This window comes from Pseudomonas guariconensis (genome assembly GCF_040822035.1).
Classification (GTDB): domain Bacteria; phylum Pseudomonadota; class Gammaproteobacteria; order Pseudomonadales; family Pseudomonadaceae; genus Aquipseudomonas; species Aquipseudomonas guariconensis.
This window is the reverse complement of record NZ_CP162012.1, coordinates 2,306,050-2,362,126: the sequence shown is the minus strand read 5'-3', so window position 1 is coordinate 2,362,126 and position 56,077 is coordinate 2,306,050. Positions and strand designations below refer to the sequence as shown.

Here is a 56,077-nt window from a genome sequence, read left to right as displayed (position 1 = left end):
TGCCCTGCTCGTAGCTCACCCCCAGGTTGCCGGAGATGGTCGGCAGGGCCACGTTGGCGATGGTGGTGTCGAGCACCTGCATGAAAGTCGCCAGCGACAGGCCGATGGTCGTCAGCAGCAGGCTCGGCGGAGTGAACTGCGCGGGCGCGTCCTTGCTCATCGCTGGGCCGTCTTGCCGGTGGCGCTGTTCTCGTGGATCAGCCGGGCGATCAGGTTGTCGGCTTCGACCAACTGGCGATCGTACACCTGGGTGGTGTAGCTGGCTTGCTGTGGCGGCTGCTGGGCCAGCGCCGGGCCGCTCTGGTCATGCAGATCGACCTCGACAACGGTGGACAGGCCAATACGCAGGGGGTGGTCCTTGAGCTGTTCGGGGTTCAGGTGAATACGCACCGGTACCCGTTGCACGATCTTGATCCAGTTGCCGGTGGCGTTCTGCGCCGGCAACAGCGCAAAGGCGCTGCCGGTACCGGCGCCCAGGCTGTCCACGGTACCGCTGTACTTCACGTCGCTGCCATAAAGATCGGCAGAGATTTCCACCGGCTGACCGATGCGCATGTCGCGCAGTTGGGTTTCCTTGAAGTTGGCATCGATCCAGACCTGGTCCAGCGGGATCACCGCCATGGTCGCGACACCCGGCTGCAGGCGCTGGCCCAGTTGCACGGTACGCTTGGCCACGTAGCCGGTGATCGGTGCTACCAATGTGGTGCGGGCATTGTTGAGGTAGGCCTGGCGCAGGTCGGCGGCGGCAGCCATTACCTCGGGGTGCGAGGAGACTACGGTGTCGTCGACCAGTGCAGTGCTGGTGTTCAGTTGCTGGCGGGCGCTGTTCAGGGCGCTCTGGGCGACGGTCAAGTCGTCGCGAGCGTGGGAGATTTCCTCAGCGGCGATTGCCCCACTGTCTGCCAGCACCTTGCGCCGGTTGTAATTGTCCTGGGCTTTCTGCAGCTCAGCCTGACGCGTCTGCAATTGCGCCTTGAGCGCATCGACATTGCTGTACAGGCCCCGGACCTGACGCACAGTGCGCGCCAGCTTGGCCTCGGCGGCCTGCAAGGCGACCTCGCTGTCGGCCGGGTCGAAGCGCAGCAGGACCTGGCCTTCGTGCACCAAGTCGCCATCATCGGCACCGATGCTGGTGACGGTACCAGTCACCAGCGGCGTGATTTCCACCACGTTGCCATTGACGTAGGCGTCGTCGGTGCTTTCATGCCAGCGCCCGACCAGGGTGTACCAGCCCCAGGCGGCGGCACCGGCAAGGATCAGCACCAGCAGCAAGCCAAGCAACCAGGCCTTGCGCTTGCCTGTGTTGTCCGGCGCAGGTGCTGGGGTGGAGGTGTCAGCGGAAGTGGCCATGACAATACCTTGGATGAGTCGTGAGGGATCAACGATCGGCGAAACGGCTGATCGTCAGGGGGTCGCCGGCGCTGATCAGCACCTTGGCAAGCAAGCCTTCAAGGGCCTTGAGCTCTTCGGGCTCGAGCACACCGACCAGCTCGTTCATCGCCGCCGCGCCGATCTCCGGCAGCCGGTCGGCCAGGCGCTGACCCTCGGCAGTCAATGCCAGGCGCACCTGGCGACGGTCTTCTGGGCAGCGGTTACGCACGATCAGCTCCTTCTGCTCGAGGCGATCGAGCATGCGGGTCATCGAGCCGCTGTCCAGGCCCAGGTAGCGACACAGCTCGGCCGGCGTGTCCACTTGGTACTGGGTGACGATGATCAGCACCTTGAACTGGGCGGCAGTGACGCCGTCGGCTTCCAGGTGAGAGTCGAGGATGCGGTCCTTCAGGAGCGCGGCGCGACCAAGCAGCAGGCCGATGGTGCAGGTCTGGAAGTTTTCCGGAGAGAAATGGGACATGACAGGCTGCTCAGGCAATTGTTTAAAAATATTACTGCCTAGGCAGTGAATGTCAAAGCCTTAAATAGCCTGCTATGTAAATTTTCGTACAGAAGCCCTCAGGACTCCTGTAATCCCAGCGCCGCGACCTGCCCACAAGCGATGGCCATGCCCACCAGCTCAGGAAGGCTCGCAGCCTGCAGGCGCTTCATCACCCGCCCTCGATACAGGTCGACGGTCTTGACGCTGACGCCCAATTGCTCGGCGATTTCCCGGTTGCTCAGCCCTTGGGCCAAGGGTATGAACACGTCGCGCTCACGGGGCGTGAGCCCGTCGATCCGCGCCTGCACGGCGGCCAGGGCTTCGCTGCCCTGCTGTCGGCGACGGACCTGGTCCAGGGCGGCTTGCACGCTGTCGAGCAGCAATTGGTCGTTGTAGGGTTTTTCGATGAAGTCGCAGGCACCGGCCTTGAAGGCCCGTACCACGATGGGCACATCGGCGTGGCCGCTGACGAAGATCACCGGGATGTCGAGCCCGCGCTCACGTAGCGCCGCCTGTACCGCCAGCCCGCCCAGGCCTGGCATGCGCACATCCAAAAGCACGCAGGCCGGCTCGCGGTCATCGCAGACATCGAGAAACGCCTGCCCCCCTGTGAACGGCAGCGCGCGCAGGCCTACCGACTCCAGCAACCAGACCGTCGAGTCGAGCATGCCCTGGTCGTCATCGACCACATACACCTTCGCTTGCACCACTGGCCCCTCTCCTTATCCGTTGTTCGCCGGCAGACGACAGCACAGCACCAAGCCACCCGCCTCGCCCGGCCGCGCCTGTAGGCTGCCACCAAAGCCCTCGACAATGCTCCGGCTCATGCTCAACCCCAATCCCAGGCCATCGGCCTTGGTCGTGGTGAACGGCGTGAAGATCTCATCCAGGCGTTCCACTGCCACGCCCGGGCCCTGATCGCAGACCTCCACCAGCAGCCCGTCGTCCACGGCCTTGGCGATGAGCAGGATACGCGAGGCCTGCGTCCCGTGCTGCTCGCGGTTGGCGTCGATAGCATTGCGCAGCAGATTGAGCAGCACCTGCTCGAGCAATACCCGGTCCGCGTACACCTTGGGCAACTGCGGGCCCAGGCGCTGTTCGATGCGCACCTGGGCCTGCCCGGCCTCCCAGGCGCACAGACGCAACGCCTCACCCACCACATCGGCGATATCCAGCGCCTGGAGATGACGCGGCCCCTTGCGCAGGAAGGCCCGTAGGCGACGGATCACCTGCGCGGCATGGTTGGCCTGGGCGTTGATACGTTGCAAGCCCTGAGCGATGCGTTCGCGGGCCTGGGGGTCATGGTCGAGGTTGTGCAGGTAACGCAGGCTGGCGTTGCTGTAATTGAGCACCGCTGCCAGCGGCTGGTTGATCTCATGGGCAATGCCCGAGGCGAGCTCGCCCAAGGTGGCGACGCGGGCGCTGTGGGCCAGGGTCTCCTGGGCTTCGATGCGCAACGTGATGTCGCGCGAGACGGCGACGATTTCCACCACCGTGCCGGTATAGGTCTCGCGGATCGCCCGACAGGCAATCTCGAACCAGCGGTAACGGCCATCGGCATGGCGCACCCGACAGGTCAGGGTGTGGTAGCCCTCCACTTCCAGCGCCGCGCCGGCCTGCAGCAGCACCTGACGCCGCTCGCTGGGGTGCAGCAAAGTGTGCACGGCGCTGCCGCGCAGTTGTTCAGGCCACAGGCCGAGCAAGCGGAACGCCGCCGGCGTGGCATCGAGAAAACGCCCGTCCGGGCTGTGCCGGGAAATCAAGTCGGTGGTGTTTTCAGTGATCAGTCGGTACAGACGCCGGGCACGGCTGGCCTCGCGCGCCTCGCGACGTTCATCGCTGGCGTCGCGGCAGCGGGCCACGACCTGCTGGCCGTTGTCATCGGGAATGAACGTCCAAAGCAGGATGCGCTCCCCAACCTCGGCCTCCACTTCGACGATGGCACGGCGTTGACGCAGACATGCCTTTACCAGAGCGGCGGTATTGGTGGGCAATGCCTGCGTGTCCTCGCCGAACAGCGTCTGGAATGCGGAGTTGAACGCCAACGGGCGTGCGTCGGAGGCCAGCAAGAGGCTCGGTTGCGGGTCCTTGGCCAGCAAGGGCGATAGGGTCGTATTCACCGTAGAAGGCTCTTCTTATAGTAGTTTTACTATATTGCTATAGTCGATCTTCCAGCTACCATAGCGGTTCGCGTAAAAATGCGACAGGGGCAGCAGCCATCGGCCTGCTCCCTTTCCCTGATCAGAGCTAACAATCAGCCACCGGGGGCCATGCGCACAGGCTGCGTCTGCCTCCTTACAGGACCACCGCATGTCGATCTATTCCCAGGGCCTGGTGCCCACTGCTGTCAATCATGTCGCCCTCACCCCCTTGAGCTTCATCGAGCGAACCGCCGCGGTGTATGGCCGCTATCCGGCGGTGATCCACGGCGCCATCCGTCGTGACTGGGCCCAGACCTACGCCCGTTGCCGACGCCTGGCCAGTGCCTTGGCCGGGCGCGGTATCGGCCGGGGCGACACCGTCGCAGTGATGTTGCCGAACATTCCGGCAATGCTCGAAGCGCACTTTGCCGTGCCGATGATCGGCGCGGTGCTCAACACCCTCAACGTGCGTCTGGACGCCGAGGCCATCGCCTTCATGCTGCAGCACGGCGAAGCCAAGGTGCTGATCACCGACCGCGAGTTCCACAGCGTGATCGAAGGCGCCCTGGCCCTGCTCGAACACCCTCCCCTGGTGGTCGATGTGGACGATCCAGAATACGGTGAAGGCCGCGCCGTCAGCGATCTGGATTACGAGGCGCTGCTGGCCGAAGGCGATCCAGCGTTCGCCTGGGAATGGCCCGATGATGAATGGCAGGCGATTTCCCTGAACTACACCTCCGGCACCACCGGCAATCCCAAAGGCGTGGTGTATCACCATCGCGGCGCCTACCTCAACGCCCTCGGCAACCAGATGACCTGGTCCATGGGCCAGCATCCGGTGTACCTGTGGACACTGCCGATGTTCCACTGCAACGGCTGGTGCTACCCCTGGACCGTCACCGCCCTGGCCGGCACCCATGTGTTCCTGCGCCGGGTCGATCCACAGAAGATCCTCAACCTGATCCGCGAGCACCGGGTCAGTCACCTGTGTGGCGCGCCCATCGTGCTCAACGCCCTGGTGAACGTGCCCGACGCCGACAAAGCCGCCATCGGCCACCCGGTGCAGGCAATGGTCGCGGGCGCTGCGCCACCAGCCAAGGTGATCGGTGCGGTCGAGCAGATGGGCATCCGCGTCACCCACACTTATGGCCTGACCGAGGTCTACGGCCCGGTCACCGTCTGCGCCTGGCACGAGGAGTGGGATGAACAGCCGCTGGAGCAGCGGGCTCGGATCAAATCCCGCCAAGGTGTGCGTTATCCGACCCTGGATGGGCTGATGGTGGCCGATCCACAGACCCTGCAACCGGTGCCGCAGGACGGCACGACCCTGGGCGAGATCTTCATGCGCGGCAACACGGTGATGAAGGGCTATCTGAAGAACCCCGAGGCCACCGCGGAGGCCTTCCGTGGTGGCTGGTTCCATACCGGCGACCTGGCCGTCTGGCATGCCGACGGCTACGTCGAGATCAAGGATCGGCTCAAGGACATCATCATCTCCGGCGGCGAGAACATCTCCACCATCGAAGTCGAAGATACCCTCTACAAGCATCCGGCAGTGCTCGAAGCCGCCGTGGTGGCCCGCCCGGATGAAAAGTGGGGCGAAACACCCTGCGCGTTCGTCGCCCTCAAGGCAGGGCAAGCCAGCACCCGGGAGGCAGACATCATCCAGTGGTGCCGCGAGCACCTGGCCGGTTTCAAGGTGCCCAAGACCGTGGTGTTCGGCGAGCTGCCCAAGACCTCCACGGGCAAGATCCAGAAATACGTCCTGCGCGACCGGGCCAAGGCCCTCTGACTATCCACGCGAGCCCCGACATGACTGATTACAACGCGCCTCTGCGCGACATGCGTTTCGTCCTGCACGAAGTCTTCGACGCTCCGGCCCTGTGGGCACGCTTGCCCGCTCTGGCCGAGCGGGTCGACGCCGACACCGCCGATGCCATCCTCGAAGAGGCGGCAAAGATCACAGGCCAATTGATCGCCCCCCTCAGCCGTAACGGCGATGAGCAAGGCGTACGCTTCGACGACGGCCAGGTGATCACCCCTGACGGCTTCCGCCAGGCCTGGCAGACCTACCGCGAAGGCGGCTGGGTCGGTCTGGGTGGCAACCCTGAGCATGGCGGCATGGGCATGCCGAAAATGCTCGCCGTGCTGTTCGAAGAGATGCTCTACGCCGCCGATTGCAGCTTCAGCCTGTACTCGGCGCTGAGCGCCGGCAGTTGCCTGGCGATCGATGCCCATGCCAGTGACGACCTCAAGGCTATCTACCTGCCACCGCTTTACAGCGGCCAATGGGCGGGCAGCATGTGCCTGACCGAGCCACACGCCGGAACTGATCTGGGGCTGATCCGCACCCGCGCCGAACCCCAGGCCGACGGCACCTACCAGGTCAGCGGCAGCAAGATCTTCATCACCGGTGGCGAACAGGACCTGACCGAGAACATCATCCACCTGGTACTGGCCAGGCTGCCGGATGCGCCGGCCGGTCCAAAGGGGATTTCGCTGTTGCTGGTGCCCAAGTTCCTGGTCAACCCGGACGGCTCGCTCGGTGCGCGCAACGCCGTGCAGTGCGGCTCGATCGAACACAAGATGGGCATCAAGGCTTCGGCGACTTGCGTGATGAACTTCGACGGCGCCACCGGCTACCTGGTCGGCGAGCCGAACAAAGGCCTGGCGGCGATGTTCACGATGATGAACTATGAGCGCCTGTCCATCGGTCTCCAAGGTATCGGTTGCGCCGAGGCCTCGTACCAAAGCGCTGCGCGCTATGCCAAGGACCGCCTGCAAAGTCGGGCCGCCACTGGCCCGCAGGCCAAGGACAAGATCGCCGACCCGATCATTCATCACGGCGACGTACGGCGCATGTTGCTGACCATGCGCGCCTTGACCGAAGGCGGACGGGCCTTCGCCACCTACGTAGGCCAGCAACTGGACCTGGCCCGCTATGCCGAGGACGCGGGCGAACGGGAGCAGGCCGTGCGTCTGGTGGCGCTGCTGACGCCGGTGGCCAAGGCGTTCTTTACCGACAACGGCCTGGAGAGCTGCGTGCTGGGCCAGCAGGTGTTCGGTGGCCATGGCTATATCCGCGAATGGGGCCAGGAACAGCGCGTGCGAGATGTGCGGATCGCACAGATTTACGAGGGCACCAATGGCATCCAGGCACTCGACCTGCTCGGGCGCAAGGTGCTGGCTGACGATGGCCAGGCGCTGGCCGGTTTCCTGGCAGAAGTGCGCACCTTCTGTGCCGACGCACCGGCGCACCGGGAGGCCTTGCAGGACGCCCTGGACCGCCTGGAGCACACCAGCCACTGGCTACGCGAGCAAGCATCCAATGATGCCAATCTGGTCAGTGCCACCGCCGTGGAATACCTGCACCTCTTTGGCCTTACCGCCTACGCCTACATGTGGGCACGCATGGCCGCCGTGTCCCTGCGCAACCTCGAACAAGACCCTACCTTCCATGGGGCCAAGCTGTCGTGCGCGCAGTTCTTCTTCCAACGCCTGCTGCCGCGCAGCCTGGCCTTGGAAGTCAGCATCATGGCTGGCAGCGGGAGTCTGTACGGCATGACCCCTGAGCAGTTCTGATCCGACAAGGGGCGCTCCGCGCCCCTGCTTATCGGCGCGAGAAGTCGGCTGATGCCGACAAAAAACCCCACAACTGATAGTCATTCGCCATTATCTCGGTTCTCGCCACCCCCCTGTGGAGGGTAGAATGCCGCAAAACCGGGAGCCACGATGAACCAAGACCGCCTCAACCCAGACGATGCCCTCGCCGATGCCGCCGCGCACTGGTGCATGCGCGTGCATGCCGAAGATTGCACGCCAGCCGAGCGCGAGGCGTTCAAACGGTGGCTTGCGGCCGATCCGAGGCACCTGGAGGAATACGAGGCGATGCTGGAGATCTGGCAGACCGCCGAATTGCTGCCTCGCACCACCACGGTGGTCGACTTCAACCCCAACGCCCGTCAACCGGCTCGTGCGCGCAACTGGCGCCCTCTGGCCTCGGCGGCGGCGATCGCCTTGCTGGCCCTGCCCCTGGCGGGTTGGGTCGGCTGGGAACAAGGCTGGCTGCCCAATCGTTACCAGCACGTTCAAAGCACCGACCAGATGCGCCAGGTCACGCTCAGCGACGGCAGCGTTGTCGAGCTCAACCTGCACAGCGAACTGCGCTACCTCAATTACAAGGATCAGCGCCAGGTCACCCTGGTCCAGGGCGAGGCGTTCTTCAAGGTTACGCACGACAGCACCCACCCGTTCATCGTTCGGGCGGGTACCGGCCAGACACGGGTGACCGGCACCCAGTTCAACGTCTGGAAGTATGAAGATCAGGTCAAGGTGACCTTGGTGGAAGGCTCTGTGCTGGTCAGCAGCAACGGCAACGATGGTGGCTACCGACTGGGCCCCGGCATGCAGGCCAGCTACCGCGCCGGCGACTTCGAACCGGCGCTCGCCCAGAGCGACGACTCAGGCAACAGCCTGGCCTGGCGCAGCGGCAAGTTGATTCTCGACAACCTGAGCCTCGCCCAGGCCCTACCGGTGATAAACCGCTACCTGGACACCCCCCTGCAACTGGCTGACGAGAGCACCGGCACCATTCGCGTCAGTGGCGTCTACAGCATCCATGAGGTCAAGCGATTGGTGGACAATCTGCCCAAGGTACTGCCGATCTACCTGACCCGCAGCAAGGACGGCAGCACCGTCCTCAATCGTATTTCCCCGCCGCCTGGACGCGGCTGACGCCGCAGCGTGCCAGCCTAGCCCTCTAGGTGCGGGCCGAACCTGCGATGGGCTGCAGGGCAGCCCGGGTTCTTCAAAGCACCATCGCCGCCAGCCAGCCAAAGGCCAGCAACGGCAGGTTGTAATGGATGAAGGTCGGCACCACGGTGTCCCAGATATGGTGATGCTGGCCATCCACGTTGAGGCCCGAGGTCGGGCCCAGGGTCGAGTCCGACGCGGGCGAACCGGCATCGCCCAGCGCACCGGCGGTACCGACGATGCACACCGTGGCGACCGGGTCGAAGCCCAGCTGCACGCACAGCGGCACGAAGATCGCGGCCAGGATCGGCACCGTGGAAAACGACGAGCCGATGCCCATGGTCACCAGCAGCCCTACCAACAGCATGAGCAGGGCACCGATGCCCTTGCTGTGGTCGATCCACTGCGCCGAGGTTTCCACCAGGCTCTTCACCTCACCGGTCGCCTTCATCACCTCGGCAAACCCCGAGGCGGCAATCATGATGAAGCCGATCATGGCCATCATCTTCATGCCTTCGGTGAACAGGTCGTCGGTGTCCTTCCAGCGCACGATGCCCGAGAGCGAGAAAATCAAAAAGCCCACCATCGCCCCGATGATCATCGAGTCCAGCCAGAGCTGGATGATGAATGCCGCGGCGATGGCCGCGCCTGCCACCAGCAAGGTCAAGGGGTTGTAGCTGACGCTGACCTGCTCGACCTGTTCGATGCGATTCAGGTCATAGTCACGCTTCTTGCGGTAGCTGAAGAACACGGCCAGCAGCAATCCGGCCAGCATGCCGGCGGCCGGGATGGCCATGGCATGGGTGACATTCACCCCACTGACGTCCACCCCTGCACGGCTGACGTTGGCCAGCAGGATCTCGTTGAGGAAGATGTTGCCAAAGCCGACCGGCAGGAACATGTACGGAGTGATCAGGCCAAACGTGATCACACAGGCGATCAACCGACGGTCGATGCGCAAGCGGGTCAGCACATAGAGCAGCGGCGGCACCAGCAGCGGTATGAAGGCGATATGGATGGGCAGTATGTTCTGCGACGAGATCGCCACCACCAGCATCAGGCCGATCAGCAGCCACTTGAGCCCACCCGCGTTGCCATGCCCCTGGCGATCGACCATCGCCAGGGCGCGATCGGCCAGGGCGTGGGCCAGCCCGGACTTGGCGATGGCGACGGCGAAGGCCCCCAGCAGCGCGTAAGACAGCGCCACCGTGGCGCCACCGCCCAGGCCACTGTTGAAAGCCTTGAGCGTGCCTTCGGTGCCCAGGCCTCCGACCAGGCCACCGGCCAGGGCGCCAATGATCAGGGCGATGACCACATGCACGCGGGACAGGCTCAGGATCAGCATGATGCCGACCGCGGCAATGACAGCATTCATTGTGTGGGTTACCTCGTAACGACGGACAAAAAGCGGACGCGCCGGCGACAGGCTGCCTCAAGGCAGTGGCCGGGCCAGGGGATATTGTTATGAAGGGCGCACACTCTGAAGCACGCTCGGTCGCTTGTCAAAGCGCTCAACGTCGCGACCTGACGCAACAGGCTCAGGCAATACGAATTTTTATTGAACGCTTGAATAAAGAAAGCCTGGGAGGCGCCGACACAGGAGGCAGACCCCCGATTTATAACAAGGGATTCGCCCGAAAATGCCTCTGCGACAACTCTCCATCCAGTGGAAGATCACCCTGCTGGCCGGGCTCTGCCTGGCCACCATCGTCACGGTACTGATCGGCCTTTCGCTTTACCGCATGGACCATAGCTCCGACCTGGTCAAAGCCAGCAGCATGCAGATGCTCACCGAGTCGGCCCAGGCGCGCATCGAGTCGCAAGGCGAGGTCCAGGCCTTGAACATCCGCCGCCAGTTCATGGATGCCTACCAGTACGGCGCAGGGTTTGCCCGTCAGGTGCTGTTCCTGCGCGAGCAGGCCGAAAAGCGCTTCCTGGACGCCTACGACCTGCGCGAAGACATGACCCGCCAGGTGCGCGCTGCGCTTCAGGCCAACCCCGACTTGCTGGGCCTGTCGCTGGTGTTCGAGCCTGACGCGCTGGATGGCAAGGACAAACTGTTTACCGGTCAGGCCGAACTGGGCAGCAACGAGACCGGCCGCTTCGCCCTTTACTGGTCGCAACCGCGTGCCGGCCAGCTGACCTCCATGGCCCTGCCCGAGCAGGACATGGCCAACACCGAGATCGGCCCGAGCGGCGAGCCGAACAACACCTGGTGGGTCTGCCCGCGCAGCACCGGCAAGGTCTGCGTGAGCGAGCCGTACTTCTACACCATCGAAGGCCAGCAGGTGCTGATGACCAGCATCGTGTTCCCGCTGATCGTCGCCAACAAGGTGATCGCCACCTTGTCCATCGACATCAACCTCAACAGCCTGCAGGCCCTCAGCCAGGATGCCAGCCGCAACCTCTATGAAGGCCGCACCACGGTCGGTATTCTGAGCCCTGCAGGCCTGCTGGCCGGCTACAGTGCCGATGCCAGCAAACTGGCCCACCGCTTCGACCAGGTCGACACCGCCCAAGGCGCCAGCCTCGTGGGCAAGCTGCCCGAAGGCAAGCTGCAGATTTTGCGCAACGAGCAGCGTCTTAAGGTGCTGGCCGCGTTCGAACCGATTCCTGGCGGCAAGCCTTGGGGCGTGCTGCTCGATGTGCCGGAAAGCGCCCTGACAGGCCCGGCCGAGGCGCTCAAGCAGGAACTCGACAGCCTCAACACCAGCGGCACCTTGCTGGAGCTGGGCCTGGGTCTGGCCGTGGCGATTGCCGGCCTGTTGCTGGTGTGGCTGATGGCCCGGGGAGTCACCCGGCCGATTCTGGGCGTGGCCGCCATGCTCAAGGACATCGCCAGCGGTGAAGGCGACCTCACCCGTCGCCTGACCTACGACAAACGCGATGAACTGGGCGAGCTGGCCGGCTGGTTCAACCGTTTCCTCGACAAGCTGCAACCGACCATTGCCGACGTCAAAGCGTCGGTCCAGGCTGCCCGTGGTACCGCCGACCAGTCCGCGGCCATCGCTGCCGAAACCAGCTCCGGCATGGAACAGCAGTACCGCCAGGTCGACCAGGTGGCCACTGCCTCCCACGAAATGAGCGCCACCGCCCAGGATGTCGCCCGCAGCGCGGCTCAGGCGGCCCAGGCCGCACGCGAGGCCGACCAGGCGACCCGCGAAGGTTTGGCGGTGATCGACCGCACCACCACCAGCATCGACGCCTTGGCCGCCGACATGAGCGGCGCCATGGCCCAAGTCCAAGGCCTTGCACAGAACAGCGAGAAGATCGGCTCGGTGCTGGAGGTGATCCGTTCGATCGCCGAACAGACCAACCTGCTGGCCCTCAACGCCGCCATCGAGGCGGCCCGTGCCGGCGAGGCCGGACGTGGCTTTGCTGTGGTCGCCGACGAAGTGCGCAACCTGGCACGCCGCACCCAGGAGTCGGTGGAAGAAACCCGCCAGGTGATCGAAGCCCTGCAGGCCGGGACCCAGGAGGTCGTCGGTGCCATGGACAACAGCCATCGCCAGGCCCAGGGCGGCGTCGAACAGGTCGGCCAGGCGGTCACGGCCCTGCAGCGCATCGGCCAGGCCGTGACGGTGATCACCGACATGAACCTGCAGATCGCCTCGGCCGCCGAGGAGCAAAGCGCGGTGGCCGAAGAGATCAACAACAATGTCGCGACCATTCGCGATGTCACCGAATCGCTGTCCGGCCAGGCCAACGAGTCGGCTCGGGTGAGCCAGTCGCTCAATGACCTGGCCAACCAGCAGCAGCGACTGATGGATCAGTTCCGCGTCTGAATCCTGCAGCGCCGGGGCCGCTGCGCGGCCCTTGCAACCTCGTCGTCTACACTTGCCACAACCCAAGGACCGGCAACCGACGAGGCTCTGATGAAACGAATTCCAACGCTGCTGGCCGGCCTGCTGCTTGCCGTGGGCCTGGCCAGCACCGACAGCGCAGCCGCCGAGGAGCGCACGCCGATTCACTTCGGTGCCATCGGCTGGGAAAGCGGCGCCCTGACCACCGAGATCCTGCGCCTGATCGTCGAACACGGCTTCGGCTACCCCACCGATACCCTCCCCGGCAGCACCGTCAGCATGGAAGTGGCCTTGGCACGCAACGACCTGCAGGTGATCGCCGAGGAATGGGCCGGACGCAGCCCCGCCTGGGTCAAGGCCGAACAGGCCGGCCAGGTATTCGCCCTGGGCGATACAGTGAAAAATGCCGAAGAAGGCTGGTGGGTGCCGGCCTATGTGATCAAGGGCGACCCGGCCCGCAACCTGAAGGCGCTGGCGCCGGATCTGCGTAGCGTCGAAGACCTCAAACGCTACCCTCAGGTGTTTCGCGATCCGGAAACACCGGAAAAAGGCCGCTTTCTCAATAGCCCCAGCGGCTGGACCTCCGAAACAGTCAACAGCCAGAAGCTCAAGGCCTATGGCCTGGATACCCTCTACAACAATTTCCGCAGTGGCTCCGGCGCCGCCCTGGATGCGGAAATCGGCTCGGCGATCCGTCGCGGCCAACCTGTGCTGTTCTATTACTGGAGCCCTACGCCGCTGATGGGCCGCTATGACCTGGTCCGACTCGAAGAACCGCCGTTCGACCCCGCAGCCTGGGCAACCCTCACCGACGCGAAAAACCCACACCCCAAAGGCAGCCGTTCGCTGCCCGCCAAATTGTCGATCGGTGTGTCGGCGCCCTTTCGCGAGCACTACCCAGACCTGGTGGCGGTGTTCGAGAAAGTCGACCTGCCCATCGACCGCCTGAACAAAGCCCTGGACCACATGAGCGAAACCCGCCAGTCACCACGTGAGGCTGCCTTGATGTTCCTGCGCGACCATCCAGCGGTCTGGAAGGCCTGGCTGCCCGCCGAGGTCGCCGCCAAGGTCGAGGGCGCGCTGTGAGCGCAGGGTTTCCCGATGCCTGGCAGTTCTCCTTCGCCGAATGGGTCAACCGCCTGGTCGACTGGCTGGTGCTGCGCTATGGCGATCAACTGCGCAGCTTGTCCGACCATTTGCTGCAATTGCTGGTGGGCCTGGAAAGCCTGTTGCGCTTGCTGCCCTGGTGGCTGCTGCTCCTGCTGGTCGGCCTGCTCGCCTGGCACGCCAGCCGCAGCCTGACACGCGCGCTGGTGCTCAGTGCCCTGCTGGCGCTGATCGGCATGATCGGGTTATGGGACAAGCTGCTGCAAACCCTGGCGCTGGTGCTGGTCAGTACCGGCTTGTGCGTGCTGATCGGAGTACCCCTAGGGGTCGTCCTGGCGACCCGTCCCTTGGCACGGCGCCTGGTGCTGCCGGTGCTGGACGTGATGCAGACCTTGCCGGCCTTCGTGTACCTGATCCCGGTATTGATGCTGTTCGGCCTGGGCAAGGTCCCGGCCGTGTTCGCCACCTTGGTCTACGCCCTGCCCCCCTTGGTACGCCTGACTGAGCTGGGCCTGGCGCAGATCGACCCATCACTGCTGCAAGCGGCCCACGGCCTGGGCGCCAACCGCTGGCAACGCCTGCGCCGCATCGCCCTGCCCCTGGCGTTGCCGAGCATCATGGCCGGGCTCAACCAGTCGGTGATGATGGCGCTGTCGATGGTGGTGGTAGCCTCGATGATCGGCGCCCGAGGCCTGGGCGAGGATGTGCTGTCCGGGATCCAGACACTCAATGTTGGCCAAGGTGTTGAGGCAGGGCTTGCGATCGTCGCACTGGCCATGGTCATCGACCGCATCAGCCAGGCCTACGGGCAACCACGACGTTGAGCAATGAGGCCGCGCAGCGGCCCCAAGGCGTCAGGCTCAACGCTTCATGCAGCGCTGGTAACGCTCATCGACCCTTCCTGCGAACCATGCGGTGGTCAGCTTGCGAGTGATCTTCGGGCTCTTGAGTTCGATTCCCGGCAGCACCGCACGCGGCAACGGTTTGCCCGCCTTGGCGTCCGCCAGGGCGAACACGCCTTGGTACAGATCGGTGTCCTCGAACGCCAGGCTGTCACCTTTCTCCAGCTGGCTGCGGATCTGCGGGTTGCGCAGCCCCAGCTTGACGCCCAACTTGCGCGCCGCCTGTTCAGTGCTGCCCGGCATGATCGAGCCTGGCGCAATCAGGTCGCCATCGAGCGCCAGCGTCACACCACTCGCCCGGCTGAGCGCCGCCTGGAACGCCGCGTTGCGGCTGGCGTACCAGCCCGCGTTGAAATCTGCGAAGCGATACAACTGGCGTTGATAGTGGCTGGGATACCCCAGCAGGTGGGCAATACCGAAGTACAGACCGCCACGGCGGGTGAAGACCTCCTGGCGAATCGTGCCCTCATAGCTGTAGGGATAATCCTTGGCATGGCGCTCGGCGAATTCGATGCTGACCTGCATCGGCCCACCGGTACGGACCGGGTTCAGACCGCCCAGCAGCGTACGCCCCAGCGGCAGGCCGGCGATGAAGTCATCGAACAGGCCGCTCAACTGCTTTTCGCTGCGCACGGCCATCAAGCGTTGCTGGTAGGTCTTGCCATTGCCCGACGGGGTTTTCAATGCCCCATCGACCAGCAATTTGGGAATGTGCAGCCGCGCGGCGCGCCGATCGATCTCTTCGCGGGCGATGCGGCCCAGGTTCGGCACCTGAGGATCGGCATTGAACGTCGACTCCTGCTCGGTCACCGCCAGCACCGCGCACAGGTTGCTCTTGCTTGGATTAATACGCTGGGCAGCGAAGGCAGTCTGGATATCCCGGGCCCAGCCGTCCCTGTCCTTGATCGATGCCGGCAGCAGACGCTTGACCTGAGCCTGCACCTGGGCCGGATCGGCCTCGGAAACTTCAGGCGAGGTCGTACACCCCTGCAATACCCCCAGGACCACCAAGCCCAGTGCGGCCAGCCTGCCGCTCGTCCTGGCAGTCAAGGCTGTTCGCCCACCAGGTAAGTCTTGCTGAGGTGGCGGAACAGCGGATGATCGGCGCTGCCCATCAACTCGAACAACACCATCTCGCGGGTCACCACCTGGGCGCCGGCATCGCGCATGCGAGCCAGGCCCGCCGCCTTGCTGGCGGGGGTGCGGCTGTCGCAGGCATCCTCGACCACGAACACCTGCTTGCCCAGGCCCAAAAGGCCCAGCACGGTCTGCAACACGCAGACATGGGTTTCCATGCCACAGACGATCACCTGCTCACGCGCCATCAGGCTGGCCGGCAAGCACTCGGCGGCCACGCAAGAAAAATGCTGCTTTTCCACGATCTGCGCCGCCGGCGATGCGGCCTTTAGTTCGGCCAAAGTCGGGCCAAGGCCTTTGGGGTACTGTTCGGAAATCACCGTCGGCAGCTCCAGCTCGGCGGTCGCCGCCAACAGCCAGCGTGCCCGGGCGCGGGTGCCTTCGGGGTCGCTCATGGCGTTGATGAGTTTTTCCTGGATATCGACGACCAGCAGCGTGGCCTTGCGAGGATCGATCAGCATTGTCTGCCCTAGCCTGTGAAAATGGGCAGCCCAGGGTGGGCTGCAAAGCCCACTAGGCTGGCCGAGGCAAAGGGCGACGTCAATCAGGCACAGTGTCGAAGCGGCGCCAAGGCATCGGCCAAGAGGCCCAGTACCTGGTCTTCGTGCTGATGAATGAAGAAGTGGCCACCGGGAAAGATATCAAGGGTGAACGCACCCTGCGTCTCTTGTCCCCAGGCCTGCAATTGCTCCTGGCTCGCCCGGTCGTCTGCGCCACCCAACACATGCAGCGGGCAGTCCAGGGGCGGACGGTGACGGTAGACATAGCGCCCGCACAGCAGAAAATCCGCACGCAAGATCGGCAAGGTGAGGCTCATCAGTTCCTGGTTGGCCAGCACCTCTTCGGGCGTGCCCTGCAGCTTGCGCAACTCTTCGATCAGTTCGTCGTCGCGCCGAGGTTCACGCCATTGCACGCCGTCATAGTCCTCACGGCGGCTCGGCGCCGCGGTACCGCAGGCAAACAACGCGAGCGGCGGCGGGCAACCCTGGGCCTGCAGCGCGTGGGCAAGCTCGAAGGCCAACAGCGCACCCAGGCTGTGGCCCAACAAGGCATAAGGGGCACGGGCCGATGCGCGGTGTTCGGCAGCCAGTTGCCGGGCCAGGGCCTGCATGTCGGTCTGCAAGGGCTCGCCCAGGCGCATGCCGCGACCGGGCAGTTCCACCGGGCACACCTGCAGCCAGGCCGGCACCTTGCGACGCCAACGGCGATAGACCATGGCGCTGGCGCCGGAGTACGGCAGGCACAGCAGATTCACTGCATCCACAGGCAACGCCTCATTGAACCTGGGCCTGGGCCATCTTCTGACGCAGGCTCAGCGGCCGCATGTCGGTCCAGACTTCATCGATGTAGGCCAGGCAGTCTTTTTTCAGGCCGCTCTTGCCCACGGCACGCCAGCCGTTGGGGATCGCCTTGTAGTCAGGCCAGATGGAGTATTGCTCTTCGTGGTTGACCACTACCTGGAACACGATATCGTCGCGGTCGAATACGGACGTCATTGCCTGTCTCCTTGAATGATGAGGGCCGCTGCGCGGTGCGCAGGGCGGCTATCCAACAAACGAAAGGTCGACGGCGAAAATTAGTCGCTGTCCGTGCTTTGCAAGCAGCGTGTAGGGTGGCATAAATCCAGATCCCCCTTGGCGATGCCTATTTCGGAGATCCCCCCATGCTAGGCGTGACCGACTACGGTGCTTTCGTTGTTGCGTTCCTCATCCTCCTGGCCATCCCCGGGCCTGGCAACTTCGCGCTGATCACCGCCACCGGCAAGGGTGGCATCAAAGGTGGGCTGGCCGCGACCTTGGGCGTGATCCTGGGTGATCAGGTCTTGATGTGGTTGGCGGTGGCCGGTGTCGCCACGCTGCTGGCAGCCTACCCTGCGGCTTTCCATGTGGTGCAGTGGGCGGGGGCGGCCTACCTGGCTTGGCTCGGCCTGCGCATGGTGCTGAGCAAGCCGCGGGGCGCCCCGCGCGAGAGCCGCATGGCCAGCGGGCACTATCTGCGCCAGACGATGATGATCACGCTGCTCAACCCCAAGGCGATCATGTTCTACATGGCGTTCTTCCCGTTGTTTGTCGACCCGGTGCGCCACCAGGGCGTGGTGACTTTTGCCTTCATGGCGGTGACCGTCGCCGCGCTGACCTTCCTGTATGGCCTGATCGCGGTGCTGTTGACCCATCACCTGGCCCAGCGCATGCGCGCCAACCCACGGGTGTCCAATCTGCTGGAGCGCCTGGCAGGCGCCTGCCTGGTGGGGTTCGGGATCAAGCTGGCGGCGATGCGCTGAAAATCAGGCGTCGCGCAGCAGGTCGTGGGCATCGAGCAGACGGAAGGCTACCTGCGGGTTGCGCTCGAGGCCTCGGCGGATGGCGGCCGGAATGGCCTGGCGGGTCTTGCGGCACAGCCCGGGCTGTTCCTCCAGTTCGATACTGATACCGCGCATGGTGCGGACTTCGTTGTAGCCAGGGGCGATGCGCAGGCGAATCCCCAGCTGCTCGTACAGGCGCACCTGTAGACGCTCCAGATCGTCCAGGTCCTTGAGGTGCTCCAGGCGCTCTAGCAGGCGCTTTTCTTCCTGGCGGGTCAACAGCAGGATCCGCTGGGCCTGGGGTGGGCTTTCGTGCAGCCGCTCGCGCCCGCAATCGCAGAGGCCCGGTGGGCAGGGTTGGCGAAGGGGAAGCTCGGTGATGGTCATGGAGCAAGCATAGATCTTTCCCTGTCCAACTTCATGAGTGCGTTGCGATCGGCTGTTTACACCGACACCGCACTTTTCGAGCAGCCAGGGGTCTACCCCCTCTTTTGCCGTACGCAATCGATTGCCGGCCGTTTTTTCACCATGCACAAAGCGGGGCCAAACGCCGTGTGCTTGTGTAGGATGGGCAGCTAGGCGCTGCCAGTCATAGGGAGATTTTCATGCGCGTCCTGTCATCCGTTGCCCGCTTTGCCGCCCTGACGCTGGGCCTTGTCGCCTCCACCGGTGCCTTGGCCTTTACCGGTGAAGAAGGTCAACTGATCGAGTCGATCAATGCCTATCGCAGCCAAGCCCAGCGCTGCGGCGGCGAGGCCTCCCTGGAGCTGCCGCCGCTCAACAGCGACACCCGCCTTGCGCTTTCGCCGGAAGGCACCCGGGACCTGCAACAGGCCATGAGCCGCGCCGCCTATCCCATGGTCAACGTCCAGGCGATCAGCCTGTCCGGCCCACGCGATGCCCGGGCGGCGATGAATGCCATCGAGGAAAGCTTCTGCCAGGTTGTCCTTGACCCACAATTCGTCGACATCGGTGTCAGCCAGGAAGGCCGTGACTGGCGCATCGTCTTGGCCCGCCCCCTGCTCAGCGGGCGCCTGGGTGACTGGCAGGCCGAAGGCCAGAAACTGCTGCAGGCGATCAACGCCGCACGCAAAGCGCCGCGCCAATGCGGCGGTCAACCCTTCGCCGCTGCCCCTGCCCTGAACTGGAACAACACCTTGGCCGGTGTCGCCGCCAACCACACCCGGGCCATGGCCAACCAGAACTTCTTCGACCATATCGACCGCGACGGCCGTACCCCTGGCGACCGGGCGGAGCTGGCCGGCTACCTGTACCGGCAGATCGGCGAGAACATCGCCGCCGGTCGTGACACGGCAAACAAGGTGGTCGATGGCTGGCTGGCCAGCCCCGGCCATTGCGCCACCCTGATGAACCCCGACTTCACCGAGCTGGGCGCCGCCTATGCGGTGGACCCTAAGAGCGATGCGGGTATCTACTGGACCGGGTTGTTCGGGTCGCCGCAATGATTGCCGTGGAGGTGTTCGCAACGCCGGGGGAGACTCACTACCCTGGCCTTCCCGAGGCGCGCAGCGTCAACGCCGTACAGCCAAACCTGCGGCGTACGCACTTGCCCAGGTAACTGACATCCCCCAACCCCACCTCATCGGCGATCTGCGCCAAGCCGTGACTTGAGTTGAGCAACCGCCAGCGCGCCTGCTGCAGGCGCATCTCGAGCCACCAGGCCTTGGCCGTCATGCCGTGACTGGCCTGGAACTGACGGTCCAGCTGGCGCCGGCTGATGCCCAGTTCTGCCGCCAGCTGTTCAAGGGTCAGGTTCGAGCCCAGGTGATGACGCATCAACGCGGTAGCACGCTGCACCGCACGCCCCTGCCCTGGCTCCTGCTCCAGGGAGCGCAAGGCATGGCGACTGTCGCGGGTCTCGTCCACGAGCATGTCGGCCAAGCCCTTGAGTGCCCGCGCCCGGCCACAGGCACGCGACAACAGTTCCACCGCCAGGTCGATGGCCGCCGTGCCCCCAGCACAGGAGATCCGTGCGCCATCGAAGCAATACAGCTGCTCGCGCAGCACCTGCACAGACGGGAACGAGGCGCGAAACTCCGTCTCGTGGCGCCAGTGCACCACCACTTTGTGGCCATCGAGCAAACCACAGGCCGCCAGCAGAAACACCGCATTGTCGACGCCTACCAGCTTCAGCCCCGCCCGGACAGCGCGCTTGAGCAAAGCCCGGTAACGCGGAGCCAGCGCCGCCGTCGCCGCGGCGTTGCGCCCGCCGAACAGCACCAGGTAGTCATGGCCTTTGAAGTCCACCGATTGCGCCGTGGCCTGCACCTGAACCACCGCGCCGCTGCTCGAGGGCACAGGATCGGCAGTCAGCCCGAGCAAAGTCCAACTGCAATAGCGCTGGCGACTGTAGTCTTCGTCGTCCGCACTAAAGCGCAGTTTGTCGAGGAAAGCCCCGAACGGTAGCAAGGCGAATTCCGGCAGGGGAAGGATCAACAGACGAATGTCAGGGGTCATGCAGGGCACGTCCAAAGATAACCGCAGAAAGTCCAGATATTACCTTAGCAATCTCGACGCTTACCCTAGACTGGCGCTCTTCACCCCCAAAGGCTTTCTCCATGGCGCTGGATATTTGGCTCATCTATCTGCTGGCCAGCATTGGCTTGTCCCTGACCCCTGGCCCGAACAGCCTGCTGGCCCTTACCCACGGCGCGCTCTATGGCGCCCGTCGCACCCTGTACACCATCGTGGGAGGCGTGTTCGGATTCAGCGCGCTGATTGCCTTGGCGATGTTCGGCCTCAGTGCCCTGCTGCATACCTCAGCCTCGCTGCTGCAGGTGCTCAAATGGGTCGGTGGGGCCTATCTCTTGTGGCTGGGCATTCAGCTCTGGCGTAGCCCGGCGATGCGCCTGGAGCTTGCTGAGGGCGCCACGCGTCTGGGCAACCGCGGGCTGTTCCGCCAGGGCTTTCTGTCGGCCATGGCCAACCCCAAGGTGTTGTTGTTCTATGGCGCCTTTTTGCCGCAGTTCATCGACCCTCAACGCGGGCTGGCGATGCAGTTCGTGATCATGGCGGCGACCTTTGCCAGCGTGGAGTTCGTGGTCGAATACCTGCTGGCGCGCCTGGCCTTTCGCGTGCGCCCTTGGCTGGCCAAGGGAGGGCGTGGCTTCAATCGCTGCTGCGGGACGCTGTTCGCGCTGATCGGCGTGGCGCTGCCACTGGGGCGCTGAGCCGATCTACACTCAGGGGCCTCACTGGCTTAGCACGCGAGGCCCCAATGCCCGAAAACCTGTTCACGGCCCTTCCTCCGCTCGCCCCCCAGGCGAGCGAGCAGTTCGACGAGCTTCTGCGCCGGCCGGGTCTGCGCATCGAGCGCATCGTCTCCAGTGGCCAGGCCAGCCCGCCTGGCTTCTGGTACGACCAGGCCGAAGGTGAATGGGTACTGCTGCTCACCGGCAGCGCCGGGCTCAGGCTTGAGCATGAGCCCCACGAGCGGGTGCTGCGCCCCGGCGATCATCTGGATATCCCGCCCCATTGCCGGCACCGGGTGGAGTGGACCGAGGCCGGTGTGGCGACGGTCTGGCTGGCAGTGTTCTACGGCAACTGAGGCTGAACCCCCTCTGTCGGGCCACCCTGCAACTGGTAGAAGCGCCAAGGCAGCAGCAACGCCGCCACCGCCAGGCCGCAGGCAAAACCGACCCAGACCCCGACCGGCCCCAACGGCGAATGGAACGCCAGGGCGTAGCTGAGCGGCAATGCCAACAGCCAATAGCTGACCAAGGTCACGCCCACCGGCCAGCGGTAGTCCTGCAATCCGCGCAGGGCTCCCAAAGCTGTGGACTGCAAACCATCGGCGATCTGCATGGTCGCGACCACCACGAACATCGGCACCGCGATGGCGATCACCTGCGGGTCGTCACTCATGGCCTCGGCGATCGCCCGGCCAAACACCATCAGCAGCAGGGTACTGGCCACCATCCAGGCGCTGACACTGATGAAGGTGGCGCTGCCAATGGCCTTGATACGCGCACGCTGGCCTTGGCCCTGGGCCTGGCTGATGCGGATGCTCACCGCCGCGGCCATGCCCAACGGCAGCATGTACAGCAACGAGCCGATCGACTGCACCACCTGATTGGCGGCCAGCGCCGCCGTGCCCAGCCAGCCGAGCATCCAGGCCGCGATCACCACGGCGCCAGCCTCGGCCAGGTAGCCCAGCCCCAGCGGCCAGCCCTCTCCCATCAGCGTGCGCCACCCCAACCGGGGGCCCAGGGAGGCTCGCCGGTAGACCGATAGCGAAGGCGCCAGACGCCAATAGGCAAATGCCAGCAGCACAGCCAGGGATTCGGCCAGCACGCTGGCGATACCGGCGCCCAACAAGCCCAGGGCCGGCAAGCCGAAATGTCCGTGGATCAGGCCGTAGCTCAAGGGCACGTTGAACACGACCGCACTCATCACCACCAACACCGCGGCCCACGGGCGACCGACGGCCTCCAGCACGTCCTTGAACACCACGGCCAGGCAGAACGGAATCAAGAACACCGCTATCGCCTGCCAGTACGGCGCCAGTACCTTTACGTCCGGCAACGGCACGCCGGCCCATTGCAGCACCGGCAGGCTGCCCAGCATCGCCAGGCAGCCGAGGGTGCCGACCAACAGGCCGTAACCCAGCCCCGCACGCAGTGTGCGTGCCACGCCCTCGGCATCGCCGGCACCGAAGGCATGGCCCACCCGCACACTGAGGGTGGCGAGCATGCCGTAGAGCCCAGCGTGGAAGATCAACCCGGCACTGGCCGTGAGCGAAACACAGGCCAGTACCAGCGTCCCCAGCGAGGCCAGCATCAGGGTGTCGGTCAAGCTGATCAGCTCACTGGCCGAGAGTCCCAGCACCAGCGGCAAAGCCAGGCGCAGCAAGCCCGGCAATTCGGCAAGCCATGTACGTTGAGGGTGCTGCAGGGACGCGGACATGGGACAAACCTCCAATTAGCATACGCCGCGTATGCTAATACCCCTTATTGACATACGCAACGTATGCTAATTTGCGTCCACTGTTATCTCCCAGGAGCTGCCGATGCCCGCCCCTCGCCGAACCCGAGCCGCCATGAGCGCCGAAACCACCGAGCGTTTGATCGCTGTTGCCCGCCGTCAATTCGCGGAAAAAGGCTTCACCGCCGTGGTCATGGACGAACTGTGCGCCGAGGCTGACCTGACCCGGGGCGCCTTGCATCACCATTTCGGCGGCAAGGCCGGGCTGTTCACCGCCGTGGTGACGCACCTGCTCGACGAGATCAACCAAGCGCTCGATGAGCGTTTCGCCACCCATACCGATCCTTGGGAGGGCTACCTGGACACCTGTCTGCACTACTACGACCTGCTCCATGATCCCGCCCTGCGCCGCATCCTGCTGCAAGATGCTCCCGCCGTACTCGGCCCCCGCCTGCGCGAACTCGAGGAAGAAAGCTACATCGGCCCCATGGCCGCCGGATTGATGGAGCTGCAGCACGCTGGGGTGCTGCGTGACTTCGACCCGGTGGCCATGGCGCATCTGATCAACGGCGCCATGGGCGACAGCGGTATGTGGGTGATTGCCCAGGACGACCCACAAAAGGCGGCAGAACGTGTCAAGACAGCCCTCAGATGCCTCATGGAAGGGCTTCGCCGCGCCGAATCAACGGTTTCACACTGATCACCCGAGGCGCTTGGGTAGACGCTGTTTCAGCGATTTTTCGTTCATGATCTAAGCTTTTAAGCGTTATTGGAGAGTTCCGGCCCTGCGACAATCTGACCTGAAAAATAATGTACTAACTTGTTAATTAGCTTGCTAAGGGCCTAAACTGCGCGCAGTCCCACCTGCGAGATCCCTGGCAATGACACAAACACCTCGCGCCTCTGGCGCCTCAACCTTCATCCTGGTCGGGCTCGGCGTGATCATCGCCCTGCTCGGCCTGCTTCTGGCCGTCGGCGGCGTCAAGCTAGCCATCCTTGGCGGTTCTTGGTACTTCCTGCTCGGCGGCCTGGCCATGGCCATGGCCGGCGGGCTCATCGCCCGCCGCAAGCCCGCCGGTGCCTGGCTGTTCGCCGCTTTCCTGGTCGGTACGGCGGTCTGGGCCGTGCTCGATGCAGGCTTGGCGTTCTGGCCGCTGTTCTCGCGGTTGTTCATGTTCTCGGCTATCGGCCTGGTCGTGACGCTGGTCTATCCGATGCTGGTGCGCGCCAGCGGTGGCAGCACCGGCCGTGGTGCCTACGCCGTGGCCGGCGTGCTGGCCGTCGCCTTGGCGATTGGCGTTGGCAACATGTTCGTCGCTCACCCAAGCGTCGCCCCTACCGGCAAAGGCCCTGGCATGACCCCGGTCGAACCCGGCCTGGCACAGAAAGACTGGGCGCACTACGGCAATACCGAAGGCGGCAGCCGCTTCGCCGCGCTGGACCAGATCAATCGTGACAACGTGAACGAACTCAAGGTCGCCTGGACCTATCACACCGGCGATGTGGCGCTGAGCGACGGCAACGGTGCCGAAGACCAGCTGACCCCGCTGCAGGTGGGCGACAAGGTATTCATCTGCACCCCGCACAACAATCTCATCGCGCTGGACGCGGACACCGGCAAGGAGCTCTGGAAGAACGCGATCAACGCCCAATCCAAGGTCTGGCAGCGTTGCCGCGGCCTGGCCTACTTCGACGCAACCGCCCAGATCGCCCAGCCGACCCAGCCCGACAGCTCGCCGATCGCCGCCGTCAAACTGCCCGCTGGCGCCAACTGCCAGCGCCGCCTGCTGACTAACACCATCGATGGCCGCTTGATCGCCGTCGATGCCGACACCGGCGCGTTCTGCGAAGGCTTTGGTAACAACGGCCAGGTCGACCTCAAGGCCGGCCTGGGCGATGTCCCGGATTCCTACTACCAGCTGTCCTCCGCTCCTCTGATGGCCGGCACCACCGTGGTGGTTGGCGGCCGGGTGGCCGACAACGTCCAGACCGACATGCCAGGCGGCGTGATCCGTGGCTTCGACGTGATCACCGGGCAAATGCGCTGGGCCTTCGACCCGGGCAATCCAGAGGACCGCAACGCCCCGCAAGGCGACAGCACCTACGTGCGCAGCACCCCCAACAGCTGGGCGCCGATGTCTTATGACCCGGCGATGAACACGGTCTTCCTGCCGATGGGCAGCGCCTCCACCGACCTCTACGGCGTCGAGCGCAGCGAGCTGGACCACACCTATGGCGCGTCGGTACTGGCTTTGGACGCCACCACCGGCAACCAGAAGTGGGTGTTCCAGACCGTGCACAACGACCTGTGGGACTTCGACCTGCCCATGCAGCCGAGCCTGATCGATTTCACGCGGGACGATGGCAAGACCGTCCCGGCGGTGGTGATCGGCACCAAGGCCGGGCAGATCTACGTGCTCGACCGTGCGACCGGCACGCCGCTGACCCAGGTCGACGAAGTGCCGGTCAAGCCGAGCAATATCCCTAACGAGCCGTACTCCCCGACCCAACCCAAATCGGTGGGCATGCCGCAGATCGGTGCACAGACCCTGACCGAATCGGACATGTGGGGCGCCACCCCGTATGACCAACTGCTGTGCCGCATCGATTTCAAGAAGATGCGCTATGACGGCCTGTACACCGCGCCAGGCACCGATCTGTCGCTGAGCTTCCCAGGTTCGCTCGGTGGCATGAACTGGGGCAGCATCTCCACCGACCCAGTGCATGGCTTTATCTTCGTCAACGACATGCGTCTGGGTCTGTGGATTCAGATGATCCCGTCGCAGAACAAAGGCCAGGCCACCTCCGGTGGCGAGGCGCTGAACACGGGCATGGGCGCCGTTCCCCTCAAGGGCACGCCTTATGCTGTGAACAAGAACCGCTTCCTGTCCGTGGCCGGTATTCCGTGCCAGGCACCGCCTTTCGGCACCCTGACCGCCATCGACATGAAGACCCAGCAGATCGCCTGGCAAGTGCCGGTCGGCACTGTCGAGGACACCGGCCCACTCGGTATCCGCATGCACCTGCCGATCAAGATCGGCCTGCCGACCCTCGGCGGTACGCTGTCCACCCAAGGCGGCCTGGTGTTCATCGCCGGTACTCAGGACTTCTACCTGCGCGCCTACGACAGCGGCAATGGCAACGAGATCTGGAAGGCTCGCCTGCCCGTCGGCAGCCAGGGCGGCCCGATGACCTACGTCTCGCCCAAGACCGGCAAGCAGTATGTAGTGGTCACTGCCGGCGGTGCGCGGCAATCCCCTGACCGTGGCGACTACGTGATGGCCTATGCCCTGCCGTAAACCGCGCCGCCTTCTTCGCGGATAAACCCTACCCCACCGAGACCGCGTCGCTCCCTTCGCCGGTTCTCACAAAGACTCCGAGCAGCCTTTGTGGGACCGGCGAACGGGCCCTCACAGACAACCCGAGACTCCGTAATGCCCCGCGTTATTCGCATCACCCCCGCTCTTGCGCTGGCCCTGGCCAGCACCACCGCCATGGCCGACGGCGACCTGATGACCCGCAACACCCTGACCGGTGACTGGGGCGGCTTGCGCCACCAGCTCGAGGAAGATGGCATCAGGTTCACCGGCGACTACAGCGGCGAAACGGCCTACAACGCCCACGGTGGCCTGCACCGTTCGGCACGCTACTCGCAGAACCTCAAGCTCGGCGTACAGTTCGACCTCTCGAAGCTGTACGGCCTGGACAATGCTGGCAAGGTCCAGCTGACGGTCAACGACCGCCGCGGCAACAGCGCCTCCGAGGACTTGGTGGGCAACCGCCTGCCGATCCAGGAAAACTACGGCGGCCTCTACACCCGCCTGACCGAGCTCAGCTACGAGCGCACCCTGTTCACCCCGGCACTCAACGTCAAGCTCGGTTACATGGCCATGGGCAACGACCTGGGCGGGCTCGACAGCGGCATCCTGTGCAACTTCATGAACGCCGGCTTCTGCGGCCACCCGCTGAACATGTCCGGCGGCAGTGGTTGGACCAACTACCCCAACGCGCATCTGGGCGTGAGGGTCAAATACGACTTGTCGCCAGCCTGGCAGGTGCGTGTGGCAGCGTTCAACGTCGACCCCGAAAGCAACGGCAACGCCAGCCGCGCCTGGCACCTGGGGCCCAAGCACACGACCGGCACCGTGGTCCCGGTCGAGCTGGTGTACAAGCTGCAAGGCCAACTGCCTGGCGAGTACAAGCTCGGCTACTACTACGACAGCTCCGATGCCAAACGCATCGGCCGCAATGACCAAGTGTCCGGGCGCAGCGGCCATTACCTGCTGATCGACCAGGCGGTGTGGAACGACCCAGCCCTGCCGGGCCGAAGCTTGCACGCCTTCGGCCAGTATTCGGCCTCAAGCAAAGCGGCCTCGCCGTTTACCAAGTGGTATGGCGCAGGCGTCGTGCTGTACAAGCCGTTCGAAGGGCGCCCGCGCGATACCCTGGCGCTGGGCTACGGTCGCGCCGTGCCCAACCCCCGTAGCCGCGATGTACTCGAGGACGCCGCCCAGGCCGATGGCCAGGACTTCCCCAACCTGGACAGCGCCGAACAGCTGATCGAGCTGAGCTACGGCTACCAGGCCACACCCTGGCTGAACCTGCGGCCGGATGTGCAGTACATCATCGAGCCGGGCGCATTCTCCGGGCAACGCATCGACAACGCGTTGGTGGTGGGACTGCAGGTCAAGGCGAGCTTCTGATCGATTGCACCTCGGGGCGCGGCGAAAGGGGCGCACGCGCCCCAAGGCTCATCGACCCGCGCTCAGGTGCTGCACCAGGCGAAGCAACATGGCATCGCAGGCCTTCAACTGCTCGACACTGATGAACTCATCGGGCTTGTGCCCCTGATCCATGCTGCCAGGCCCGCAGACCACCGTCGCAATGCCCGCCTGATCGAACAGCCCACCCTCGGTACCAAAGGCCACGGTGCCAAACTCCTCGGAGCCGCTGAGCAGCGCGACCAGTTGCGCCGCCTCGCTATCGGCCGGGGTCGCCAGGCCAGGGTAGGCACTGAGCGGCTTCAGGCGAATGTCACTGTCTGCGCTGACCGCACGCATGCGCGGCAGCAGTTCGGCCTCGGCGTAGGTCTGCAACTGGTCGGCCACGGCCTGGGCCTCGAAGCCCGGCAAGGCGCGCACCTCGAAGTCGAACTCGCACTCGGCCGGGACGATGTTCAGCGCCCGCCCTCCTTTGATCATGCCGGTCTGCACCGTGGAAAACGGCGGGTCGAAGCGTTCGTCATGGTGCTCGGGACGCGCCAGGCCATCGCCGATCTCGCCGAGCTTGCCGATCAGGCGCGCGGCGTATTCGATCGCATTGACCCCATAGGGCGCGTACGCCGAATGGCACGCGGCGCCGTGCACCTGGCAACGCATGGCCAACTTGCCTTTGTGGCCCAGCACTGGCTTGAGCTCGGTAGGCTCGCCGATCAGGCACAGGCGCGGTTTGTGGGGACGTTGCTCGAGGGCTGCCAGCATGGAGCGCACGCCTAGGCAGCCGACCTCCTCATCGTAGGAAAACGCCAGATGCACCGGCCATTTCAACGGCTGCGCGAGAAACGCCGGCACCGCCGCCAGCACCGAAGCGATGAAACCTTTCATGTCCGCCGTACCGCGCCCGTACAGACGCCCGTCACGTTCGGTCAACGCGAAAGGCTTGACTGTCCAGGCCTGGCCATCGACCGGCACCACATCGGTGTGCCCGGACAACACCACGCCACCCTGGTCCTTAGGGCCTATGGTGGCGAACAAGTTGGCCTTGGTGCCCTCTTCGTTGTGGAACAGCTCGCAGTCCACACCCAGCCCGGCCAGGTAATCACGAATGAAACCGATCAGCTCCAGGTTGGATTCGCGGCTGACGGTGGCAAATCCCACCAGCCGGGCCAGCAGTTCGCGACTGCTCGACTCACTCATCGCCTGGCACTCCATAGCTTGGCGCGGCGGTTGGGTTCAACGCACGGGTCACGTAGTCCTGCATCTGCGGGCGGTAGTCTTGCCACAGTTTGTCCAGCGCGCCGATAGGGTCCTCGTCCGCCCAGTCCACCCGCAGGTCCACCAGCGGCCAGGTCAGCTCACCGGCAATCTTCATCGCTGCCGAATGCACCGGCCCCGCTTCGCCGCCAGCGGCCATGGCCGCGTGCATCGCAGCCAACAGACGATCGGCCAGGTGCCCGGCCGTTTGCTCGAAGGCCGCGACCATGGCCTCGATCACCTGGATCGAGGACAACAGATTGCCTGCTGCCGCGCACTGCTCGCCGGCCACTGCGTTGTGCACGCCGAGTGCTTCCTTGCCAGTGAACAATGCCACCTGCCCCTGGCTGTCGATCACCGTCACCTGCCGGTATTCGCTCCAGCCATTGGCCGTGAGCACCCGGTCCAGCGCGGCCGCCGGCAGTTGCCCTTGCTCCAGGGCATCGAGTATTTGCGGGCCCAACGCGGGCAAGGTGATGTTCTGCGTGGCCACCGCGCCGACACCTGCACGTACCCAAGGACAACGTGCGCCTACTGCGATGCTCGATGAGCTGATGGCGATACCGAGCTGGCCGGTTTCCTGGCAACGGCCGATGATGGAAAAGGTCATGGTCTGTGGCTCCTGAGGGTCTGTCCAATGCACAGCGAAAACAACTTTTCGCGCGAATGGGAGCATTCTGGGCAGAAGCCATTGACCCACGAAACCAACTTTTTCCTAGGACCAGAAAAGGAAAAAACTAAGGCCATAAAACATCAATAAAAACGGCACTCAAATAAACAGGAAACATAGCTCAACGCCGCGCCGATCAAGGCCTTCGGTAATTTATAGGCAATCATTAGCTAAATAATATTTTCGCGTTGCAAAGCACATCCCTAGTCTGGCCTCAGGCAAAGGCGGTACCCCACCGACCTGAATAAAACCGCCTTCCAAGAAGGGCTCAGACATGACATTGAACAACATCGAAATCGACACTCTCGTGGTCGGCGCCGGCCAGGCTGGCGTGGCCATGAGCGAACACCTGAGCAAACTCGGCGTGCCGCACCTGGTGCTGGAGCGCAAGCGCATCGCCGAGGCCTGGCGCACCGGGCGCTGGGATTCGTTGGTGGCCAACGGCCCGGTCTGGCACGACCGCTTCCCGGGCCTGGAATTCGACCTCGACCCGGATGCCTTCGCCGGCAAGGACCAGGTCGCCGACTACTTCGAGACCTACGTGCGCAAGTACAACCTGCCCGTACGGACCGGCATTGAAGTGAAGAAGGTGGTACGCAACGCCGACTGCCCAGGCTTCACCATCGAAACCAACGAAGGCGTGATCCGTGCCAACCGCGTAGTGGCCGCGACCGGTCCTTTCCAACGCCCGGTGATTCCGGCCATCGCCCCGAAGGACGAGCGCCTGCACCAAATCCACTCGGCCGCCTACTACAACCCCGAGCAACTGCCCGAAGGCGCTGTGCTGGTGGTGGGCGCTGGCTCCTCCGGCGTGCAGATCGCCGAAGAGCTGATGCGCGCCGGGCGCCAGGTGTACCTCTCGGTCGGGGCCCATGACCGTCCGCCACGGTCCTACCGCAACCGCGACTTCTGCTGGTGGCTGGGTGTGCTGGGCGAATGGGACGCCGAGATCGCCAAACCGGGCCGCGAACACGTGACCATCGCCGTCAGTGGTGCCCGCGGTGGCCATACCGTGGACTTCCGCGCCCTCGCCCATCAGGGCATGACGTTGGTCGGCCTGACCCAGTCGTTCGAGAACGGCGTGGTGCGCTTCCAGGACGACCTTGCCGACAACATCCGCCGTGGCGATGAGAACTACCTGGCCCTGCTGGATGCCGCCGATGCCTACATCGAGCGTAACGGCTTGGACCTGCCGCAGGAGCCAGAAGCCCGCAAGCGTCTGCCCGATCCTGAATGCGTCAGCCACCCGCTGCGCGAGCTCGACCTGGCCAAGGCCGGCGTCAACACCATCATCTGGGCCACCGGCTACGGCGTGGATTTCAGCTGGCTGCAGGTCGACACCTTCGATGCCAACGGCAAGCCGCTGCACCAGCGCGGCGTGTCCCGCGAGCCGGGTGTGTACTTCCTCGGCCTGCCCTGGCTGTCGCGCCGCGGCTCATCATTCATCTGGGGCGTCTGGCACGACGCCAAGCATGTGGCCGGCCACATCGCCACCCAACGCACATACCTGGCCTACCGCGATCGCGAACAGCGTGAAGCGGATGCCGAGCAGTCCCCAACCTCGATCCAGAAAGTCAGCACCCTCGGAGCGCACTGATGCCTACCCATACCCGTATCCGCATGTTCAACACCAAGGCGACCTACCCCAATCAGTCGCTGGACAACGACCTCTGCCAGGCAGTGCGTGCCGGCAACACGATCTATGTGCGCGGCCAGGTCGGTACCGACTTCGAAGGTCGTCTGGTAGGCCTGGGCGATCCTCGTGCCCAAGCCGAGCAAGCGATGAAGAACGTCAAGCAGCTGCTTGAAGAAGCCGGTTCGGACATGTCGCACATCGTCAAGACCACCACCTACATCACCGACCCCCGCTTCCGTGAGCCGGTGTATCAGGAAGTCGGCAAATGGCTCAAAGGCGTGTTCCCGATCTCCACCGGACTGGTGGTGGCGGGCCTGGCCCAGGCTGAATGGCTGATGGAGATCGATGTGATCGCCGTGGTGCCGGACCAGGCGTAACACCCTGGCGTTTGCGGGGTTGCTTTGCAGCCCCCTTGCGGGCAAGCCCGCTCCCCTCAGGCGACAAGGCCTTGGGGAGCGGGCTTGCCCGTTCAGGGCTCATGGAAGCTCAAAGCTTGGCCAGTTCCTCCCGGCAGAACTCGACGAACAATTGCGCAGGTTTGGTCAGTTGGACCCGCTTCAACCGCGCCGCCGCCAGCCCCGACAGGGCCACCGGCTCGGCGATGTCCAGCGTCACCAGCCGCTGTCCATCGTAGGTGTATTCGGAATGTGGCCGGGTCACCAGCAACGAAAACCCGAAACCCTGCCCAACCATCCCCCGCACCATCTCGATCGATGGCGAACTGAAGACAATGTTCGGCGTCAGGCCCATCTCGTTGAACAGGCTGACGAAATAGGTGCGGCTCGGCGCGACATCGAGCAGGATCATCGGCTCCGGGCACAAGTCACGCAGCGACACCTGAGCCTGACCTGCGAAGCGGTGCTTTTCAGGAAGCAGCACGTAGGGCTTTTGCGGCGGCATCAATGGCTCGGCTTCGATGGTGCCGTCCAGGTCATGGTCGTAGAGAAAAGCCAGATCGAATGTGCCGGCGGTCAGGCCCTGGATCAGGTCCTGCTGCTCGCCATCGCGCAGGCGGATGTCCACGCCCGGATAACGCTCACGAAAGCCTGCGATCAACCTGGGCAGATACAGCGGCGCCACCGTCTCGAAGCAGCCGATATCGATCTGCCCGGCCACGGTGTCGTTGTCGGCCAAGGCGTTCTGCTCGAACTCGTGGGTCATCTGCAGCAGCGCCTTGGTCTTGGCATAGAAGCGCTTGCCGCTGGGGGTCAGCGAAACGCCCTGGGCATGGTGGCGGATGAACAACTGGACGCCGAAGCTCTCTTCCAGGCTTTTGATGGCCGTGGAGATCGACGGCTGCGCGATGTACAGCTGGCGCGATGCCTCGGCGACGCTGCCGGCCTCCACGGTGGTGACGAAATACTTGAGTTGTCGCAAGGTATAGGAAGCCACAGGTACCTCTCTGACGCCGCATGCGGCGTAGCGGATTTTTCCTGCCACCTTACCTTAGCGCTGAGCCCACAGGCGCGTGGGTGAGCAAGGATTTGCCTATGGGTTGAAGATATTTTTCATGGCACGAGCGCAGCCGTGAGGTTAAACGTGTGACGCGCAAAAGGGCCGCAGAGCGGCCCCTCCGAAAAGCCCTGGCTGTTCAGGGCGGTTACGACATCACATCGCGTATACCTGGGATGCGCTTACTGCACCACCCCGCACGCTACCCGGGCGCCGCCACCGCCCAGTTTCTCAGGATGGTCGCTGTGGTTGTCGCCACCGGCATGCACCATCAGGGCATGCTCCTTGAAATCGTCCACCTTGAGTCGAGGTGCCAAAACTGGAGTCGTAGCCTTGCCGTCGGCACCGACATACAACGCTGGCAAGTCGCCGCGATGGCCGCCTGCGTCGTACGGGCCTTTGTGAGCGCTGGTCGCCGCCGGATCCCAGTGGCCCCCCGCGGCGCCGGCCGGCACGGACTTGCCGTTCTCCTCGGCCGCGTCGCATGAAGGGCGCTGGTGCAAGTGGAAGCCGTGCACACCCGGAGGCAGGTCGGCAAGATCCGGGGTGAGCAATGCCCCGTACGGGGTCTGCTCGAGGGTGACCGTCCCGATCGACTTGCCTGGGCCGTCCGGGCCGGCAAGCTGCAATTCCACCTTCTGGTCGGCCTGAGCAAGGCCGGCGGTGACCAGCAAGGCGGTCATTACCAGTGCTTTCATGTGATTTCTCCTTGGTTTGGAACAACGGACGTCTTACCTGCAGAACACGCCACCTGACAGGTGGACTGCGTACGCTGCCAGCGATTCCATTCGATCGCAGTCAGACGTACTTCTGTCTTGTGTAAGGAACCTCTACGAGGTTTGCGTTTTCTACCCGACATCCACTCAAGGAGGGCTGCACCATGCTCGATCCCGCAACCGGCATGCAACCAGGCGAACGCTACACCGTCGATAACGAGGAGCGTACCTGGCAATTCACGGGTTTCTTCCTCGATGGAAAGTACTATCTCGACACCGACCTCAACACCGCCGTCGGCTGGCTGGAGGGTACTCGGTTCTACTATGACGACCTTGACCCGGATGGCCAGCCGATCTTTGCGGATCGACTGGCCGGCACCATCGAGGATCTGGTGTTGACTCTGGTCGATGGCGCGACGCTCAAGCTCGAAGGCTCATTGCAGGGTCATCCGAGCGACGCACGCAAAGGCCTCTGAACCGCTCGAGACCTCCGGGTCAATCGAAGTCCCAGTAAGGCTGGCAGTGCCCGACTTCGGTCCAGCCCGTGCCCTCCGGGCACTCTGGCCCGAAATCCCAATAGCTGAGCAGGGCATCGCCGGCGATGGCGCCGGTCTGGACAATTGGAGACGGCGTAGCGGCCCCAGGGGCGGACTCGGTGCTGTGGGCGAACGGGGTCAGGCCCGCGGTGAACAACAGAGCGATTACGGCACGTTTTTTCATATCGTTTTCTCGTGTGTTTCTGACGTCGATGAAGCAGGCGAACCGTCATGATCTGCCTGCCGACCGGTGAGGGATCTCGTCCTTCACCTACGCCCACTGTCGTCTGGCAACGCCCCCTCTAGCACCAGGAAATCTACTCGGTCATTACGCTGAATCGATGTCGCGTTCGAGCGCCGTCCTACGCCTGCCCTCAAGACATCGTTCAGCTCTTTTCGCATTCCAGCGACTGCGCTGATGGGGCGAGTCACCTTCAAACTCACTCTGACGACGCTGATCTGGCCACCAGCCTCGTTCGACCATTGGGCCGCACTCAAGGAGCGCCACCTCCCAACATCCCACGCTCTACGATGAAATCGATCACCGCCTGCAACCCCTCACCCTTCTTCAGATTGCTGAAAGTCCACGGTCGCTCGGGGCGCATGCGTCGGGTATCGCGCTCCATCACCTCCAGCGAAGCACCGACATGAGGCGCCAGATCGGTCTTGTTGATCACCAGGAAATCCGACTTGGTGATGCCTGGCCCTCCTTTGCGGGGAATCTTCTCGCCTTCGGCGACATCGATGACATAAATCGTCAGGTCAGCGAGTTCCGGACTGAATGTCGCACTGAGGTTGTCGCCTCCGCTTTCGACGAAGATCACATCGAGATTGCCAAACTTACGCGTCAGCGCCTCTACGGCAGCCAGGTTCATCGAGGCGTCTTCGCGGATCGCCGTATGCGGACAACCACCGGTCTCCACCCCGACAATACGCTCAGGCTCCAAGGCACCGGCCTCGGTGAGGATGCGCTGATCCTCCTTGGTGTAGATGTCGTTGGTCACGACCGCGAGTTGGTAGTGGTCACGCATGGCCTTGCACAAGGCTTCGAGCAATGCGGTCTTGCCGGAGCCGACCGGTCCGCCGACGCCGACGCGCAGGGGGTTTTGATGACTTTGCATGAAGGTCTTCCTCAAGAACGGAACAAACGGGTGTATTGGATTTCATGACAGGAAGAGGCAATGGCGAGCCGCGGCAGGCTGCCGCCGAGCTGGTCATCGTCCAGCGCCAGGGCGCGATCGAGCACGGCAGGCAGCGCCTGCCCCAGGTCGCGCAGTAGCGTCTGGGCCGCCTGCTGGCCGAACGGCACCAGCTTGACCCCGGCCATCACCGCGCTTTCGAGCCAGGCAAAGCCGTGGCCCAAGGCCAACTGACGCAACGGGATGGACCAATGCACGCCAAGCCAGGCCATGCCGCTCAGTTGGCTCAGGTCGAGACTGACCCGCCAGTCCGGGGCCTGCCCCAGCTGCCAGCCATCGAGCAGCCGCGCCAGCGCACTGCCACGCTGCTGTTCTTCCAGCCGCAACTCGGCAGTCTCACGGTTGGCCAGCACGAAGCGGCTCCAATGCGCGAAGGCGCCGGCATCATTTGCCTGGCAGGCGTGATAGAGCCGCGCCAACACTGGCCAGTCGAGGTAGCCGAGGGTGTCGTTCAATTGCTCGCGTTGCCAGGCAGCGAAGGTTGCAGTGTCGCGCACCCAACCGGCCTCCACGGCCCACTCCAGCCCCTGGGAGTAGGTGAAACCGCCTACCGGCAGGCCTGGACTGGCCAGTTGCAGTAAGCGCAGCAGCGCGAGGTCGACGTCCATCAACCGGCCAGCACCAAGGCCGCCCCCGCCAGCATCCCCCCACCGACGGCCTTCTGCAGGCCCGTGTGACGACGCAACAGGCAGCCGACGGCAAATCCCACTGCCAGCAGCAGCGTGCTGACGAGAACGAAACCTGAGCCGAACAGCCAGAATGCGCTGGGTGTAGCCTCCACGCCATGGGCCCAGCCATGGAACAGGGCGAACATCGGCATGATCACTGCCAGCGGCCTTTGCCGACTGGGCAGCAACAAGGCGCCTGCGATCACCCATACCGACACGGCGATCATCGCTTCCATACCCAGCACGTCACCAACCAGATGCCCGCACACCGCCCCACCGACCATCGCCGCCAAGGTGGCCAGCGGCAGGCCCAGGCTTCGGCGCGTCAGGGCCGCCAGCACACCGGTGCCCAGCAACATCAACAGATGATCGAGACCGGTCAGTGGATGCAACAGGCCGTCGCGCAAGGGGCTACTGTCGTGACCAGGGTGGGCGAAGGCCGGCAGGGCCACCAGCAGTAGGACAACGGCTAACGTCTTTTTCATTGAAAACTCCCAGGATGGCTCAGCAATGGGCAGGCAAGCGCACGAACTGATGGTCGTGGCCGTGATGATGGGGCGCGCTCTGGTAGGCCCCAGCTTCAGGTTCGAAAGGCGCCTGCTCGGTCACCACGCTCAAGCCCAGGCCGCGCAGCATCTCGTCCAGGACATGATCGTGCTGGAAACGCAGCAGGCCAGGTTCGATCTGCAACGGCACATGGCGGTTGCCCAGGTGGTAGGCCGCGCGGGCCAGCAGCAGCGGGTCGGTGCAACGCACCGTGGACACCTGCTCGGGCGCGGCAAGCACTTGCACTACATGGTGACCTTCGGCGTCACCGAGCAGCTCGCCGCCACGCAGCAGTTGACCACGCTCAAGCATCAGGCCTGCCTCACGGCCGTCGTCCAGGGTGATACGCAGGCGGCTTTTGATGCGGCTATCCACGTCCAGGGTAACGGTGCCGGTCACAGGGCCTGCTTCGTTGAGTCGACGGGTCAGGACAATCATGGGTTTTCCTCAGAACAGAAAATAACGCTGGGCCAACGGGAGTTCGCGGGCCGGTTCGCACACCAGCAGCTCGCCGTCGGCGCGCACCTGATAAGTCTGGGCATCTACCTCGATAAGCGGTTGCAGGCTGTTGTGGACCATGTCGGCCTTGCGTACCCGCCGACAGCCGCGGGCCACACCGATCAGACTGCGCAGACCAAGTGTCTCGGCCAGGCCCCTGTCCATGGCCAATTGCGGCAGGAAGGTCATGCGCGTGGCCTGCCGGGCCGCGCCGAGTGCGCCGAACATCGGCCGGTAATGCACAGGTTGCGGCGTGGGAATCGAGCCATTGATATCGCCCATCGGCGCCGTGACGATCATTCCGCCCTTGAGCACCAAGGCCGGCTTGACGGCGAAGAAGGCCGGCGACCAGAGCACCAAGTCAGCAAGCTTGCCCACCTCCACCGATCCCACCTCATGGGCGATGCCATGGGTCAGGGCCGGGTTGAGGGTGTACTTGGCGATGTAGCGCTTGACCCGGAAGTTGTCGCTGTAATCGCTGTCAGGCGACAACGGCCCGCGGCGCAGCTTCATCTGGTGCGCCACTTGCCAGGTGCGCAGCACCACCTCGCCCACCCGGCCCATGGCCTGTGAGTCCGAAGAGGTCATCGCGAAAGCCCCCATGTCATGGAGGATATCCTCGGCGGCAATGGTCTCGCGGCGTATGCGCGACTCGGCGAAGGCCACATCCTCGGCAATGCTCGGGTCCAGGTGATGGCAGACCATGAGCATGTCCAGGTGTTCGTCGACGGTGTTCACGGTATAGGGCAGCGTCGGGTTGGTCGAAGAGGGCAATACATTGGCCTGCCCGGCTGCGCGGATGATGTCCGGCGCATGACCGCCCCCGGCACCTTCGGTGTGGAAGGTGTGGATGGTGCGATCACCGATGGCGGCCAGGGTGTCTTCGATACACCCGGACTCATTGAGCGTGTCGGTGTGGATCGCCACCTGGATGTCCAGCGCCTCGGCCACGCCCAGGCAGCAGTCGATGGCAGCCGGCGTGGAGCCCCAGTCTTCGTGCAGTTTCAGGCCCACCGCTCCGGCGGCGATCTGCTCCTGCAAGGCTTCGGGCCGCGAAGCATTGCCTTTGCCCAACAAGCCGATGTTGATCGGCAGGCTGTCGGCGGCCTGGAGCATGCGCGCCAAGTACCAGGGGCCGGGCGTGCAGGTGGTGGCATTGGTGCCGGTGGCCGGCCCGGTGCCGCCCCCGATGAACGTGGTGACGCCACTGATCAAGGCTTCCTCTACCTGTTGCGGGCAGATGAAGTGGATGTGCGAGTCGATGCCACCGGCAGTGATGATCTTGCCCTCGGCAGCGATCACTTCGGTGCCCGGCCCGACGGGGACGGTGACCCCTGGCTGGACATCCGGATTGCCCGCCTTGCCGATCGCGGCGATACGCCCATGACGCACGCCGATATCGGCCTTGACGATGCCCCAGTGATCGATGATCAAGGCGTTGGTCAGCACCAGGTCCATCGCCTCGGCGGCGAGCATCTGGCCCTGGCCCATGCCATCGCGGATAACCTTGCCACCACCGAACTTGACCTCTTCACCGTATACGGTGAAGTCCTTTTCCACCTCGACCCACAGGGCGGTATCGGCCAGGCGCACACGGTCGCCGACCGTCGGGCCGAACATGTCGGCATAGGCCTGCCGGGATATCCGACTCATACCCTGCCCTCCAGTGCGCCCATGACCCTGCCCTGGAAGCCGTACACCTCCCGCTTGCCGGCGTAGGCGACCAACTGAACGGTGCGGGCCTGTCCAGGCTCGAAACGCACGGCGGTGCCGGCCGGGATATCCAGGCGATAGCCACGGGCCACCTCACGCTCGAAGACCAGGCAATCATTGACCTCGTAGAAGTGGTAGTGCGATCCGACCTGCACCGGACGGTCGCCATGGTTGGCCACGCTGACGCTGACAGTCGGGCGGCCCTTGTTGAGTTCGATGTCGCCGTCAGCGACCTGGATTTCTCCGGGGATCATGCTCGGCTCCTCAGACGATGGGGTCATGCACGGTCACCAGCTTGGTGCCGTCGGGAAAGGTCGCCTCGACCTGAACGTCGCGGAGCATCTCAGCCACGCCCTCCATTACCTGCGCCCGCCCCAGTACTTCACGGCCCAGGCTCATCAGCTCGGCGACACTGCGCCCATCACGGGCGCCTTCGAGCACAGCGGCGCTGATCAGCGCCACCGCCTCCGGGTAGTTGAGCCTCAAGCCACGGGCCAGCCGCCGCTCGGCCAGCAACGCTGCGGTGAACAACAGCAGTTTGTCTTTCTCTCTTGGGGTCAGCTCCATGGCCTCTCTCTCAGGTGGCCCAGATGCGCGGCGGGCACGGCGCCAGGCCGAGGACAGCCGGACGCAGCAGGTGCCAGAGGCGCTGCAGGGTGGATTGCAGGTGTTGGTTGTCATGGTCGAGCAGGCGGATCACCAGCAAGGGCCCCAGCAAGGTGGCGCCAGCAGGATTGCCCAAGCCCTCCAGTGCCTGGCGCACGCGCTCGAGCAGCGGCGGATTGGCGGGCGCTGCGCAAAACGTAGCGACCAGCGGGTAGCCGCCAAGCTTGTCCAACCCCCCGGCTTCGATGCGCAGCCGCTCCTGCAGCCCAGGGTCATCTGCCAGTTCGATGCACAGGCTGCTGTCGAGTGCGCCCTGCTCGAAGCGCTCGCCCATGACCGGTCGCCCCAGGCACAGGGTTTCCCAGGCCAGCAACCGTGCACCGGGCTCGAGCGTGAAGCGGCTATCGAGCCTGGCTCGCGCGCCACTGAAGAAGATGCTGTCCTGGGGCAGCCATTCCAGCGTGCTGCCCGCCGCCAGGTGGAACCGCTGCGTGAGCCGTGCCGTAGGCCCGATGCTGCGGTAGAACTTGCTCGCCCCCGGCATGGTCAGCAGTGCGTGGCTGCCAGGTTCTAGATGAACCTCCAATTCCAGCCGGTCACCGGCGACGATGCCACCTGGCGGATGCAGGACATAGACATGACAGGGTGCACCTTCGGGATGGAACGGACGCTGCACCAAAAGAGGACCGAAGTGCCGTCGCGCACCAAGGCGGGTCACCCCTTCGCACTGGATGAAGCGCAGTTGGAGACAGGCGCTCCAGCCAGGTTGCTGCTCGAGTTGTTCCTTGCGCTGCGCCAACGACATCCACAAGCCCCCGAAAACACGCGGCCTTGCGGCCGTGAAGCGGGTCAGAAGCAGCGCTGGATGCCCTGCAGGCCTGACCACTTGATCAAATTCTTTGGCAGGGACATAGCAGGTAACGGGCCAACTCTTCGCTTGAGGCTGGATGAAAAGATTCAGCGCACCGCGTCGTCGCAAGGGCTGACCAGCCGGTCGCCCGTCTGGGCAATTCATGACTGGACGTTTCGGATCCGCGGCGGATGTATTATCGTGGCGAGGTGCGCATATAAAAGCAGCCTGAGCGATCAGGCCCTAGGCAATACAAGAGGGTGTCATGAGTAACGAGAGCATTAACTGGGACAAGCTGGGCTTCGACTATATCAAGACCGACAAGCGCTACCTGTCCGTATGGCGCAACGGCGAGTGGGACAAAGGCACCCTGACCGAAGACAACGTGCTGCACATCAGTGAAGGCTCCACCGCCCTGCACTATGGCCAGCAATGCTTCGAAGGCCTGAAGGCCTATCGTTGCAAGGACGGCTCGATCAATCTGTTCCGCCCTGACCAGAACGCCGCCCGCATGCAGCGCAGCTGCGCCCGACTGCTGATGCCGCAAGTGCCGACCGATGTGTTCATCGAGGCCTGCAAGCAAGTGGTCAAGGCCAACGAGCGCTTCGTACCACCGCACGGCAAAGGCGCCCTTTACCTGCGTCCGTTCGTCATCGGCACCGGCGACAACATCGGCGTGCGCACCGCGCCGGAGTTCATCTTCTCGATCTTCGCCATCCCGGTCGGCTCGTACTTCAAAGGCGGCATGAAACCGCACAACTTCACCATCTCCAGCTATGACCGCGCCGCCCCGCAAGGTACCGGCGCCGCCAAGGTCGGTGGCAACTATGCGGCCAGCCTGATGCCAGGTGCCGAAGCGAAGAAGAACAACTTCGCCGATGCCATCTACCTGGACCCGCTGACCCACAGCAAGATCGAGGAAGTCGGTTCGGCCAACTTCTTCGGCATCACCAAGGACAACGAGTTCGTCACCCCGAAATCGGCCTCCGTCCTGCCGGGCATCACCCGTCTGTCGCTGATGGAACTGGCCGCCTCGCGCCTGGGCCTTAAAGTGGTCGAAGGCGATGTCGAGATCAACAACCTCGATCGCTTCGTCGAAGCCGGGGCCTGCGGTACCGCCGCAGTCATCACGCCGATCGGCGGGATCGAGTACAACGGCAAGCTGCACGTCTTCCACGACCTGGAAAAAGTCGGCCCGGTCACCCAGAAGCTCTACAACGAGCTGACCGGCATCCAGAGCGGCGACGTCGAAGCGCCAGCCGGCTGGATCGTCAAGGTCGCCTGAGGCTCCGTCCTCCCCTTGAAAAACGGGGCATGCCAGCAATGGCATGCCCCGTTTTCATTTTCCATACCCGCCTTTGGCGGTGCGCCCGTTCACCAAGGTCAAAGGGGGATCTCGGCCCCGCAGACTCAGGCCGATCAGGTCTTGATGCAGCAAATGAATTTTTCTTAAATCGCGCAATGTCTATTCTTTGGCACAATCAAGCCTCCAATCGCTGCCCAGGTACTAGCATGCCCCGCGTACTGACCATCGAAGACGACGCCGTCACCGCCCAGGAGATCGTCGCCGAACTGTCCAGCCATGGCCTGGAAGTGGACTGGGCCGACAATGGCCGTGAAGGCCTGTCCAAGGCCATCGGTGGAGGCTACGACCTGATCACCTTGGATCGCATGTTGCCCGAGGTCGATGGGTTGACCATCGTCACCACCCTGCGCAACCTCAAGATCGCCACCCCCATCCTGATGATCAGCGCCCTCTCCGATGTCGACGAGCGCGTGCGCGGCTTGCGCGCCGGCGGCGACGACTACCTGACCAAGCCGTTCGCCTCCGACGAGATGGCCGCACGGGTCGAAGTACTGCTGCGCCGCAACAGCGTGCCGGTGACCCAGACCCGTCTGCAGGTCGCCGACCTCGAGTTGGACCTGATCAGCCACGAAGCGCGCCGCGGCGAGCAGACCCTCAACCTGCTACCCACCGAATACAAGCTGCTGGAATACCTGATGCGCCATGCCGGCCAGGTCATCACCCGGATGATGATTTTCGAAGAAGTCTGGGGCTACCACTTCGACCCTGGCACCAACCTGATCGACGTGCACATCGGTCGCCTGCGCAAGAAGATCGACCCGCCTGGCCAGAACCCGCTCATCCGTACCGTGCGGGGCTCCGGCTATGCCATTGCCGAACCCGTCTAAGGGCTGGAGCTCCTCCACCAGCCGCCTGCTGGCGCTGTACAGCTTCCTGTTCGTGGCCTGGAGCAGCATCCTCATGGGGGTGCTGTACTTCGAGGTCTCAAGCTACCTGAACAAGCTCACCCGCCACTCCATGCTGCAACGCCAGCACCTGTTCTCCCACATGAGTGGCAAGCAGCTCGACGATGCGCTGATCGCAAGCCAGGCGTTCGAGGAGCGCGGTTTCGACGCCTACGGCCTGTTCGACGCCCAGCTCAACCCCATTGGCGGGCGTGTGCGCTTCATCCCACCGGAGCTCGGGCTCGATGGCGAAGTCCACGAACTCAAGCGATGCCTGGATGCCGACGACCCACACCTGCCCCGCGACAGCTGCGACGCCGTGGCGATCCGCATCAAGGATGGACGCTGGTTGGTGCTGGTCCGCGACAACGGCTCGCTGTTCGTGGTTACACGGATCATCCTGCATGCCTTGCTCTGGGGCATCTCCCTGACCTTGATCCCCGGTTTCGCCGGTTGGTACCTGCTGCGCAGGCGACCGCTCAAACGTATCAGGGCGATCCAGGCCCAGGCCGAGCTGATCGTCGCAGGTGACCTCACCCATCGCCTACCGCTGTCGGCGCGGCGTGACGAGCTGGACATGCTGGCGGCCATCGTCAATGCCATGCTCGACCGCATCGAACGGTTGATGCACGAGGTCAAGGGTGTTTGTGACAACATCGCCCATGATCTGCGCACGCCGCTCACTCGCCTGCGTGCGCAGCTTTACCGGATCCGCCAGCAAGGCGGTGACAACGCGCCCGAGGCCCAGGCCTTGGAGCAGGCAATTGCCGAGACCGACACGCTGATGGCGCGCTTTCGCGGACTGTTGCGCATCAGCGAACTGGAAGACCGTCAGCGCCGCGCCGGGTTCGTCGAACTCGATCCCCACGCCTTGCTGCTGGAGCTCTTCGACTTCTACCTGCCGCTGGCCGAAGATGGTGGCATCCGCCTGACCCTGGAGCAGCCCGCGCAGTTGCCGGCGCTGCACGGGGACCGGGAACTGCTGTTCGAGGCGCTGGCCAATCTGGTGGGTAACGGCATCAAGTTCACACCGGAGGGTGGACAGGTACGGATCCAGGCGCGTGAGTATGCCAGCGGCCTGTATATCGCCATCGAGGACAGTGGACCGGGGATTCCGGAGCAAGAGCGCGCGGCAGTGTTGAAGCGTTTCTATCGCAGTGAGGAAGGCCATCGCCACCCGGGGTTCGGGCTGGGGCTGTCGATCGTCGCGGCGATCGTCGACCTGCATGGGTTCCGGCTGGAGGTAGGAAGCAGCGAGCTGGGCGGGGCGAAGCTGACGCTGCATTGCCCGTTGGCGGGGCCAGCCAAGTAACGACTGGGGCCGCCTTGCGGCCCTTCGCGGGTTGACCCGCGAAAAGCTGCAAAAAGCAGCCCCAATCAACGCATCGATCAGTCAGCCAGGCGCCAGGTGGTACCGCCCTTGCCGTCTTCCAGGACCACGCCCATGGCGGTCAGCTGGTCACGGATACGGTCGGACTCGGCCCAGTTCTTGTCCGCACGCGCCTGCAAGCGCGCCTGGATCAGCGCTTCCACTTCAGCGGCGTCGACCTTGCCCTCAGCCCCGGCGCGCAGGAAGTCATCGGCGTCCAGTTGCAGTACACCCAGCACATCTCCCAGCTCACGCAGACGACCCGCAAGACCGGCAGCGGCCTCAGGATCGCTGTCACGCAGGCGGTTGATCTCGCGCACCAGGTCGAACAGCACGGCGCAGGCCTCCGGCGTACCGAAATCGTCGTTCATCGCCACGCTGAAACGCTCGACGAACTCCTCGCCTCCCTTGGCCTCGACACGCGGCAGACCACGCAGCGCGTGGTAGAAGCGCTCCAAGGCACCCTTGGACTCACGCAGGCTGTCCTCGGAGTAGTTGATGGCGCTGCGATAGTGGCTGGCCACCAGCAGGTAGCGCACCACTTCAGGGTGATACTTGTCGAGCACATCACGGATGGTGAAGAAGTTGTTCAACGACTTGGACATCTTCTCGCCGTTGATACGGATCATGCCGCAGTGCATCCAGGCATTGGCGTAAGGCTTGCCGGTGGCCGCCTCGCTCTGGGCAATCTCGTTCTCGTGGTGAGGGAACTCCAGGTCGCTGCCGCCGCCGTGGATGTCGAAGCTCTCGCCCAGGCAGCAGGTGGACATGACCGAGCACTCGATGTGCCAGCCCGGACGGCCCGGCCCCCACGGCGACTCCCAGCTCGGCTCGCCCGGCTTGGCGGCTTTCCACAGGACGAAGTCCAGCGGGTCCTGCTTGGCTTCGCCCACTTCGATCCGCGCGCCGATGAGCAAGTCTTCGATCTTGCGCCGCGACAGCTTGCCGTAGCCGACGAACTTGCCGACCCGGTAGTACACGTCGCCATTGCCCGGTGCGTAGGCATAACCCTTGTCGATCAGGGTCTGGATCATTGCGTGCATGCCGGGGATATGGTCGGTGGCGCGCGGCTCCTGATCCGGCGGCAGAATGTTCAGACGGCGCTCGTCTTCGTGCATGGCATCGATCATGCGCGCGGTCAGCTCATCGAAGCGCTCGCCGTTGTCATTGGCGCGGTTGATGATCTTGTCGTCGATGTCGGTGATGTTACGCACATAGGTCAGCTCGTAGCCGCTCTTGCGCAGCCAACGGGTGATCAGGTCGAAGGCGACCATGCTGCGGCCGTGGCCCAGGTGGCAATAGTCGTACACGGTCATGCCGCACACGTACATGCGCACCTTGTTGCCGTCCAGGGGCTTGAAGGCTTCCTTGGTCTTGCTCAGGGTGTTGTAGATGGTAAGCACGGCGATTCCTTAGCTGCCCCAGGAGTCACGCAGGGTGACGGTGCGGTTGAACACCGGACGGCCCGGTTGGCTGTCCTTGAGGTCGGCGCAGAAGTAGCCTTCGCGCTCGAACTGGAAGCGGTCCTCAGGCGCGGCCTGGGCCAGCGACGGCTCGGCGCGGCAGCCGGTCAGCACCTGCAGCGAATCCGGGTTGATGTTGTCCAGGAAGCTGCCGCCCTCCTCGGTCTTCTCCGGGTTCGGCGAACGGAACAGGCGGTCGTACAGGCGCACCTCGCACTCCACGCTGCCTTCGGCCGGAACCCAGTGGATCACGCCCTTGACCTTGCGGCCCTCGGGGTTCTTGCCCAGGGTGTCCGGATCATACGAGCAGCGCAGTTCGACGATATTGCCGTCGGCATCCTTGATGGCCTCGTCGGCACGGATCACGTAGCTGCCGCGCAGACGCACCTCGCCAGCAGGCTCCAGGCGCTTGTAGCCTTTGGGCGGCTCTTCCATGAAGTCGTCACGGTCGATGTACAGCTCACGGGAGAACGGCAGCACGCGCACGCCCATGTCTTCTTTCGGATGGCGCGGCAGTTCGAGTTGCTCGACCTTGCCTTCCGGGTAATTGGTGATCACCACCTTCAGCGGACGCAGCACGCACATGGCGCGCGGCGCGGTGCGGTCGAGGTCGTCACGGATGCTGAACTCGAGCATGGACATGTCGACCACGCCGTCGGAGCGGTTGGTGCCGATCATCTCGCAGAAGTTGCGGATCGAGGCCGGCGTGTAGCCGCGGCGGCGGAAGCCCGACAGGGTCGACATGCGCGGGTCGTCCCAGGCATCGACGTGCTTTTCGTCAACCAGTTGCTTGAGCTTGCGCTTGGAAGTGATGGTGTAGTTGAGGTTCAGACGGCTGAACTCGTACTGGCGCGGGCGCGCCGGCACCGGCAGTTTGTCCAGGAACCAGTCGTACAACGGACGGTGGCTTTCGAACTCCAGGGTGCAGATCGAATGGGTGATGCCCTCGATGGCGTCCGATTGACCGTGGGTGAAGTCGTAGTTGGGGTAGATGCACCACTTGTCGCCGGTCTGGTGATGGTGGGCATGACGGATGCGGTACAGGATCGGGTCGCGCAGGTTCATGTTAGGCGACGCCATGTCGATCTTGGCGCGCAGCACACGCTCGCCATCCTTGAACTCGCCGGCCTTCATGCGCGCGAACAGGTCGAGGTTTTCCTCGACGCTGCGGTCGCGGAACGGGCTGTTGCGGCCTGGCTCGGTCAGGCTGCCGCGGTATTCCTTGGCCTGCTCAGGGGTGAGGTCGCAGACATAGGCATCGCCCGATTTGATCAGCTCCACGGCCCAGTCGTGCAATTGATCGAAGTAGTCCGAAGCGTAGCGCACCGGGCCTGCCCACTCGAAGCCCAGCCATTTGACGTCACGCTGGATGGAGTCGATGTACTCCTGGTCTTCCTTGGCCGGGTTGGTGTCGTCGAAACGCAGGTGGCAGACACCCCCGAATTCCTGGGCCAGCCCGAAGTTCACGCAAATCGACTTGGCGTGGCCGATGTGCAGGTAACCGTTGGGCTCCGGCGGGAAACGGGTGACGATGCTGCTGTGCTTGCCCGAGTCCAGATCGGCCTGGACGATCGGCCGCAGGAAGTTTGCAGGGACGGCGGGGGCGCCTTTGGCAGCGGCGTTGGGCGCGTTTTCGGCAGTGGGCTTGCTCATAGGATCCTTGAATGCTGGTATCCGGCCTGGGTAGGCCGATTGAATCAAAGGGCCTATCATAGCCGAAGCAGTCAAGCTGCTGACAGCCGGGCACCGACAAACTGGCGCGATTTGTCGCAAGCCATGCAAAATGGCCGACGCGCGCCTTGTGTCGCAGTCGCCCGATCCTGCGTCAGGTGACAGTACGCGCCCTGCGCAGCCCATTTTCCGAATGCCTTTCAAAGAGCGAATTCAGCATGTCCAAAGTCAAACTGAGCACCAACCACGGCGACATCGTCCTGCAACTGGACGGCGAAAAGGCACCGAAAACCGTCGAAAACTTCGTTCAGTACGTCAAGGACGGTCACTACAACGGCACCGTGTTCCACCGCGTGATCAACAACTTCATGATCCAGGGTGGTGGTTTCGAAGCGGGCATGAAGCAAAAGCCAACCCGTTCCCCGATCCAGAACGAAGCCGACAACGGTCTGAAGAACGCCAAGTACAGCATTGCCATGGCCCGCACCATGGAACCGCACTCCGCCTCGGCGCAGTTCTTCATCAACGTCGCCGATAACGATTTCCTCAACCACAGCGGCAAGAACGTCCAAGGCTGGGGCTACGCCGTATTCGGCGAAGTGATCGAAGGCCGTGACGTGGTCGACGCGATCAAAGGCGTCGCCACCGGTTCCAAGGCCGGCCATCAGGACGTGCCGAAGGACGACGTGATCATCGAGAAAGCCGAGATCATTGAGTGATTCTGCTGATCTCCGATCTGCACCTGCAAGAAGAACGCCCGGACATAACCCGGGCGTTTCTTGATCTGCTCGACGGCCGTGCCCGGCATGCCAAGGCGCTGTACATCCTCGGCGACTTCTTCGAAGCCTGGATCGGCGACGATGCCATGACGCCTTTCCAGCAGTCGATCTGCCAGGCCCTGCGTCGGCTAAGCGACAGCGGCACGGCGATCTACCTGATGCACGGCAACCGCGACTTCCTCATCGGCCAAGCCTTCTGCGAAGCGGCGGGCTGTACCCTGCTGGCTGACCCCAGCGTGGTGCAACTCGGTGGCGAGCCGGTGTTGTTGATGCATGGCGACACCCTGTGCACCCGCGACCTGGCCTACATGAAGCTGCGTCGCTACCTGCGCAACCCGCTGAGCCTGTGGATCCTGCGTCACCTGCCGCTGTCCACTCGGCAGAAGCTGGCGCGTAAGCTGCGCAGCGAAAGCCGGTCGCAGACACGCATGAAGTCCACCGAGATCGTCGACGTCACACCCGAGGAAGTTCCCAAGGTGATGGCAGCCCATGGCGTGCGCACCCTGGTGCATGGCCATACCCACCGGCCAGCGCTTCACAAGCTGGTGGTCGAAGGGCAGCCGGCTCGACGCATCGTGCTGGGAGACTGGGACCGCCGTGGCTGGGCCTTGCAGGTCGATGACCAGGGCTTCCAGCTGGCCCCGTTCGACTTTCCTTGATTCGGGGCCGTCGTGATGGGGCGCCAAGCGCCCCTTCTTGACTCAATGACCTGCGCCGGCCACCACAGCCTGGTCCCCCTCGCTGATCACATACTGGCGATACTGCGGATCAGCCTTGATCTGCGCCTCGGTGAACGGTATCGGTGCCAAGCGCTTGGCAGAGAACGCACGGGTCTGGTCACTGGCATAGGGCGATGCGGCCTCGCTTGACTGCGAAAACGCCAGCAACCCAAGCGCCTGCGGCCCCTGCCGGGTGAAGCTGACCAGCTGCAGATAGCTGGTGCCACTGACGACCTGCTGTTTGCCCGCTCCCGCAGGGACACTGTACATCGCGTTGTACACCCCAAGCTCCTGAGGCCCACCCGGCACAGGTGTGCCATCGGCGGACTGCTGAATCTGTCCCCATTGGCGATCGACACTCACACCCGCCTCATCCAACCGTGCCAACGAAGCCAGCGCTGCTTCATGTACACGCTTGCTCACCGACGCTTGCTCCACCGCCAAGCCGCGCGGTGTATGCTGCGGATCGACCGGATCGAAGGCTACACGCCAGCTTTCAGGATGCTCTGCCATCGCCTCGACGATGTTGGCAAAGTGCAGAAGGCCCACGCCGCTGTCCAGGTCGGCCTTGCCATTCCAGGCGCCCAGACTTGCGCACACCGCTTGCACATCGGATGGCGCCACCTGGCACCAGGCCAGCAGGTCCGGGAGCACGAGATTAGCGGCATACACCTCATCATCCAGCACCATGCGTTGCAGCTCGGCCATCCCGAGTTTGCCGGGCCCTTGCAGGCGCTGCAGGGCAAAGCGGCTGCGCAGGCCCAGCGGCTGACCTTCGCGGCTGACCAACGGTGAGTAACCAGTCAAGGGTTGCGCAGGGTTGGCAAGCCAGGCCGGGTCGTTGGAGTTCTGCACGAAGTCGCGGCGCTCCAGGCTTGGCAGTAGCCGCGCCGGGAAGATGCCGGGTTGAGCCGCTTGCGCATCGGTCTTCCATTGGCACACGCTGCGCGAGCCATCCAGCACTACCAGTGGCTCGGTTGCTGCCGGATCGCCGCAGCGCGCCAGCAACGCCTGGTCCACATAAGGCACCACCGACTGATTCAGATACGCAGCACGCCCCCCGGCATCGACAGCCAGGGTGTTGACCCATGGAACGCCTTGGATCTGCCCCACCGCCTGTTTGAGGCGGTCCAGGCTGTCGGCACGGTTGATCGCATCCCACTGCTGCAACACCCGGGTGTTCTCCAGGTTCGCATCGCGCAGGCTATAGGCGTGTTGCCGGTCCCAGTCCAGCCGGCCAGGCCACTGCACCACCGGACCGAAGCTCGAGGTATAGACGTGTCGCTGGACTCGCTGCAGTTGGCCATCCTCACCCTTGACCGTCACGCTCAAGGTCTGGCGGGTCAGTGGCACGGACTTGCCATCGAGCAGATAGCGAGTGGGGTCCTTCGGGTCGAGTTGCAGGCGGTACAAGGTGAAGTGCTTGGACGTATCGACGGTATGGGTCCAGGCCAGGTGGCGGTTGAAGCCGATATTGATCAATGGCAATCCCGGCAATGCGGCGCCCATGACATCCAACTGCCCCGGGATGGTCAGCTGCATCTGATAAAAACGCATGCCTCCCTCCCATGGGAAGTGTGGATTGGCCAGCAACAGGCCGCCGCCGGTGGACGAACGCTCGGCGCCGACCGCTACCGCATTGCTGCCTCGGGCCGAGGCGAACTGCGCCTGGCGCGCCAAGGCGGCGCTGAAGTCCCGCCCCTCCCCTCGCTCGGCCGCTTGCGGCGGTGAGGCCGCCACCAGCGCCTCGACGAATTGACCGATGCCCCCCTCTGCCAACAACCGGCGGGTGAGCTTGGCCAGGTCCAGGCTGGTGATCGGCCGCAGCCAGTCGCCACTGCCGCATTCAACCGGCAGCCCCTGGCCCTTGCGCTCGGCAAGGGCGCGGTTGTAGCCCGCGGCATACCCCTCCAGCCGCTGACGCACCAGGTCTGGCTGGGCCTGGAGGAAGGCGTTGACCACCGAGTCGGTATTGAGCCAGGCGAAGAACGTATCGCTGTCGAGGTTCTCACGCTGCTCGATCGTCTTGCCCCGGGCACCGAAGTAGCGCGCGCGCTCACCATTGACGGTCAGCACTTCGTTGGCCAGCAGGCAAAGGTTGTCTTGGGCATAGGCATAACCGATGCCATACCCCAGGCTTCGTTCGTCCTTGGCCAGGATATGCGGGACGCCAAAAGTGGTCCGGCGGATCTGCGCCGATGCCTCGCCAGTGGCTTCAAGGGCTTGCGCGGCAAGGCCTGAGCTGAGCAGAACGGCTGCCAGCCCAAGGTGGGTCAGGTGACGCGGGAGTATGGACACGGGCACTCCTGGGATTGGAAGGGTCATCCCGATCAGACGAACAGCCCGGTGAAAATTTTACGCAAGACAACCCAGCGCGACGTCTTCAACACAAAGCAGCGATTTTTTTCGCCAAGGGCTGCAGTTTTGCCCATCTCATTCGTCCTATTAAGTGAGGCACTCATGATTTCGGGACAGCCCACGAAAAGGAGCATTCACATGTACGACCCACAACCTGCGTTGCAGAGCGGCCCTCGCCTGGCCACGACCAGAGCGGTCGCGGGCGCCGAGGTGCGTGCCGGTAACGAGCAGATCCGCGAATTGCTGCGAACCTTTGGCCTGCGTACCAGCCTGATCCGCCTCAAAGTCATCGATGCCCTGCACGCCGCCGATCGCGACGGGCGCAGCATCGGGGTGCGCGGCGTCCATGCGCAGTTGGAACAGCTGGACATCCCACTGTCGTTTCTCAGCGTGCGCGAGGTGCTCAAGCGGCTGTGCGCCGAAGGCGTGATCAGCCTGGGCAACGACAAGTGCTACAGCCTCAACCCCGAGGCCCGGGCCGTGCTGGAGCAAGCCACCGCCCGTTGACCCCATGGCCGGCCGCGCTTGGCCGGCCCGCCTGCTTCAAGGCTTGGGCCCGACCTTGCGACGCAGGATTGCGTTGATCACCACCACGACTACGGCGATGGCGATGGCGATGTACTGGAAGGTCTGCTCGGTAATGGTCCCCTGTTTTTGCAGATAGGACAGGCCCAGCATGATGCCCAGCACCACCAGGATGATCAGGATCGAGTATTTCAAGCGTTGCACATGTGTCATCGAAGGTTCCTTGCGACATCAGGGACATATGGCTCGCGACGAGCCGAGGCCATGATACAACGTCCCCCCCATAGGCGGCGCTTTTGCATCTAGCCCTTCCCCGGCACTTGCATCATGGGGTGAAGGTAGGCTGACCCTCCGATGCGCAATGCAAACTGAAAATACGAGTCATCAAGGCCTTCAGGGCTTTGTTGACGCCACATCCTACGTATTCGACCCTCGCTGCCTGCACAACCTCACGCCAGAAGGCTACACCCGCCGATCCGCTTGGCGCCTAGCGACCCCACTCGTGGCTGCCGGAGAATCAAGCTCAGGCCGACGACGACTTCGCCCATTGAGGCAAAGCCCGCCCGCCTTTCGACATGGACCACCATGCCCTGCGCCTGCTTATTTCTCCGAGGAATCACCAATGGAACTGCCAGACCTCAATCGCATCGATATTTCCCAACTGCCTCACTCCCTGCAATCGCTGATCGAATGCATCGGCATAGAAAACGCCTACCGACTGACTTGCGCTTATGGCGGGCGCCCTAAATACATCCCCAAGCATCTGGAACGTACCAAGCTTGCCGATCTATTGCCTCCAGAGGCCTTGCAAAGCCTGATCAAGCGTTTTGCCGGTGTCGCCCTGGAAATTCCGAAGCCGGATCACTTCATGCGCCAACTGCGCAACCTGCAAATCAAACAGGAAAGTGCTGACGGTCTTTCGCGCAGTCTGTTGGCGGACAAGTACGGCTTGAGCTTGCGCCAGATCGGCAATATCCGCCGACAGGAAGATCACGCGAGCTGAGACCTGCTGGCCTAAGTGCCACAGCAGCACGAGGTCCAACTGTTTGAGCGCCTCTCAAAAGCAAAGCGCCCCACCCCTTGAAGGATGAGGCACTCGACACGTTTGCTGAAAGCTGTGAAGGGTTCAAAAATCGCGCTTGTAGAAGATATCCAAGGAACTGGCCAAGCCGCTGGCCGCTTCCAGGAAAACCCTTCTGCTCAGTTTGTAGCGCAACGCGATGGTATTGGCCGGCTCGAACACCCCGACGCCGTAGCGCAAGCTCAGCCGCTCGGTGATGTTACCGCTGGCCACCACGCTGGTGCTGTTGCCCGAGCCTTCGGAGCCTAGTTGGAAGTCCTCGATGCCGAGACTCGAGGCCAGGCCACCTGTCAATTCCTCCCCGCCCAGCAGGCCAAGCCCGAGGGCCGCCTGGGCCAGCATGTTGTTGTCTTCGCCCGTGGCAGTCAGAGGGCGGCCCAGTACCAGGTAGGACAGTGCCTGTTCCTGGCTCATGGCAGGCTCGGAAAACACCTTGGTGGTCGGCTGCTCGGCATTGCCACTGAGGCGAATGCCAGCGATGACGTCGTCGACCCGACGGATCGCTTCGATATCCAGGTACGGCTGGTCGATCGGACCGGCGAACAACAGCCGTGCCCGACGGATGATCAAGTTCTGGCCATATTTGCGGTAGCGACCGTCGGCCAGGCTGAGTTCACCGCGAGTATCCATGTTGTTGCCGATGTGCACATGCCCGAGCAGGTTGGCCGTCAGACCAAAGCCTTTGAACGACAGTTTGTCCTGCCCCACGTCCACATCGACGTCCATGGCGATCGCCATGGGCGGCGCACCTTCTTCGGTCTGATCGCCGACGATCACCGTGTCATCCGAAACCTTGACGGTCGATGGCGGCAATTCGCGCACAGTGATCTTGCCCTTGGGCACCTTCACCTTGCCAGCGACCGCCAGCTTGTCATCGACCAGCCGGATGGTCAGGTCTGGCGCAACTTCAAGAGCCGCATAGGGCTCGACGTTGACAGGCAATTGCTGGCCCCTCAAACGCAAATCCATGGCCAGGGCCTGGCCCCAGGTCAGGTTGCCCTCCAATTGGCCACGGCCGGCCTCGCCGCTTTGCCAATTGCCGTTCAGCTGTACCTGCTCACCGGCGATCAGCGCCTGCAGCGAAAGGTTCTTGAGGCTGACCGGCAACTGCGCTCCACTGACTTCGCCACCACTGAGCGCCAGGTTGCCGTTGACCTGCGGGCTCAACAGGGTGCCGGAAAAACGACCGCTGCCATTGAGCTGACCGGTGAGGCGCTCGACCATCGGCACGAAGGGACGCGCCACGGACAAGTCCAGGCCCGTCAGGCGGAAATCCCCTGACAGCGGCTTGTTCTTGCCCAGCGGGTCGATTCGGGTGCTCAGGCTCAGCTCACCCAGGCGCTCGCCGCGAAAATCCAGGCGGGTGTCGACCCGACGGGGAGCAAGGGTACTGTCCAGACGCAGCACCTGGTACGGGAAGTCGATCCAGCGGTCCTGGTCGCGAACCCGCAGGGTGCCGCCACTGGCATCGACGCGGATGTTGCCCTTGGGCCCGGCGTCTGGAATGTCCAGGTTGATGTCTGCATTGAGCAGGCCCTGCCAGGCGAAATCCTTCGGCAACCACAGGGCCAGGCTGTCCAGCGGGAACTGCTTGAGGTGATAGCGCAGCCGCGGCTCGGGCATCAACCGCTGGTCCTCGCCACACAGGCTCGCCTGCCCGGCGCGCCAGCAATGGGTGCCCAGATCAAGCTGACCGCTGGCCAGGCGCTGCAGTTTTGCCGGAGCCTGCAAGCGCCAATCCTGGCCACCGGTCTGGATACGCCCGTCTGCCAGACGGCCGCGCCAGTCACCCTTGGCCAGTTGACCGTCCAATGCCAGATTCAGCTTGAGCTGCGGCCCGTCGAGCGCGAGGGTGACTGCTTGCTGGCGGATATCCCCTTTGCCGTTGATGTCCAGATTGCCCAAGGCCGTTTCGTCCAGGCGGATATTGCCAGCTTTCAAGGTAACCAGGGCGCGTTGCGCGCTGTCTAGCTTGGCGTCGAGGTCCAGGCGTTGGATCCGATTCTGCGCCTGGCCAAGTTGTTGTCCTTGGAGGGTCAAGGTCCCTTGCGGCGCTTGTAATGTACCGGCGACATCCAGGCGGCCATTCACCCGCCCTTGAAGGTGCGGCCAGAGCTGGCCCAGGCGTGGCAGATCGAGATCGATGCGACCGGCCAAGCGCTGTTGCAGGCTGCCACTGCCATTGATGCGGTTATCGCCCAACTGCACGGCAAGACTTGCGAGTGTCCAGCGCTCGTCCGCGCCGTCGGCCTCCACCTTGAGCACGGCGGGTTGCCCCCGCAAGCGCCCCTTGAGATCAAGCTGAGCCTGCACCTGCAGGTGCTCGTTCTTCAGCTCGCCTTTGCTGCGCAGGGGCCCGCCCAGGGAGCCTGGCATCTCCGCCAGCCAGAACGCAGGGTCCAGCGCTGACAGTTGCACATCCACATCCCAGGCCAGTGTGTCGGCGAATCGAACGGCAACACTACCGGCAGCCTTGCCCTGCCCGGCCGTCAAGGCAAACTGCGGCAAGCGCACCTGGCTCAGGTCGCCCTCGAAGGGGCTGGCCACGTTGAACGCTCCGGCGGGGCCGTCGAGGTCACCCTTGAAGTCACCTTTGTAATTGCCGTCTCGGTATTGCACCTGGGCATTGAAGCGTTTGAGGGTAACCTGAGGTGGCTCCTCCAAGGGATAGAGGCGCAACCAAGGAAAATCCTGCCAGTCGATGCGGGCGTCGGCCTCAAGCCCTTTTTGCCAGTCGGCGCTGGCCTGCAGCTTGACCCGTTGGGTCTCGCTGGCGTTGAGGTCCAGCGCATCCAGGCGAGCGCCCTTGGCATCCACCTGCCCGCCCAGTACCAGGCCAATGGGGCCTTGTTCGGCAGGCAGGCTGGCGGAACCTGCCAGGCGATAGCCCTTGAGCAGATCGCCCGTGGCGTCGAGACGCAGTTGGTTTAGTTGAAGGGTGTCAGGCAATGATGCCGAAGGCTTGAAGCCATCGGCGCGAAGGCTCAGGGTAGCCGGTAGGTGTTCAGCCAATGCCTGCAACTCGCCGCTCAGGCGGGCATCGAGGTAGCCACTGCTGATGGCTTCGAGCGTCAAGGTCTTCTGCAATTCACCCTTGGCCGTCAGCACCAGCTGCCAGGGCTTACCGTCCACGGCGGGTAACTGCACGGTGCCGGCCACTTGCAACGGCCAATCGCCTTCAGGCTGAAGATCGCCCTGCAGGTTCAGGTGCAAGTCGTCCCGTTGCAGTTGCAAGGTGTCGATGCGCAGGCCGCCGACAGTCCAATGCGCAGCCAGTTGCAGGTCACCCAGCAGGTCGTTGCCGTCCAGGCGCAATTGCCCGACTTTGACCTCACCCAGCTCGATGGCGATCGGCAGACGCAAGGCGGGCAGTTGCAATGGCCCGCTGTCTGCCGCTGCCTCTGCAGGCGCAAAGGCCATGTCGATACGCTCGGCCTGCAGGCGGTCCACGCACAGTGTGGCGCGCAACAGGCAGGCTGGCGACCACGTCAACCGTGGCGCCTGCACTTCGATCCGGTTGTCGCCATCGGCCCAGACCAGTCGGCTGGCCTGCCAGTTGCTGCCCAGGCGTCCCTCGAAATCGTTGACCTCAAGCCCCGGCACACGCCCCAGTGCCCAGCGGCTGCCCATCTCCGAGCCCAACAGCAGGCCTAGGGCCAAGGCAATGAGCAGCAGCAACGCCAGCAATATCAGAAGGATGGGTTTGAACACACGAGTCACAGCTCAGGCCCCATGGAGAAATGCAAGCGGAAACCACCGTCCTCATCCAGCGCTCGGGCCAGGTCCAGGCGCAACGGCCCGACCGGCGAAACCCAGCGTACGCCGATGCCGACGCCTGT

General features: G+C 63.9%; 54 protein-coding genes and 1 pseudogene (2 of these 55 running past the window's edge). 23 read left to right on the top strand and 32 right to left on the bottom strand.

The genetic code is table 11. From position 1 onward, the window contains the following. From AB1N67_RS10855 to AB1N67_RS10835, 5 genes are all read right to left on the bottom strand, one after another. Positions 1–160, bottom strand: the 5' portion of a protein-coding gene (locus AB1N67_RS10855; RefSeq protein ID WP_043211265.1) for a DHA2 family efflux MFS transporter permease subunit. The gene continues 1,376 nt to the left of window position 1, outside the view; 160 of the gene's 1,536 nt are visible here — the first part of the coding sequence; its start codon is at positions 158–160; its stop codon lies off the left edge, out of view. Beyond that, on the bottom strand, positions 157–1,350 hold the full coding sequence (locus tag AB1N67_RS10850) for an efflux RND transporter periplasmic adaptor subunit (protein WP_367863795.1): 1,194 nt from the start codon (positions 1,348–1,350) through the stop codon (positions 157–159). The genes AB1N67_RS10855 and AB1N67_RS10850 overlap by 4 nt, the downstream gene beginning before the upstream one ends. A 28-nt stretch (positions 1,351–1,378) precedes the next feature. Then, a complete protein-coding gene (locus AB1N67_RS10845) occupies positions 1,379–1,852 on the bottom strand; it encodes a MarR family winged helix-turn-helix transcriptional regulator (RefSeq protein ID WP_043211269.1) in 474 nt (157 codons plus the stop codon). Positions 1,853–1,950: 98 nt separating this feature from the next. Then, entirely contained in the window at positions 1,951–2,583 is a 633-nt protein-coding gene (locus AB1N67_RS10840; RefSeq protein WP_102082599.1) for a response regulator transcription factor, read from the bottom strand. Between the two features lie 12 nt (positions 2,584–2,595). After that, positions 2,596–3,993 (bottom strand): sensor histidine kinase, encoded by a 1,398-nt coding sequence (locus AB1N67_RS10835; protein ID WP_289717258.1) that lies wholly within the window; start codon positions 3,991–3,993, stop codon positions 2,596–2,598. A gap of 190 nt (positions 3,994–4,183) precedes the next feature. Here AB1N67_RS10835 and AB1N67_RS10830 point away from each other — a divergent pair, with 190 nt between their 5' ends. The 3 genes from AB1N67_RS10830 (at position 4,184) to AB1N67_RS10820 (ending at position 8,748) form a co-directional block, all read left to right on the top strand. After that, positions 4,184–5,806 carry an acyl-CoA synthetase gene (locus AB1N67_RS10830; RefSeq protein WP_367863794.1) on the top strand — a complete coding sequence of 541 codons (1,623 nt, stop codon included), beginning with the start codon at positions 4,184–4,186 and terminating at the stop codon, positions 5,804–5,806. A gap of 20 nt (positions 5,807–5,826) precedes the next feature. After that, entirely contained in the window at positions 5,827–7,596 is a 1,770-nt protein-coding gene (locus AB1N67_RS10825) for an acyl-CoA dehydrogenase C-terminal domain-containing protein (RefSeq protein WP_090342347.1), read from the top strand. A 150-nt stretch (positions 7,597–7,746) separates the two neighbouring features. After that, the gene (locus AB1N67_RS10820; RefSeq protein ID WP_043211277.1) at positions 7,747–8,748 is read left to right on the top strand and encodes a FecR family protein; all 1,002 of its coding nucleotides are present in this window, start codon (positions 7,747–7,749) and stop codon (positions 8,746–8,748) included. Positions 8,749–8,821: 73 nt separating this feature from the next. On the opposite strand, the gene AB1N67_RS10815 is transcribed toward AB1N67_RS10820, so the two are convergent. Then, positions 8,822–10,141: a Na+/H+ antiporter family protein gene (locus tag AB1N67_RS10815; protein ID WP_043211279.1), complete on the bottom strand. Its 1,320-nt coding sequence runs from the start codon at positions 10,139–10,141 to the stop codon at positions 8,822–8,824. Positions 10,142–10,406: 265 nt separating this feature from the next. Here AB1N67_RS10815 and AB1N67_RS10810 point away from each other — a divergent pair, with 265 nt between their 5' ends. From AB1N67_RS10810 to AB1N67_RS10800, 3 genes are all read left to right on the top strand, one after another. After that, the gene (locus AB1N67_RS10810) at positions 10,407–12,551 is read left to right on the top strand and encodes a methyl-accepting chemotaxis protein (RefSeq protein WP_070574642.1); all 2,145 of its coding nucleotides are present in this window, start codon (positions 10,407–10,409) and stop codon (positions 12,549–12,551) included. Positions 12,552–12,641: 90 nt separating this feature from the next. After that, positions 12,642–13,655, top strand: coding sequence for an ABC transporter substrate-binding protein (locus AB1N67_RS10805; protein ID WP_367863793.1), 1,014 nt, complete (start codon positions 12,642–12,644; stop codon positions 13,653–13,655). After that, positions 13,652–14,500, top strand: coding sequence for a proline/glycine betaine ABC transporter permease (locus AB1N67_RS10800; protein ID WP_043211287.1), 849 nt, complete (start codon positions 13,652–13,654; stop codon positions 14,498–14,500). Before AB1N67_RS10805 ends, AB1N67_RS10800 begins: the two co-directional genes overlap by 4 nt. A 36-nt stretch (positions 14,501–14,536) precedes the next feature. Here the strand turns inward: AB1N67_RS10800 and AB1N67_RS10795 are convergent, their stop codons facing one another. The 4 genes from AB1N67_RS10795 to AB1N67_RS10780 form a co-directional block, all read right to left on the bottom strand. Next, positions 14,537–15,589, bottom strand: a complete 1,053-nt coding sequence (locus AB1N67_RS10795) for a DUF1615 domain-containing protein (protein WP_090342339.1) — start codon at positions 15,587–15,589, stop codon at positions 14,537–14,539. 35 nt (positions 15,590–15,624) lie between these two features. Continuing rightward, entirely contained in the window at positions 15,625–16,176 is a 552-nt protein-coding gene (locus tag AB1N67_RS10790; RefSeq protein WP_043211289.1) for a hydrolase, read from the bottom strand. A gap of 83 nt (positions 16,177–16,259) precedes the next feature. Then, positions 16,260–16,979, bottom strand: coding sequence for a thioesterase II family protein (locus AB1N67_RS10785; protein WP_367863792.1), 720 nt, complete (start codon positions 16,977–16,979; stop codon positions 16,260–16,262). 10 nt (positions 16,980–16,989) lie between these two features. Beyond that, positions 16,990–17,211, bottom strand: a complete 222-nt coding sequence (locus tag AB1N67_RS10780) for an MbtH family protein (protein WP_043211294.1) — start codon at positions 17,209–17,211, stop codon at positions 16,990–16,992. 167 nt (positions 17,212–17,378) lie between these two features. Here AB1N67_RS10780 and AB1N67_RS10775 point away from each other — a divergent pair, with 167 nt between their 5' ends. After that, positions 17,379–17,996 carry a LysE family transporter gene (locus AB1N67_RS10775; RefSeq protein ID WP_367863791.1) on the top strand — a complete coding sequence of 206 codons (618 nt, stop codon included), beginning with the start codon at positions 17,379–17,381 and terminating at the stop codon, positions 17,994–17,996. Positions 17,997–17,999: 3 nt separating this feature from the next. Here AB1N67_RS10775 and AB1N67_RS10770 read toward each other — a convergent pair whose 3' ends face one another. Further along, the gene (locus tag AB1N67_RS10770) at positions 18,000–18,404 is read right to left on the bottom strand and encodes a hypothetical protein (RefSeq protein ID WP_182818875.1); all 405 of its coding nucleotides are present in this window, start codon (positions 18,402–18,404) and stop codon (positions 18,000–18,002) included. Between the two features lie 218 nt (positions 18,405–18,622). Between AB1N67_RS10770 and AB1N67_RS10765 the strand changes: the two genes are divergently transcribed. Beyond that, positions 18,623–19,483, top strand: a complete 861-nt coding sequence (locus tag AB1N67_RS10765; protein ID WP_043211300.1) for a CAP domain-containing protein — start codon at positions 18,623–18,625, stop codon at positions 19,481–19,483. Between the two features lie 37 nt (positions 19,484–19,520). On the opposite strand, the gene AB1N67_RS10760 is transcribed toward AB1N67_RS10765, so the two are convergent. Next, positions 19,521–20,495 carry a GlxA family transcriptional regulator gene (locus AB1N67_RS10760; RefSeq protein ID WP_253132703.1) on the bottom strand — a complete coding sequence of 325 codons (975 nt, stop codon included), beginning with the start codon at positions 20,493–20,495 and terminating at the stop codon, positions 19,521–19,523. Positions 20,496–20,596: 101 nt separating this feature from the next. Here AB1N67_RS10760 and AB1N67_RS10755 point away from each other — a divergent pair, with 101 nt between their 5' ends. Together AB1N67_RS10755 and AB1N67_RS10750 are read left to right on the top strand one after the other, a co-directional pair. Continuing rightward, complete coding sequence (locus AB1N67_RS10755) at positions 20,597–21,208, top strand: LysE family translocator (protein ID WP_182818872.1); 612 nt, start codon at positions 20,597–20,599, stop codon at positions 21,206–21,208. A 47-nt stretch (positions 21,209–21,255) separates the two neighbouring features. Then, complete coding sequence (locus AB1N67_RS10750; protein WP_043211307.1) at positions 21,256–21,585, top strand: cupin; 330 nt, start codon at positions 21,256–21,258, stop codon at positions 21,583–21,585. On the opposite strand, the gene AB1N67_RS10745 is transcribed toward AB1N67_RS10750, so the two are convergent. Beyond that, positions 21,573–22,943: an MATE family efflux transporter gene (locus tag AB1N67_RS10745; protein ID WP_367863790.1), complete on the bottom strand. Its 1,371-nt coding sequence runs from the start codon at positions 22,941–22,943 to the stop codon at positions 21,573–21,575. The two genes, AB1N67_RS10750 and AB1N67_RS10745, sit on opposite strands and share 13 nt — an antisense overlap. Positions 22,944–23,046: 103 nt before the next feature. Here AB1N67_RS10745 and AB1N67_RS10740 point away from each other — a divergent pair, with 103 nt between their 5' ends. From AB1N67_RS10740 to AB1N67_RS10730, 3 genes are all read left to right on the top strand, one after another. Further along, positions 23,047–23,661, top strand: a complete 615-nt coding sequence (locus AB1N67_RS10740) for a TetR/AcrR family transcriptional regulator (RefSeq protein WP_043211308.1) — start codon at positions 23,047–23,049, stop codon at positions 23,659–23,661. 181 nt (positions 23,662–23,842) lie between these two features. Then, entirely contained in the window at positions 23,843–26,260 is a 2,418-nt protein-coding gene (locus tag AB1N67_RS10735; protein ID WP_102082593.1) for a glucose/quinate/shikimate family membrane-bound PQQ-dependent dehydrogenase, read from the top strand. Between the two features lie 135 nt (positions 26,261–26,395). After that, a complete protein-coding gene (locus tag AB1N67_RS10730) occupies positions 26,396–27,664 on the top strand; it encodes a carbohydrate porin (protein WP_043211311.1) in 1,269 nt (422 codons plus the stop codon). A 48-nt stretch (positions 27,665–27,712) separates the two neighbouring features. Here AB1N67_RS10730 and argE read toward each other — a convergent pair whose 3' ends face one another. Then, positions 27,713–28,876, bottom strand: a complete 1,164-nt coding sequence (argE, locus tag AB1N67_RS10725) for an acetylornithine deacetylase (protein ID WP_182940950.1) — start codon at positions 28,874–28,876, stop codon at positions 27,713–27,715. Next, positions 28,869–29,543, bottom strand: a complete 675-nt coding sequence (locus tag AB1N67_RS10720) for a DUF1028 domain-containing protein (RefSeq protein ID WP_043211313.1) — start codon at positions 29,541–29,543, stop codon at positions 28,869–28,871. Before AB1N67_RS10720 ends, argE begins: the two co-directional genes overlap by 8 nt. A 334-nt stretch (positions 29,544–29,877) precedes the next feature. Here AB1N67_RS10720 and AB1N67_RS10715 point away from each other — a divergent pair, with 334 nt between their 5' ends. After that, positions 29,878–31,200 (top strand): NAD(P)/FAD-dependent oxidoreductase, encoded by a 1,323-nt coding sequence (locus tag AB1N67_RS10715; protein ID WP_197853384.1) that lies wholly within the window; start codon positions 29,878–29,880, stop codon positions 31,198–31,200. Beyond that, positions 31,200–31,616, top strand: coding sequence for a RidA family protein (locus AB1N67_RS10710; protein ID WP_043211317.1), 417 nt, complete (start codon positions 31,200–31,202; stop codon positions 31,614–31,616). Before AB1N67_RS10715 ends, AB1N67_RS10710 begins: the two co-directional genes overlap by 1 nt. A 109-nt stretch (positions 31,617–31,725) precedes the next feature. Here the strand turns inward: AB1N67_RS10710 and AB1N67_RS10705 are convergent, their stop codons facing one another. After that, positions 31,726–32,631, bottom strand: coding sequence for a LysR family transcriptional regulator (locus AB1N67_RS10705; RefSeq protein WP_043211318.1), 906 nt, complete (start codon positions 32,629–32,631; stop codon positions 31,726–31,728). A 242-nt stretch (positions 32,632–32,873) separates the two neighbouring features. Then, positions 32,874–33,389 (bottom strand): superoxide dismutase family protein, encoded by a 516-nt coding sequence (gene sodC / locus AB1N67_RS10700; RefSeq protein WP_182818861.1) that lies wholly within the window; start codon positions 33,387–33,389, stop codon positions 32,874–32,876. A gap of 182 nt (positions 33,390–33,571) precedes the next feature. Between sodC and AB1N67_RS10695 the strand changes: the two are divergent. After that, positions 33,572–33,835, top strand: a pseudogene (locus tag AB1N67_RS10695) (short chain dehydrogenase); the annotation flags it as partial. Between the two features lie 67 nt (positions 33,836–33,902). Here the strand turns inward: AB1N67_RS10695 and AB1N67_RS10690 are convergent. From AB1N67_RS10690 to AB1N67_RS10650, 9 genes are all read right to left on the bottom strand, one after another. Continuing rightward, positions 33,903–34,127: a hypothetical protein gene (locus tag AB1N67_RS10690; RefSeq protein ID WP_043211321.1), complete on the bottom strand. Its 225-nt coding sequence runs from the start codon at positions 34,125–34,127 to the stop codon at positions 33,903–33,905. Between the two features lie 310 nt (positions 34,128–34,437). Beyond that, positions 34,438–35,064 (bottom strand): urease accessory protein UreG, encoded by a 627-nt coding sequence (gene ureG, locus AB1N67_RS10685; RefSeq protein ID WP_043211322.1) that lies wholly within the window; start codon positions 35,062–35,064, stop codon positions 34,438–34,440. Between the two features lie 11 nt (positions 35,065–35,075). Further along, positions 35,076–35,750 (bottom strand): urease accessory protein UreF, encoded by a 675-nt coding sequence (locus AB1N67_RS10680; RefSeq protein ID WP_043211324.1) that lies wholly within the window; start codon positions 35,748–35,750, stop codon positions 35,076–35,078. Further along, entirely contained in the window at positions 35,750–36,295 is a 546-nt protein-coding gene (locus AB1N67_RS10675) for a HupE/UreJ family protein (RefSeq protein ID WP_289717253.1), read from the bottom strand. Before AB1N67_RS10675 ends, AB1N67_RS10680 begins: the two co-directional genes overlap by 1 nt. A 19-nt stretch (positions 36,296–36,314) precedes the next feature. Next, on the bottom strand, positions 36,315–36,794 hold the full coding sequence (ureE, locus tag AB1N67_RS10670; RefSeq protein ID WP_367863789.1) for an urease accessory protein UreE: 480 nt from the start codon (positions 36,792–36,794) through the stop codon (positions 36,315–36,317). A 9-nt stretch (positions 36,795–36,803) separates the two neighbouring features. Beyond that, positions 36,804–38,507: an urease subunit alpha gene (ureC, locus tag AB1N67_RS10665; protein ID WP_043211328.1), complete on the bottom strand. Its 1,704-nt coding sequence runs from the start codon at positions 38,505–38,507 to the stop codon at positions 36,804–36,806. Continuing rightward, complete coding sequence (locus AB1N67_RS10660; protein ID WP_043211329.1) at positions 38,504–38,821, bottom strand: urease subunit beta; 318 nt, start codon at positions 38,819–38,821, stop codon at positions 38,504–38,506. The genes ureC and AB1N67_RS10660 overlap by 4 nt, the downstream gene beginning before the upstream one ends. A 10-nt stretch (positions 38,822–38,831) precedes the next feature. Then, on the bottom strand, positions 38,832–39,134 hold the full coding sequence (locus tag AB1N67_RS10655) for an urease subunit gamma (RefSeq protein ID WP_102082589.1): 303 nt from the start codon (positions 39,132–39,134) through the stop codon (positions 38,832–38,834). A gap of 10 nt (positions 39,135–39,144) precedes the next feature. Continuing rightward, positions 39,145–39,978, bottom strand: a complete 834-nt coding sequence (locus AB1N67_RS10650; RefSeq protein WP_367863788.1) for an urease accessory protein UreD — start codon at positions 39,976–39,978, stop codon at positions 39,145–39,147. Between the two features lie 310 nt (positions 39,979–40,288). On the opposite strand from AB1N67_RS10650, the gene AB1N67_RS10645 reads away from it, so the two are divergent. From AB1N67_RS10645 to AB1N67_RS10635, 3 genes are all read left to right on the top strand, one after another. Continuing rightward, positions 40,289–41,308, top strand: coding sequence for a branched-chain amino acid aminotransferase (locus tag AB1N67_RS10645; RefSeq protein ID WP_070574590.1), 1,020 nt, complete (start codon positions 40,289–40,291; stop codon positions 41,306–41,308). A 227-nt stretch (positions 41,309–41,535) separates the two neighbouring features. Further along, complete coding sequence (locus tag AB1N67_RS10640; protein WP_043211335.1) at positions 41,536–42,216, top strand: response regulator transcription factor; 681 nt, start codon at positions 41,536–41,538, stop codon at positions 42,214–42,216. Further along, complete coding sequence (locus AB1N67_RS10635) at positions 42,194–43,585, top strand: HAMP domain-containing sensor histidine kinase (protein WP_043211337.1); 1,392 nt, start codon at positions 42,194–42,196, stop codon at positions 43,583–43,585. The genes AB1N67_RS10640 and AB1N67_RS10635 overlap by 23 nt, the downstream gene beginning before the upstream one ends. 77 nt (positions 43,586–43,662) lie before the next feature. Here AB1N67_RS10635 and cysS read toward each other — a convergent pair whose 3' ends face one another. Continuing rightward, a complete protein-coding gene (cysS, locus tag AB1N67_RS10630) occupies positions 43,663–45,045 on the bottom strand; it encodes a cysteine--tRNA ligase (RefSeq protein ID WP_367863787.1) in 1,383 nt (460 codons plus the stop codon). A gap of 9 nt (positions 45,046–45,054) precedes the next feature. Beyond that, complete coding sequence (locus tag AB1N67_RS10625; RefSeq protein ID WP_070574585.1) at positions 45,055–46,758, bottom strand: glutamine--tRNA ligase/YqeY domain fusion protein; 1,704 nt, start codon at positions 46,756–46,758, stop codon at positions 45,055–45,057. A gap of 236 nt (positions 46,759–46,994) precedes the next feature. Between AB1N67_RS10625 and AB1N67_RS10620 the strand changes: the two genes are divergently transcribed. Together AB1N67_RS10620 and AB1N67_RS10615 are read left to right on the top strand one after the other, a co-directional pair. Then, positions 46,995–47,495: a peptidylprolyl isomerase gene (locus AB1N67_RS10620; protein ID WP_043215507.1), complete on the top strand. Its 501-nt coding sequence runs from the start codon at positions 46,995–46,997 to the stop codon at positions 47,493–47,495. Beyond that, positions 47,492–48,214, top strand: coding sequence for a UDP-2,3-diacylglucosamine diphosphatase (locus AB1N67_RS10615; protein ID WP_043215510.1), 723 nt, complete (start codon positions 47,492–47,494; stop codon positions 48,212–48,214). Before AB1N67_RS10620 ends, AB1N67_RS10615 begins: the two co-directional genes overlap by 4 nt. A 42-nt stretch (positions 48,215–48,256) precedes the next feature. On the opposite strand, the gene AB1N67_RS10610 is transcribed toward AB1N67_RS10615, so the two are convergent. Further along, entirely contained in the window at positions 48,257–50,572 is a 2,316-nt protein-coding gene (locus tag AB1N67_RS10610; RefSeq protein ID WP_367863786.1) for an acylase, read from the bottom strand. A 198-nt stretch (positions 50,573–50,770) separates the two neighbouring features. On the opposite strand from AB1N67_RS10610, the gene AB1N67_RS10605 reads away from it, so the two are divergent. After that, positions 50,771–51,139, top strand: coding sequence for a fe2+ zn2+ uptake regulation protein (locus AB1N67_RS10605; protein WP_043215512.1), 369 nt, complete (start codon positions 50,771–50,773; stop codon positions 51,137–51,139). Positions 51,140–51,175: 36 nt separating this feature from the next. Here the strand turns inward: AB1N67_RS10605 and AB1N67_RS10600 are convergent, their stop codons facing one another. Then, a complete protein-coding gene (locus AB1N67_RS10600) occupies positions 51,176–51,370 on the bottom strand; it encodes a hypothetical protein (protein WP_043215515.1) in 195 nt (64 codons plus the stop codon). Positions 51,371–51,779: 409 nt separating this feature from the next. Between AB1N67_RS10600 and AB1N67_RS10595 the strand changes: the two genes are divergently transcribed. Continuing rightward, positions 51,780–52,160 (top strand): Mor transcription activator family protein, encoded by a 381-nt coding sequence (locus AB1N67_RS10595; protein WP_043215517.1) that lies wholly within the window; start codon positions 51,780–51,782, stop codon positions 52,158–52,160. A gap of 123 nt (positions 52,161–52,283) precedes the next feature. Here the strand turns inward: AB1N67_RS10595 and AB1N67_RS10590 are convergent, their stop codons facing one another. Together AB1N67_RS10590 and AB1N67_RS10585 are read right to left on the bottom strand one after the other, a co-directional pair. Then, positions 52,284–55,958, bottom strand: a complete 3,675-nt coding sequence (locus AB1N67_RS10590; RefSeq protein WP_367863785.1) for a translocation/assembly module TamB domain-containing protein — start codon at positions 55,956–55,958, stop codon at positions 52,284–52,286. Further along, positions 55,955–56,077: the 3' portion of an autotransporter assembly complex family protein gene (locus AB1N67_RS10585; protein WP_102082585.1), read on the bottom strand. Its footprint extends 1,620 nt past the window's final position; the window shows 123 of its 1,743 coding nt (coding positions 1,621–1,743); the start codon falls outside the window, past its right edge; its stop codon occupies positions 55,955–55,957. The genes AB1N67_RS10590 and AB1N67_RS10585 overlap by 4 nt, the downstream gene beginning before the upstream one ends.

Excerpts from the sequence above, each read along its gene's own strand:
- AB1N67_RS10620 (WP_043215507.1), top strand. The coding sequence starts at position 46,995 with ATGTCCAAAGTCAAACTGAGCACCAACCACGGCGACATCGTCCTGCAA.
- ureG (WP_043211322.1), bottom strand. The coding sequence starts at position 35,064 with ATGCAAAGTCATCAAAACCCCCTGCGCGTCGGCGTCGGCGGACCGGTC.
- AB1N67_RS10750 (WP_043211307.1), top strand. The coding sequence starts at position 21,256 with ATGCCCGAAAACCTGTTCACGGCCCTTCCTCCGCTCGCCCCCCAGGCG.
- AB1N67_RS10740 (WP_043211308.1), top strand. The coding sequence starts at position 23,047 with ATGCCCGCCCCTCGCCGAACCCGAGCCGCCATGAGCGCCGAAACCACC.
- AB1N67_RS10830 (WP_367863794.1), top strand. The coding sequence starts at position 4,184 with ATGTCGATCTATTCCCAGGGCCTGGTGCCCACTGCTGTCAATCATGTC.
- AB1N67_RS10640 (WP_043211335.1), top strand. The coding sequence starts at position 41,536 with ATGCCCCGCGTACTGACCATCGAAGACGACGCCGTCACCGCCCAGGAG.
- ureE (WP_367863789.1), bottom strand. The coding sequence starts at position 36,794 with ATGATTGTCCTGACCCGTCGACTCAACGAAGCAGGCCCTGTGACCGGC.
- AB1N67_RS10820 (WP_043211277.1), top strand. The coding sequence starts at position 7,747 with ATGAACCAAGACCGCCTCAACCCAGACGATGCCCTCGCCGATGCCGCC.
- AB1N67_RS10680 (WP_043211324.1), bottom strand. The coding sequence starts at position 35,750 with ATGGACGTCGACCTCGCGCTGCTGCGCTTACTGCAACTGGCCAGTCCA.
- AB1N67_RS10650 (WP_367863788.1), bottom strand. The coding sequence starts at position 39,978 with ATGTCGTTGGCGCAGCGCAAGGAACAACTCGAGCAGCAACCTGGCTGG.
- AB1N67_RS10790 (WP_043211289.1), bottom strand. The coding sequence starts at position 16,176 with ATGCTGATCGATCCTCGCAAGGCCACGCTGCTGGTCGTCGATATCCAG.
- AB1N67_RS10600 (WP_043215515.1), bottom strand. The coding sequence starts at position 51,370 with ATGACACATGTGCAACGCTTGAAATACTCGATCCTGATCATCCTGGTG.
- sodC (WP_182818861.1), bottom strand. The coding sequence starts at position 33,389 with ATGAAAGCACTGGTAATGACCGCCTTGCTGGTCACCGCCGGCCTTGCT.
- AB1N67_RS10815 (WP_043211279.1), bottom strand. The coding sequence starts at position 10,141 with ATGAATGCTGTCATTGCCGCGGTCGGCATCATGCTGATCCTGAGCCTG.
- AB1N67_RS10655 (WP_102082589.1), bottom strand. The coding sequence starts at position 39,134 with ATGGAGCTGACCCCAAGAGAGAAAGACAAACTGCTGTTGTTCACCGCA.
- AB1N67_RS10850 (WP_367863795.1), bottom strand. The coding sequence starts at position 1,350 with ATGGCCACTTCCGCTGACACCTCCACCCCAGCACCTGCGCCGGACAAC.
- AB1N67_RS10715 (WP_197853384.1), top strand. The coding sequence starts at position 29,878 with ATGACATTGAACAACATCGAAATCGACACTCTCGTGGTCGGCGCCGGC.
- AB1N67_RS10635 (WP_043211337.1), top strand. The coding sequence starts at position 42,194 with ATGCCATTGCCGAACCCGTCTAAGGGCTGGAGCTCCTCCACCAGCCGC.
- AB1N67_RS10780 (WP_043211294.1), bottom strand. The coding sequence starts at position 17,211 with ATGACGTCCGTATTCGACCGCGACGATATCGTGTTCCAGGTAGTGGTC.
- AB1N67_RS10845 (WP_043211269.1), bottom strand. The coding sequence starts at position 1,852 with ATGTCCCATTTCTCTCCGGAAAACTTCCAGACCTGCACCATCGGCCTG.
- AB1N67_RS10605 (WP_043215512.1), top strand. The coding sequence starts at position 50,771 with ATGTACGACCCACAACCTGCGTTGCAGAGCGGCCCTCGCCTGGCCACG.
- AB1N67_RS10645 (WP_070574590.1), top strand. The coding sequence starts at position 40,289 with ATGAGTAACGAGAGCATTAACTGGGACAAGCTGGGCTTCGACTATATC.
- AB1N67_RS10595 (WP_043215517.1), top strand. The coding sequence starts at position 51,780 with ATGGAACTGCCAGACCTCAATCGCATCGATATTTCCCAACTGCCTCAC.
- AB1N67_RS10775 (WP_367863791.1), top strand. The coding sequence starts at position 17,379 with ATGCTAGGCGTGACCGACTACGGTGCTTTCGTTGTTGCGTTCCTCATC.
- AB1N67_RS10810 (WP_070574642.1), top strand. The coding sequence starts at position 10,407 with ATGCCTCTGCGACAACTCTCCATCCAGTGGAAGATCACCCTGCTGGCC.
- AB1N67_RS10625 (WP_070574585.1), bottom strand. The coding sequence starts at position 46,758 with ATGAGCAAGCCCACTGCCGAAAACGCGCCCAACGCCGCTGCCAAAGGC.
- AB1N67_RS10710 (WP_043211317.1), top strand. The coding sequence starts at position 31,200 with ATGCCTACCCATACCCGTATCCGCATGTTCAACACCAAGGCGACCTAC.
- AB1N67_RS10805 (WP_367863793.1), top strand. The coding sequence starts at position 12,642 with ATGAAACGAATTCCAACGCTGCTGGCCGGCCTGCTGCTTGCCGTGGGC.
- AB1N67_RS10755 (WP_182818872.1), top strand. The coding sequence starts at position 20,597 with ATGGCGCTGGATATTTGGCTCATCTATCTGCTGGCCAGCATTGGCTTG.
- AB1N67_RS10735 (WP_102082593.1), top strand. The coding sequence starts at position 23,843 with ATGACACAAACACCTCGCGCCTCTGGCGCCTCAACCTTCATCCTGGTC.
- AB1N67_RS10730 (WP_043211311.1), top strand. The coding sequence starts at position 26,396 with ATGCCCCGCGTTATTCGCATCACCCCCGCTCTTGCGCTGGCCCTGGCC.
- argE (WP_182940950.1), bottom strand. The coding sequence starts at position 28,876 with ATGAGTGAGTCGAGCAGTCGCGAACTGCTGGCCCGGCTGGTGGGATTT.
- AB1N67_RS10745 (WP_367863790.1), bottom strand. The coding sequence starts at position 22,943 with ATGTCCGCGTCCCTGCAGCACCCTCAACGTACATGGCTTGCCGAATTG.
- AB1N67_RS10720 (WP_043211313.1), bottom strand. The coding sequence starts at position 29,543 with ATGACCTTTTCCATCATCGGCCGTTGCCAGGAAACCGGCCAGCTCGGT.
- ureC (WP_043211328.1), bottom strand. The coding sequence starts at position 38,507 with ATGAGTCGGATATCCCGGCAGGCCTATGCCGACATGTTCGGCCCGACG.
- AB1N67_RS10825 (WP_090342347.1), top strand. The coding sequence starts at position 5,827 with ATGACTGATTACAACGCGCCTCTGCGCGACATGCGTTTCGTCCTGCAC.
- AB1N67_RS10690 (WP_043211321.1), bottom strand. The coding sequence starts at position 34,127 with ATGAAAAAACGTGCCGTAATCGCTCTGTTGTTCACCGCGGGCCTGACC.
- AB1N67_RS10760 (WP_253132703.1), bottom strand. The coding sequence starts at position 20,495 with ATGACCCCTGACATTCGTCTGTTGATCCTTCCCCTGCCGGAATTCGCC.
- AB1N67_RS10675 (WP_289717253.1), bottom strand. The coding sequence starts at position 36,295 with ATGAAAAAGACGTTAGCCGTTGTCCTACTGCTGGTGGCCCTGCCGGCC.
- AB1N67_RS10660 (WP_043211329.1), bottom strand. The coding sequence starts at position 38,821 with ATGATCCCCGGAGAAATCCAGGTCGCTGACGGCGACATCGAACTCAAC.
- AB1N67_RS10765 (WP_043211300.1), top strand. The coding sequence starts at position 18,623 with ATGCGCGTCCTGTCATCCGTTGCCCGCTTTGCCGCCCTGACGCTGGGC.
- AB1N67_RS10770 (WP_182818875.1), bottom strand. The coding sequence starts at position 18,404 with ATGACCATCACCGAGCTTCCCCTTCGCCAACCCTGCCCACCGGGCCTC.